The 57,267-nt window shown below is 44.5% G+C and carries 59 protein-coding genes and 1 riboswitch (1 of these 60 only partly in view); of the genes, 20 read left to right on the top strand and 39 right to left on the bottom strand.

Annotation, left to right across the window (positions count from 1 at the left end; genetic code table 11):
* Positions 1–54: 54 nt before the first annotated feature.
* The 3 genes from ACIGG7_RS04505 to ACIGG7_RS04495 form a co-directional block, all read right to left on the bottom strand.
* Entirely contained in the window at positions 55–573 is a 519-nt protein-coding gene (locus ACIGG7_RS04505) for a hypothetical protein (protein ID WP_397548989.1), read from the bottom strand.
* Between the two features lie 206 nt (positions 574–779).
* Positions 780–1,361 (bottom strand): ATP-dependent Clp endopeptidase proteolytic subunit ClpP, encoded by a 582-nt coding sequence (gene clpP, locus ACIGG7_RS04500; protein WP_224943085.1) that lies wholly within the window; start codon positions 1,359–1,361, stop codon positions 780–782.
* Between the two features lie 21 nt (positions 1,362–1,382).
* Entirely contained in the window at positions 1,383–2,063 is a 681-nt protein-coding gene (locus ACIGG7_RS04495) for a sigma factor-like helix-turn-helix DNA-binding protein (RefSeq protein ID WP_397548988.1), read from the bottom strand.
* Positions 2,064–2,248: 185 nt separating this feature from the next.
* Here ACIGG7_RS04495 and ACIGG7_RS04490 point away from each other — a divergent pair, with 185 nt between their 5' ends.
* The 4 genes from ACIGG7_RS04490 (at position 2,249) to ACIGG7_RS04475 (ending at position 6,053) form a co-directional block, all read left to right on the top strand.
* Positions 2,249–2,920, top strand: coding sequence for a response regulator transcription factor (locus ACIGG7_RS04490; RefSeq protein WP_397548987.1), 672 nt, complete (start codon positions 2,249–2,251; stop codon positions 2,918–2,920).
* Complete coding sequence (locus ACIGG7_RS04485) at positions 2,921–4,288, top strand: HAMP domain-containing sensor histidine kinase (protein ID WP_397548986.1); 1,368 nt, start codon at positions 2,921–2,923, stop codon at positions 4,286–4,288.
* A 72-nt stretch (positions 4,289–4,360) separates the two neighbouring features.
* On the top strand, positions 4,361–5,398 hold the full coding sequence (locus tag ACIGG7_RS04480; protein WP_397548985.1) for an ABC transporter permease: 1,038 nt from the start codon (positions 4,361–4,363) through the stop codon (positions 5,396–5,398).
* A gap of 1 nt (position 5,399) precedes the next feature.
* Positions 5,400–6,053: an ABC transporter ATP-binding protein gene (locus ACIGG7_RS04475; protein ID WP_224943074.1), complete on the top strand. Its 654-nt coding sequence runs from the start codon at positions 5,400–5,402 to the stop codon at positions 6,051–6,053.
* A gap of 25 nt (positions 6,054–6,078) precedes the next feature.
* Here ACIGG7_RS04475 and ACIGG7_RS04470 read toward each other — a convergent pair whose 3' ends face one another.
* The 3 genes from ACIGG7_RS04470 to ACIGG7_RS04460 all read right to left on the bottom strand — a co-directional run bounded on the left by ACIGG7_RS04470 (position 6,079) and on the right by ACIGG7_RS04460 (position 9,228).
* Positions 6,079–7,110: a hypothetical protein gene (locus tag ACIGG7_RS04470; RefSeq protein WP_397548984.1), complete on the bottom strand. Its 1,032-nt coding sequence runs from the start codon at positions 7,108–7,110 to the stop codon at positions 6,079–6,081.
* 39 nt (positions 7,111–7,149) lie between these two features.
* Positions 7,150–8,244 (bottom strand): serine hydrolase, encoded by a 1,095-nt coding sequence (locus ACIGG7_RS04465; protein ID WP_397548983.1) that lies wholly within the window; start codon positions 8,242–8,244, stop codon positions 7,150–7,152.
* Positions 8,245–8,358: 114 nt separating this feature from the next.
* On the bottom strand, positions 8,359–9,228 hold the full coding sequence (locus ACIGG7_RS04460; RefSeq protein ID WP_397548982.1) for a DMT family transporter: 870 nt from the start codon (positions 9,226–9,228) through the stop codon (positions 8,359–8,361).
* A 248-nt stretch (positions 9,229–9,476) separates the two neighbouring features.
* On the opposite strand from ACIGG7_RS04460, the gene ACIGG7_RS04455 reads away from it, so the two are divergent.
* From ACIGG7_RS04455 to ACIGG7_RS04445, 3 genes are all read left to right on the top strand, one after another.
* On the top strand, positions 9,477–10,310 hold the full coding sequence (locus ACIGG7_RS04455) for a hypothetical protein (RefSeq protein WP_397548981.1): 834 nt from the start codon (positions 9,477–9,479) through the stop codon (positions 10,308–10,310).
* Entirely contained in the window at positions 10,298–11,098 is an 801-nt protein-coding gene (locus ACIGG7_RS04450; protein WP_397548980.1) for a hypothetical protein, read from the top strand. Before ACIGG7_RS04455 ends, ACIGG7_RS04450 begins: the two co-directional genes overlap by 13 nt.
* Positions 11,099–11,213: 115 nt before the next feature.
* Positions 11,214–12,749, top strand: a complete 1,536-nt coding sequence (locus ACIGG7_RS04445; RefSeq protein WP_397548979.1) for a multicopper oxidase family protein — start codon at positions 11,214–11,216, stop codon at positions 12,747–12,749.
* Between the two features lie 36 nt (positions 12,750–12,785).
* On the opposite strand, the gene ACIGG7_RS04440 is transcribed toward ACIGG7_RS04445, so the two are convergent.
* From ACIGG7_RS04440 to ACIGG7_RS04430, 3 genes are all read right to left on the bottom strand, one after another.
* Positions 12,786–13,223, bottom strand: a complete 438-nt coding sequence (locus tag ACIGG7_RS04440; protein ID WP_397548978.1) for an SRPBCC family protein — start codon at positions 13,221–13,223, stop codon at positions 12,786–12,788.
* A 4-nt stretch (positions 13,224–13,227) separates the two neighbouring features.
* A complete protein-coding gene (locus ACIGG7_RS04435) occupies positions 13,228–14,004 on the bottom strand; it encodes an SRPBCC domain-containing protein (RefSeq protein WP_397548977.1) in 777 nt (258 codons plus the stop codon).
* A gap of 187 nt (positions 14,005–14,191) precedes the next feature.
* Entirely contained in the window at positions 14,192–15,049 is an 858-nt protein-coding gene (locus ACIGG7_RS04430) for an AraC family transcriptional regulator (RefSeq protein ID WP_397548976.1), read from the bottom strand.
* 258 nt (positions 15,050–15,307) lie between these two features.
* Between ACIGG7_RS04430 and ACIGG7_RS04425 the strand changes: the two genes are divergently transcribed.
* The 3 genes from ACIGG7_RS04425 to ACIGG7_RS04415 all read left to right on the top strand — a co-directional run bounded on the left by ACIGG7_RS04425 (position 15,308) and on the right by ACIGG7_RS04415 (position 17,690).
* Positions 15,308–15,742, top strand: a complete 435-nt coding sequence (locus ACIGG7_RS04425) for an SRPBCC family protein (protein WP_397548975.1) — start codon at positions 15,308–15,310, stop codon at positions 15,740–15,742.
* Positions 15,743–16,066, top strand: coding sequence for an ArsR/SmtB family transcription factor (locus ACIGG7_RS04420; RefSeq protein ID WP_397548974.1), 324 nt, complete (start codon positions 15,743–15,745; stop codon positions 16,064–16,066).
* A 145-nt stretch (positions 16,067–16,211) separates the two neighbouring features.
* Positions 16,212–17,690 (top strand): flavin monoamine oxidase family protein, encoded by a 1,479-nt coding sequence (locus tag ACIGG7_RS04415; protein ID WP_397548973.1) that lies wholly within the window; start codon positions 16,212–16,214, stop codon positions 17,688–17,690.
* 43 nt (positions 17,691–17,733) lie between these two features.
* Here the strand turns inward: ACIGG7_RS04415 and ACIGG7_RS04410 are convergent, their stop codons facing one another.
* Together ACIGG7_RS04410 and ACIGG7_RS04405 are read right to left on the bottom strand one after the other, a co-directional pair.
* Positions 17,734–18,099 carry a permease gene (locus ACIGG7_RS04410; protein WP_397548972.1) on the bottom strand — a complete coding sequence of 122 codons (366 nt, stop codon included), beginning with the start codon at positions 18,097–18,099 and terminating at the stop codon, positions 17,734–17,736.
* Positions 18,096–18,308, bottom strand: a complete 213-nt coding sequence (locus tag ACIGG7_RS04405; protein ID WP_224943029.1) for a helix-turn-helix transcriptional regulator — start codon at positions 18,306–18,308, stop codon at positions 18,096–18,098. Before ACIGG7_RS04405 ends, ACIGG7_RS04410 begins: the two co-directional genes overlap by 4 nt.
* Before the next feature lie 253 nt (positions 18,309–18,561).
* Here ACIGG7_RS04405 and ACIGG7_RS04400 point away from each other — a divergent pair, with 253 nt between their 5' ends.
* Positions 18,562–18,771 (top strand): DUF3951 domain-containing protein, encoded by a 210-nt coding sequence (locus ACIGG7_RS04400; RefSeq protein WP_397548971.1) that lies wholly within the window; start codon positions 18,562–18,564, stop codon positions 18,769–18,771.
* 47 nt (positions 18,772–18,818) lie between these two features.
* On the opposite strand, the gene ACIGG7_RS04395 is transcribed toward ACIGG7_RS04400, so the two are convergent.
* The gene (locus tag ACIGG7_RS04395) at positions 18,819–19,754 is read right to left on the bottom strand and encodes an NADP-dependent oxidoreductase (protein WP_397548970.1); all 936 of its coding nucleotides are present in this window, start codon (positions 19,752–19,754) and stop codon (positions 18,819–18,821) included.
* Positions 19,755–19,943: 189 nt separating this feature from the next.
* Between ACIGG7_RS04395 and ACIGG7_RS04390 the strand changes: the two genes are divergently transcribed.
* Positions 19,944–21,362, top strand: coding sequence for an NAD-dependent succinate-semialdehyde dehydrogenase (locus ACIGG7_RS04390; protein WP_397548969.1), 1,419 nt, complete (start codon positions 19,944–19,946; stop codon positions 21,360–21,362).
* A 41-nt stretch (positions 21,363–21,403) separates the two neighbouring features.
* Here ACIGG7_RS04390 and ACIGG7_RS04385 read toward each other — a convergent pair whose 3' ends face one another.
* The 3 genes from ACIGG7_RS04385 to ACIGG7_RS04375 form a co-directional block, all read right to left on the bottom strand.
* Positions 21,404–21,577, bottom strand: a complete 174-nt coding sequence (locus ACIGG7_RS04385) for a hypothetical protein (protein WP_224943021.1) — start codon at positions 21,575–21,577, stop codon at positions 21,404–21,406.
* 149 nt (positions 21,578–21,726) lie between these two features.
* Positions 21,727–22,182, bottom strand: a complete 456-nt coding sequence (locus ACIGG7_RS04380; protein WP_224943018.1) for a GNAT family N-acetyltransferase — start codon at positions 22,180–22,182, stop codon at positions 21,727–21,729.
* A gap of 119 nt (positions 22,183–22,301) precedes the next feature.
* Positions 22,302–22,796 carry a lactoylglutathione lyase family protein gene (locus ACIGG7_RS04375; protein WP_224943015.1) on the bottom strand — a complete coding sequence of 165 codons (495 nt, stop codon included), beginning with the start codon at positions 22,794–22,796 and terminating at the stop codon, positions 22,302–22,304.
* Between the two features lie 129 nt (positions 22,797–22,925).
* Here ACIGG7_RS04375 and ACIGG7_RS04370 point away from each other — a divergent pair, with 129 nt between their 5' ends.
* Entirely contained in the window at positions 22,926–23,258 is a 333-nt protein-coding gene (locus ACIGG7_RS04370) for a winged helix-turn-helix transcriptional regulator (RefSeq protein WP_397548968.1), read from the top strand.
* Between the two features lie 106 nt (positions 23,259–23,364).
* Here the strand turns inward: ACIGG7_RS04370 and ACIGG7_RS04365 are convergent, their stop codons facing one another.
* The 5 genes from ACIGG7_RS04365 to ACIGG7_RS04345 form a co-directional block, all read right to left on the bottom strand.
* Positions 23,365–23,982 carry a LysE family translocator gene (locus ACIGG7_RS04365; protein WP_397548967.1) on the bottom strand — a complete coding sequence of 206 codons (618 nt, stop codon included), beginning with the start codon at positions 23,980–23,982 and terminating at the stop codon, positions 23,365–23,367.
* A gap of 12 nt (positions 23,983–23,994) precedes the next feature.
* Positions 23,995–24,465, bottom strand: coding sequence for an Lrp/AsnC family transcriptional regulator (locus ACIGG7_RS04360; RefSeq protein ID WP_397548966.1), 471 nt, complete (start codon positions 24,463–24,465; stop codon positions 23,995–23,997).
* 425 nt (positions 24,466–24,890) lie between these two features.
* Positions 24,891–27,119 (bottom strand): sensor domain-containing protein, encoded by a 2,229-nt coding sequence (locus ACIGG7_RS04355; protein ID WP_397548965.1) that lies wholly within the window; start codon positions 27,117–27,119, stop codon positions 24,891–24,893.
* 118 nt (positions 27,120–27,237) lie between these two features.
* Entirely contained in the window at positions 27,238–28,935 is a 1,698-nt protein-coding gene (locus ACIGG7_RS04350; protein ID WP_397548964.1) for a transglutaminase domain-containing protein, read from the bottom strand.
* A 163-nt stretch (positions 28,936–29,098) separates the two neighbouring features.
* Positions 29,099–29,614 carry a GNAT family N-acetyltransferase gene (locus tag ACIGG7_RS04345; protein WP_397548963.1) on the bottom strand — a complete coding sequence of 172 codons (516 nt, stop codon included), beginning with the start codon at positions 29,612–29,614 and terminating at the stop codon, positions 29,099–29,101.
* Between the two features lie 218 nt (positions 29,615–29,832).
* On the opposite strand from ACIGG7_RS04345, the gene ACIGG7_RS04340 reads away from it, so the two are divergent.
* The 3 genes from ACIGG7_RS04340 (at position 29,833) to ACIGG7_RS04330 (ending at position 33,017) form a co-directional block, all read left to right on the top strand.
* The gene (locus ACIGG7_RS04340) at positions 29,833–30,216 is read left to right on the top strand and encodes a GntR family transcriptional regulator (RefSeq protein WP_397548962.1); all 384 of its coding nucleotides are present in this window, start codon (positions 29,833–29,835) and stop codon (positions 30,214–30,216) included.
* A gap of 3 nt (positions 30,217–30,219) precedes the next feature.
* The gene (locus ACIGG7_RS04335) at positions 30,220–31,323 is read left to right on the top strand and encodes a DUF1648 domain-containing protein (protein WP_397548961.1); all 1,104 of its coding nucleotides are present in this window, start codon (positions 30,220–30,222) and stop codon (positions 31,321–31,323) included.
* A 275-nt stretch (positions 31,324–31,598) separates the two neighbouring features.
* The gene (locus ACIGG7_RS04330; RefSeq protein ID WP_397548960.1) at positions 31,599–33,017 is read left to right on the top strand and encodes an alanine/glycine:cation symporter family protein; all 1,419 of its coding nucleotides are present in this window, start codon (positions 31,599–31,601) and stop codon (positions 33,015–33,017) included.
* A 24-nt stretch (positions 33,018–33,041) separates the two neighbouring features.
* On the opposite strand, the gene ACIGG7_RS04325 is transcribed toward ACIGG7_RS04330, so the two are convergent.
* The 5 genes from ACIGG7_RS04325 to ACIGG7_RS04305 form a co-directional block, all read right to left on the bottom strand.
* Positions 33,042–33,572, bottom strand: a complete 531-nt coding sequence (locus tag ACIGG7_RS04325; protein WP_397548959.1) for a GNAT family N-acetyltransferase — start codon at positions 33,570–33,572, stop codon at positions 33,042–33,044.
* Between the two features lie 106 nt (positions 33,573–33,678).
* Positions 33,679–34,752, bottom strand: a complete 1,074-nt coding sequence (locus ACIGG7_RS04320) for a PLL family lectin (protein ID WP_397548958.1) — start codon at positions 34,750–34,752, stop codon at positions 33,679–33,681.
* Positions 34,753–34,896: 144 nt separating this feature from the next.
* The gene (gene hflX / locus ACIGG7_RS04315; protein WP_397548957.1) at positions 34,897–36,156 is read right to left on the bottom strand and encodes a GTPase HflX; all 1,260 of its coding nucleotides are present in this window, start codon (positions 36,154–36,156) and stop codon (positions 34,897–34,899) included.
* A gap of 586 nt (positions 36,157–36,742) precedes the next feature.
* Positions 36,743–37,663 (bottom strand): methyl-accepting chemotaxis protein, encoded by a 921-nt coding sequence (locus ACIGG7_RS04310; protein ID WP_397548956.1) that lies wholly within the window; start codon positions 37,661–37,663, stop codon positions 36,743–36,745.
* 96 nt (positions 37,664–37,759) lie between these two features.
* Positions 37,760–37,844, bottom strand: a riboswitch (cyclic di-GMP riboswitch).
* A 162-nt stretch (positions 37,845–38,006) separates the two neighbouring features.
* A complete protein-coding gene (locus ACIGG7_RS04305) occupies positions 38,007–38,141 on the bottom strand; it encodes a hypothetical protein (protein ID WP_263628212.1) in 135 nt (44 codons plus the stop codon).
* A gap of 242 nt (positions 38,142–38,383) precedes the next feature.
* Here ACIGG7_RS04305 and ACIGG7_RS04300 point away from each other — a divergent pair, with 242 nt between their 5' ends.
* Both ACIGG7_RS04300 and ACIGG7_RS04295 read left to right on the top strand, forming a co-directional pair.
* Positions 38,384–38,959, top strand: coding sequence for a TetR/AcrR family transcriptional regulator (locus tag ACIGG7_RS04300; protein WP_397548955.1), 576 nt, complete (start codon positions 38,384–38,386; stop codon positions 38,957–38,959).
* Between the two features lie 79 nt (positions 38,960–39,038).
* Positions 39,039–42,206 carry a bifunctional cytochrome P450/NADPH--P450 reductase gene (locus ACIGG7_RS04295; RefSeq protein ID WP_397548954.1) on the top strand — a complete coding sequence of 1,056 codons (3,168 nt, stop codon included), beginning with the start codon at positions 39,039–39,041 and terminating at the stop codon, positions 42,204–42,206.
* A gap of 393 nt (positions 42,207–42,599) precedes the next feature.
* Here the strand turns inward: ACIGG7_RS04295 and ACIGG7_RS04290 are convergent, their stop codons facing one another.
* The 3 genes from ACIGG7_RS04290 to ACIGG7_RS04280 all read right to left on the bottom strand — a co-directional run bounded on the left by ACIGG7_RS04290 (position 42,600) and on the right by ACIGG7_RS04280 (position 45,494).
* Positions 42,600–43,466 (bottom strand): AraC family transcriptional regulator, encoded by an 867-nt coding sequence (locus ACIGG7_RS04290; RefSeq protein WP_397548953.1) that lies wholly within the window; start codon positions 43,464–43,466, stop codon positions 42,600–42,602.
* Positions 43,467–43,560: 94 nt separating this feature from the next.
* The gene (locus ACIGG7_RS04285; protein WP_397548952.1) at positions 43,561–45,006 is read right to left on the bottom strand and encodes a DEAD/DEAH box helicase; all 1,446 of its coding nucleotides are present in this window, start codon (positions 45,004–45,006) and stop codon (positions 43,561–43,563) included.
* Between the two features lie 287 nt (positions 45,007–45,293).
* Positions 45,294–45,494, bottom strand: coding sequence for a cold-shock protein (locus ACIGG7_RS04280; RefSeq protein WP_034762315.1), 201 nt, complete (start codon positions 45,492–45,494; stop codon positions 45,294–45,296).
* 243 nt (positions 45,495–45,737) lie between these two features.
* Here ACIGG7_RS04280 and ACIGG7_RS04275 point away from each other — a divergent pair, with 243 nt between their 5' ends.
* A complete protein-coding gene (locus ACIGG7_RS04275) occupies positions 45,738–45,950 on the top strand; it encodes a hypothetical protein (protein ID WP_397548951.1) in 213 nt (70 codons plus the stop codon).
* A gap of 73 nt (positions 45,951–46,023) precedes the next feature.
* Here the strand turns inward: ACIGG7_RS04275 and ACIGG7_RS04270 are convergent, their stop codons facing one another.
* The 3 genes from ACIGG7_RS04270 to ACIGG7_RS04260 form a co-directional block, all read right to left on the bottom strand.
* Positions 46,024–46,224 carry a cold-shock protein gene (locus ACIGG7_RS04270; RefSeq protein ID WP_224942973.1) on the bottom strand — a complete coding sequence of 67 codons (201 nt, stop codon included), beginning with the start codon at positions 46,222–46,224 and terminating at the stop codon, positions 46,024–46,026.
* A gap of 228 nt (positions 46,225–46,452) precedes the next feature.
* Positions 46,453–46,599 (bottom strand): DUF3934 family protein, encoded by a 147-nt coding sequence (locus ACIGG7_RS04265; RefSeq protein WP_397548950.1) that lies wholly within the window; start codon positions 46,597–46,599, stop codon positions 46,453–46,455.
* A gap of 95 nt (positions 46,600–46,694) precedes the next feature.
* Entirely contained in the window at positions 46,695–47,459 is a 765-nt protein-coding gene (locus ACIGG7_RS04260; protein WP_397548949.1) for a MerR family transcriptional regulator, read from the bottom strand.
* A gap of 179 nt (positions 47,460–47,638) precedes the next feature.
* Between ACIGG7_RS04260 and rluF the strand changes: the two genes are divergently transcribed.
* Positions 47,639–48,346, top strand: a complete 708-nt coding sequence (gene rluF / locus ACIGG7_RS04255; protein WP_397548948.1) for a 23S rRNA pseudouridine(2604) synthase RluF — start codon at positions 47,639–47,641, stop codon at positions 48,344–48,346.
* Positions 48,347–48,471: 125 nt separating this feature from the next.
* Here the strand turns inward: rluF and eda are convergent, their stop codons facing one another.
* The 8 genes from eda to ACIGG7_RS04215 form a co-directional block, all read right to left on the bottom strand.
* Positions 48,472–49,110 carry a bifunctional 4-hydroxy-2-oxoglutarate aldolase/2-dehydro-3-deoxy-phosphogluconate aldolase gene (gene eda, locus ACIGG7_RS04250; RefSeq protein ID WP_397548947.1) on the bottom strand — a complete coding sequence of 213 codons (639 nt, stop codon included), beginning with the start codon at positions 49,108–49,110 and terminating at the stop codon, positions 48,472–48,474.
* Complete coding sequence (locus ACIGG7_RS04245; RefSeq protein ID WP_397548946.1) at positions 49,107–50,063, bottom strand: sugar kinase; 957 nt, start codon at positions 50,061–50,063, stop codon at positions 49,107–49,109. Before ACIGG7_RS04245 ends, eda begins: the two co-directional genes overlap by 4 nt.
* A gap of 15 nt (positions 50,064–50,078) precedes the next feature.
* Positions 50,079–53,633, bottom strand: a complete 3,555-nt coding sequence (locus ACIGG7_RS04240) for a heparinase II/III domain-containing protein (RefSeq protein ID WP_397548945.1) — start codon at positions 53,631–53,633, stop codon at positions 50,079–50,081.
* A 97-nt stretch (positions 53,634–53,730) separates the two neighbouring features.
* Positions 53,731–54,492 carry a 2-dehydro-3-deoxy-D-gluconate 5-dehydrogenase KduD gene (gene kduD / locus ACIGG7_RS04235; RefSeq protein ID WP_397548944.1) on the bottom strand — a complete coding sequence of 254 codons (762 nt, stop codon included), beginning with the start codon at positions 54,490–54,492 and terminating at the stop codon, positions 53,731–53,733.
* On the bottom strand, positions 54,489–55,319 hold the full coding sequence (kduI, locus tag ACIGG7_RS04230) for a 5-dehydro-4-deoxy-D-glucuronate isomerase (RefSeq protein ID WP_397548943.1): 831 nt from the start codon (positions 55,317–55,319) through the stop codon (positions 54,489–54,491). The genes kduD and kduI overlap by 4 nt, the downstream gene beginning before the upstream one ends.
* A gap of 12 nt (positions 55,320–55,331) precedes the next feature.
* Positions 55,332–55,952 (bottom strand): YesL family protein, encoded by a 621-nt coding sequence (locus ACIGG7_RS04225; RefSeq protein ID WP_397548942.1) that lies wholly within the window; start codon positions 55,950–55,952, stop codon positions 55,332–55,334.
* Between the two features lie 18 nt (positions 55,953–55,970).
* Complete coding sequence (locus ACIGG7_RS04220) at positions 55,971–57,170, bottom strand: glycoside hydrolase family 88 protein (RefSeq protein ID WP_397548941.1); 1,200 nt, start codon at positions 57,168–57,170, stop codon at positions 55,971–55,973.
* A 61-nt stretch (positions 57,171–57,231) separates the two neighbouring features.
* On the bottom strand, positions 57,232–57,267 hold the final stretch of the coding sequence (locus ACIGG7_RS04215) for an extracellular solute-binding protein (protein WP_397548940.1). The gene runs 1,521 nt beyond the window's last position; 36 of the gene's 1,557 nt are visible here — the last part of the coding sequence; the start codon falls outside the window, past its right edge; its stop codon occupies positions 57,232–57,234.

The raw sequence follows: 57,267 nt of genomic DNA, 5'->3' as shown, positions 1-57,267 counted from the left end.
TCTATTCTATAAGGATAATAGAATCCATGAGAAAAAGAAAGAAATCACCTTCTTCTATAATAGCTTATGAACCGGAAGAAACACCACCATCACAAAACATATTAGGAATGCCATCCCCGTTACCAATTCCCCTATAAAAAAACCAAGAGAGCTCATGAACTCGTCCTCACCCGGGTATATCGGTACATACGTGATCCATTCATAAAGAATATACAAGAATAGGAGTAAATAGAAACTGCTTCCCGTCATACCCGCTTTCCATCTCTCGCCTTTCATCCACTCCCTCGCATAGACAAGCGATTGCCACACAAGAATACTAGTGACCGTTGCAGCCACCATGATCACAAGGTGAATGTAGGGGATCATCAGATAGGTAATGCCGTACAACACCAATGCGGTTGTACCGAATAAAATCAGATTAATCACAAATAAAAAAACTCCGATCAACCAGGGATTTTGAAACCATTCATACTTATTTAATGAAGTAATCCACTTTATGGAATAGGTATTTTCACTAGATCTCTTCACAAAAAAGAATAGACCGATCATACCCAACAAGAGCATTAGTGTCATCTGCCACTCTCCTCCTAACCTCTGTTATTTTTAACGTTTGCTTCGATGAACTCATGGTTTATTTTACCATATCAATCTTGGACATTGATGCTTTTTCTACTGTGTACCTGGTACAAACCCAACGAAATGTACCAGGTACAGTCCTTCTCCCTTCGTTCAGCACACCAAAAATAAAAGAACGGCCATATCGACCGTCCTCTCATCTATTATTTCTTCTCAATAATCTCATCAATGATCCCATATTCCTTTGCCTCATAGGCACTCATGAAATAATCACGATCCGTATCGAAGGCGACTTTCTCAACGGATTGACCCGTTTTCTCGGCAATGATTTCGTTTATATGCTCCCTTAATTTTAGGATCCGCTTTGCCGAAATTTCAAGATCAGTCGCCTGTCCTCTTGCCCCTCCCAGCGGCTGATGAATCATGATTTCGCTATTTGGCAGAGCAAAACGTTTTCCTTTCGTGCCTGCAAGAAGCAGCATCGCACCGAATGATGCTGCCATGCCCGTGCAGATCGTCCTTACATCCGGATTGATGTATTGCATCGTATCAAAGATGGCGAACCCGGCAGAAGTCGAGCCGCCCGGACTATTGATATACAGAGAGATATCTTTGTCGGGATCATCCGCAGCCAAAAATAACAATTGCGCAACAATGCTATTGGCCATATGATCATTCACTTCGTCGCTGACCATGATGATTCTGTCCTTCAATAACCTTGAGTAAATATCGTAGGAACGTTCTCCTTTACTGGACTGTTCAATCACATAAGGTATTGCATTCATACATACTTCCTCCCTCTTTCGTTATGCAGCCATTGAGAGGACGGCAGATGGAGAAGAAGTCGTTGGCGTTGGTGCCACGCACATATGGACTGGACCATATGCAAGCAGGGTCGGGATGTAGGCGATCAGGAGGCTCGGATCCTGTGCTTTCAAACTACGGTATAAAATGGCGTTCAACTCTTTTTGGAGTTTTTCATCGCTGTATGTTTGAAATTCTCCCCATTCGTCATCACTGTGGATTTTTTTCAGTTTGGCTCTTGAACGGTTCAGCAATGCCTTAACGGCGGTCTCCGTCAGATCCAATAGATCCGCCACTTCCGAAATTTTGAATTGAAAGGCTTCCTTTAATATGAAGGAAAACAACTGCTTCGGAGTCAGATTATTGGAGAGAATTTCGATCATATCGGGACTGATCCACTCTTTCGGATGATGTTCGATACCTAATTCTGGAGCAGGGCCGATCGTTTCCCTGCTTTGTTTTCGACCTTTATCGATCCACAGATGATACGCCATTTTCTTCAGCAAAGCAGAACTCCAGTCCTGACGATCAGGGTATCGACTGAGGGCTTTACAAACAGCCTCTTGAGCAAGGTCCTCCCCGTCCCATTTGTCCTTCGTCAGAAAATAACAGTATCGAAAGAGCTTTGGTACCATTTCTTCCATTCTCTTATCGTCATGGCTGATCACCGATCTCGTTTGCATTGTCTTCACTCCTTTACATCCTCTCATGTTAATAACGGATAGGTATGTGAAAAAGATATGGGTATAAGGATGATTTTATTATTATTATATCCAAGAGGTGGGAGTTCGGTAATAAATTGGTTTAAGCTCTACCACTTATGCTAAAGTGTAATCATAAAAATTCTTTACAGAAAAGAGGTGCTGCTATGATATCGATCCTTGTTGTTGATGATGATCCTCATCTTCGAAAGCTCGTACGTGTGTATTTGGAGCAGAATGGTTACCTGGTGACAGAAGCACCTGACGGCGAAGCTGCATCCGACATTCTTCTCAATCAAACCATCGACCTTGCCATTGTCGACCTGATGATGCCAAATAAAGATGGATTTCAGTTAGCAGGGGAAGTAAGAGAAGACTATGATATTCCAATCATTATGTTGACTGCGAGGGGCAGCATCACGGATAAAGCGAAAGGATATCAGGCAGGGACCGATGATTATATGGTGAAACCCTTTGAGAAAGAAGAGCTCCTCTTCCGCGTACAGGCCATCTTGAGAAGATACGACCGTGCCGGTTCTCAAACCATCCGACTAAATGAGATGACTCTTGATAAACGATCTTACGAGGTGAAAATAGGAACCACGACCATGCTTCTCCCCCTCAAGGAGTTTGAACTTCTCTATTATCTTGCAAGCTTCCCCAATCGAACCTTCACAAGGGATGAACTCATCCGGCATGTGTGGGGAATGGATTTCGAAGGGGATGACCGGACCATCGATGTCCATGTTAAAAGACTGCGTGAACGGTTCAAGCGTTACAGCGATACCTTTACGATCACGACCGTCCGGGGTATCGGCTACAAACTGGAGGTATCATAAATGAGTACCCTTTATATCCGGATCGTGGTCGTCACGCTCCTGATCATGATTGTGAGCAGCGTGATGGCCTTTATCGGTTCGAACCTTTACTACCAGAAAATCTTAAAGCCTTCCAATGATGAGAAAAACACTGAAATCGCCCATGACGTGGTAGAACTCTTTGAAGCTGCCTCCATGGACGAATCCACTTTTTTTAAGAAGACGGCAAAACTAAGCTATCAATTTTACGTGACCGATGGAAAGGCTGGAACCTTTTATGGGGAGGAATTTCGGAATCATACACTATCTCCTGAAGTGATAACGAGCGTACTGAATGGGACTACTTACCACGGTATGGCTGAATATCCTTCCACCACGTTTGTGACGGGATTTTTCTCCAACGAATTGTCCAACTCTATCGGTGTCCCGATTGAAATCGACGGGAAGCCTCATGCGTTATTTATGAGACCAAATGTCAAGCAGCAGTTCAATGAAATACATATTCTCCTATCTGTCCTGCTCCTCTTGACGATTGCACTCAGCATGCTGATTGTCTTCTTTAGTACACGGTATTTAGTGAAGCCGATCAGGGAGCTAACCGTTGCCACAAAGAAGATAGCCGGTGGGGATTATTCCATTCAGTTAAAAGAAAATCGCAACGATGAAATCGGGACCCTTGCCAAATCATTTACGAGCATGAGCCGCCAACTGAGAGAGGTGGACCAAATGCGCCAAGAGTTTGTTTCAAATGTATCCCATGAAATACAGACACCTCTTTCATCCATGAAAGGATATGCGACTCTATTGCGCTCCCCCTCCATTTTGAAAGAAGATCAAGACTATTATTCGAAGGTGATCGAATCAGAAAGCACCCGTTTGTCAACGTTAAGCAAACAGCTTTTGACCCTTGCCTCCCTTGATAAAGATCAAGGAGTGCTCAAACATGAACCCGTTAACTTGACGAAGATGCTCCAAGACCTTATTGCACAAACGAGGTGGCTGTGGGAAGAGAAGAATCTTGCCTTGTCCCTGGAAGCGGACGAAGTAATCTATTCCGGACACGAAGATCTGCTACACCAGGCGTTTGAGAACCTATTATCAAACAGTATTAAATACACCCATCGTGATGGCGAAATCCATATGTCCCTCCATAAAGAGCAAGAAGGCGTCACATTTAAGATCCAGGACACCGGAATCGGTATCCCTTCAACACATTTGGAAAAGATCTTTGACCGCTTCTACAAAGTGGATGAGTCCCGGAGTCATGAACGTGACAGCAGCGGCCTTGGACTGTCCATCGTCAAGAAGATCATCACGCTTCATCATGGCGAAATCCATGTAAAAAGCATTCCACATAAAGGAACCACCTTTACGGTGACGCTTCCTTAATCCTTTGTTCATCTTCCGTTCATACTTCCCTTCTATCATGAAAGGGAAGATATGAAAGGGAAGGTGATTTTTTTGTTTCTTGCATGGAAAGAAATTCGCTATGCCAAAATGAAATTCTTATTGATCACAGGCATCATCACATTGATTACAAGTCTGGTGTTGTCGATATCCGGATTAGCAAATGGATTATCCGTAGATAATGCCTCTGCCATAAAAAATATGACGGCTGACACATATGTTGTGGAAAAAAGCGACACACATCAGTTGGAAAGATCCAATATGACAGCAGAAGATATCGCTGCTGTAAAAGGAGGTTCGCCACTTGGTTTGAGGATGGTGGAAATGGTCCATGAAGGGAAAGCAATGAACATCAGCCTCTTTGCCTTAGATCCAACCAGCTCATTCATGCCTGCCTCTGAAGAAAGCGTCAAACTCGCTCCATACGAGATGCTTGCGGATCCGAGCTTGAAGAAAGAAGGAGTACAACCTGGAGACACTTTCACCTATCAAGGGAAAACATGGACCATCCGTGGCTTTACAGAGAAACGCTTCAGCTACGGACATACACCGGCCATGTTTACCTCGATGGAGACATGGAAGGATCTTCATGGTGATACCCCTGTGTACCAGGCGCTCCTCTTCACGGATAAGGAAGGAGCAGATATTCCTCTCAATCTGGACGCAGCATCGAAGAAGGACATTCTTTCAAACGTACCGGGTTATTCGGCGGAGCAGGGTTCTTTAAAGATGATGGTGGTCTTCCTGCTCATCATCTCAGCGATTGTCCTGGCAACTTTCTTCTATGTCATGACCCTGCAGAAGCTTCATCAATACGGTGTATTAAAAGCGATTGGGACTAAAGCAGGCATTCTCCTGCGTGCCCTGTTCGCCCAAATATCCATTCTTTCCATCCTTGGGATCCTGGCAGGAAATATCCTTACGTATGGATTGACACACATCATTCCTGGAAATGTCCCATTTGATATATCTATCGGGATGGTACTGTTAAACAGCGGTTTAATCTTAGCCATGGCATGGATCGGTTCACTATTGTCCTTCAGAAGCATTACGAAAGTCGATCCATTAGAAGCAATCGGAGGGGTGAAATAAGATGACATCGATTTTAGAGTTAAACGGGGTTACGAAAACATACAAACAAGGCCATGAAACACTCACAGTTTTAGATCATATATCCATGAGGGTTAACAGAGGAGAGTTCGGGGCGATACTGGGACCTTCCGGATCCGGAAAAAGCACCCTCCTCTCCATCATCGGGGCATTGACCAGTCCCTCAAGCGGTGAAGTCATCCTAAACGGACGAAATGTACACGAGATGAACGGAAAAGAACAAACGGCCCTTCGCATGAAGGAAATCGGCTTCATCTTCCAGCAATCGAATCTTGTGCCGTTCTTAACCGTCGAAGAACAACTATTACTCGTCGGGAAGCTCAACAGACAGAAGAATCAACCTCAGGAACGGGCAACAGCATTACTATCTCACCTTGGACTTGAAGAACGAAGCTCTCATTATCCTGAACAGCTCTCCGGTGGAGAACAGCAGCGGGTAGCCATCGCCCGTGCCCTCATGAATGAACCGAAGCTAATCCTTGCCGATGAACCTACCGCAAGCCTTGACCGGGAACGGGGGAAATCCGTGGTGGAATTATTATTAAAAGAAACCAAGGAAAGGAATATTGCTACCATCATGGTTACGCATGATGAATCGATGATTGGGGAATGTGATTGGGTTTATCGGATGGGGTAAGAATGAAGAAAGTGCCTGGAAACCGTCAGGCACTTTCTTCATTTTGCTTAAACAGTTCCTTCAATTTTTCGGGATCATCCACTCTCAAAGCCACCTTAGACACCTCTTCTTTTCTACCCATGAATAGGGTCGCTTCGACAGGCTCCTTCAAGACCAAGACAACCTGAGGATGAATCTCCTCAAAGTCTTTCTGCATAAAAATCATGGTGCCTTTACTTGGTTTCTTCTCTCCCCATTCCATTCTCTTGATGTTTGATAGGGGCAGGATCAGCCGATGCCTTAGTCCCTGAGCAATGTGCAGCGAGCCATTTTTCACTTCAACAGGATGCAATCGTGTAATCTGGATTTCGGCTAGTACGAGAAGAATGCTGTACATGTTTAGAATGAGCAGAATGAATGACAGGACCGGAATTTTGGAGTGCAGCCACCAATGAAGACCAATCGTTTCGATTGCGACGGCATGGATGAGCATGATATTCATGGCGATGGCACTGGTCTTATGATGCATCGTTACCACCCTTTTATGAGTGGGTGCTTTCTTCCGCCAGCTGAAGATGGCGTAGTACACCATCAGAATCTCTGATGCCACGATTCTGATAAGAGGAAGTCTGCTTACCTTTCTTTCCACTGCAGGAAGGAGTGAAAAGATCGGACCTGTTCGCGTTGATCTCATTTCAGCCCGGATGACTGGAATTCTCTTGAGCAGAAGGAAGATCAGGCCCAGTTCCGCCAGAAAGAACAAGGCTTCAGAGCTAATCCCGAAGTACAGGAGGAGGGTATAGGGAGCAAAGAATTCTTCAGGAATGATGACTCTTGCCATGACCAATCCAAACACGACGAATCCGACCGCCTGCTTCTTTGAAACTTTGAAAGCTGCATAGGCGAGTGCAGGTGAAATGATGACCAGATCCACTAAAGATCCAAGTACGACACCACTTTCAAGTTTTATAGCCAGGACCTGCTGCACAAGTGGCTGATACAGTAGCACATTACTTATAAGGACCAGTGTTAACAGGGCAAGTGCCCATAATGACCATTTCGAGTTTCGGAGAACCATTTTTACACCTCCACCTACCATATATTCCATTTACTTACATTATAACTCTTTCAGCTTATTTCGGAAATCTTCGTCTCTTAGAATATTCAGCATGAATGAATTCAAACTCCCTGAGATCTTTTCGAACTCCCCCGCTCCCAGCTCGTTTGTAAAGATCGCAATCTCTGTTGAATTTCCTTCTTTATCTGTTGCATACGCAGCATTCGTGACGAGGAACTCTGTCGATCCTCCTTTTTTTCCGGCATGCATTAACCACTCCCGATTGATATGACTTTCCATAATACCTTCCATTACAGCATCCAATCGCTCTTGTATTTCACGTTGAAAAAAGGACTTGGAATTGAGCTTCCCCATGAGTGTTGCGTATTCAAAAGTAGTACTCCGGGTCAGTCTGTCGGACCAAATTTTGTCCAGACGCTTACTTGAATGCCAATTTTCAAGGTACAGACCTTTTTCCCCCTCTTTTAAATTTTGTGAAACGGTTTGAGCGATTCGTATGTATTCCTCTTTTGACATTTCCTTTACCTTTGACTCGATATAGTCAGTTGTATAGGAAGGATCTTTCATCTTCAAATACGTTGGAATCAGCAAGGCCCCCACGACCGGGTAAAGCGCTTCATGTTTTTCAATGCTCAATTCATCCAGCAATCCGTTGATTTTATTCACTCCAAGAAGGTCCATTAAATAGTCCGTGTTTGCATTGGAGCTGAAAGCAATCATTCCTTTCACCACATTTTCAAGGGTAGTACTATTTCCAGGGAGAAGTCCCTTATCTTTCGAATACGCCATCCAGTCTTCATGGGCTCCCCCATCTGTATTCGGAATATAATATCGCTCGAGCTCTTCCAGAGAAACGCTGTGGGAAGGATCTAATGTCTGTTCCCTGCATTGCTTCGCATATTCAATGGCGATGATGGTCTTCACCGCACTTGCTAACGGAAGCATCTCATCTTCCCGGACAGACTTGAGCGTTTCCCCATTCCGAACCACCGTTAAACTCCAATTCTTGTGATGTTTCAAGTAGTTTAACAGATAGTGTCCATCCCTTTTATCCGCTCGCTGCCTAACGCCGGCCACAATGATGAACAAAGCGATAACCAAAACGATGCCACTAATGAATAAAGCCACCTTCATGTTCCTCTCTCCTGTCTAAATATGGATACTATATTTACGGTTTGAAAATGGGAAATGTTTCATTTCACCAACGTAAAAAAACCTATCCACCAGTTGATGGATAGGTTTCGGGTTTCATTCAGATTGCCTGTTTTTTCCGTCTTCATTATTTTTCAGGAACATGTAAAGTGATGCGCCGAAAATGACGATGTACCCTATAATACTGTATACATCAGGAATCTGCCCAAACAGGAAGATGCTGATAAGCGCGGAATAAACAACCGTCGAATAGAAAAAGATGGATATCTCCCTTGCCGGCGCGAACTTATATGCGATTGTAATCCCGAACTGACCAACTGTCGCAAAGACACCTGCGGATAGCAGGTACCCCCACTGCTTCGCACTCATCGGCTCATAAAATCCGATGACAAATGGTAGGAGCACGACTGTCGTAAAGAATGAAAAGTAAAAGACGACCGTATAAAACTTCTCCCTGCTCCCGAGCACCCGGAGGACCGTGTAGGCACCTGCGGCAAAAATGGCGGAAAATACTCCCGCGAGATACGGAATGACATCGAAAGAAAATGCTGGTTTAATGATGAACAATGTCCCGATGAACGCGATGATGATCGCCACCACCTGAAAGACACGCGTCCGTTCTTTCAAGAATAGGGCCGAGAAGATGATGGTCAAAAATGGGCTCAGCTTGTTCAACATATCGGCATCCGATAACACGAGATGATCAATAGCATAGAAGAAAAGCACAATTCCAACGGCTCCTAAAGCGGAACGCAGCAGTAGAAGCTTTTGATTTTCTTTTTTTCCAAATAGGCGTTCCTTATGATACCGGACAAAACCGAATGCAATGAATGCAGAGACGATATTCCGGAAAAAGGTCTTCTGAATCGTCGGCACATCCCCGGACAACTTTACAAAAGCTGCCATCAAGGAGAAACCGAACGCTGATAGTAATAACAGTATGATGCCTTTATTTCGATTTGACATTATTTCCTCCAATAATAAACAATTTAGCAACTAAAATAGTGTATCAAAAAAAGAAGGCAAAGAAAAAAATCTGAACCTTCACCTTTCCTTTTTCCTGAAAAAGGAATGACTTTTGAATCAGATGGGTATAGGAACAAGCAGTAGTGACACTCTCAGCATAGGAAAATGCTCCTTACTTCTCCTGTCAGTGAAACATACAAAGAATTCATCCGTAAATACATACCATGAAAAAAGCAGAGGTGACTAGTTTGACGTTATTACAAGTACTAAAGGAAAGGGTTTCTACATATGAAGCCGACGAACCTCGTGATCCTGTTGGTACCATCATTCACCATTTAGAAGACCGCATCATTCAACGTATGACATACAGGAGGGATAGCCGGACACATGCCCAGATCATCATTCACACATCCGACAGCATGACCGTAACAACAGAAAAGGCAGAATTGGCTGCCTTCGAAGACAGAGAAGATCAGTATAAGATATTGGATACAATCTGCTCCGTCTTTTATAAAGAAAAAGTGAAAGACAAAGATCGAAAAGCATTCCTTGAATTTCTTGATCTCTTTGCCGTTCCCGCCCGTTCACAGAATGAAAAACTAGCATGTTACAGCGTTTTGAATGAGCTAAAAGCTTACGATCAAGACGCTTCTCAAAGCAAAGAGATTCTTTATAGAAATTTCATGCGATCAGAGGTGGACAAAAGAACCATCCTTGACGTGATGAAACAACTACATGAATGCTTTATTGTGTTTCGGGAATTGTCCAAAATGCCTACAGCCCAGATCAAAAAACTGATTTCTCCTGCCAAGGTCATCTATTTTGCCACCCTGACCTGGAAGATGATGAAATGGAAGGTGTTTAACTTCTGGCATGATCATTATTTCTACCTTTTTAGTAAATGGGAATCCAACCCGGACAGATTTGAAGAAATGTACGAAATCTTATGCCCGTCACTTGAAAGGACCTTCAAGGGTGATGAAGCCTCTCAGGAACACACTGAAACGATTTCGTTCACAAATAGAGACTTACGCATCGAATTTTCAAATGAAGAAGGGACCGAAGCACCATGGCATTCTTGATCATACCCATAGCGACCATTCCCTTTCTCATCTATATGTTTGCCCTAATGGACCATCACCGGCACTACAGGGTCCTGCTTCGGTACGCTCTACTCAGTGCCGGTACTTTCGCAGCCATCTTCTCCGTGACCCTGATTGTAAATCTTCATTACTTAGAAAAGTACGGTTTCCCACTCCTTCCAACGGGATCGGAAATAACGATCATGTTGATGGTTTGCGGATTGTTATTGGGTATCATCCTATTGATTGTCGTCGTGATGGGGATTTTTTCGAGAACGCCCTTTAAGCAAACCATCATACAAAGCTCACCCGTTTTTATTGTCATGAGTTTATTATGCTTGTCCATGATGATGATCTTCATTTTCGTCCTGCCCATTGCACAGAAGTCTACTTACGCTACAGCTATGAAGCGAGCGGACCGATCGTTCAGCAATATGGAGAAAGAAACGGATCAGCCAATCGGGATGACCTTGGCCGTGTCAGATCAAATATGCTATTCAAGCTCTTCTTCCTGCAGAGGATCAGATTATTCGAATCTTGTATTTATGAAGAACTTTGAGGATCGTGATCTAATTGTTCAAGTACAGATGGCCTTTTTCGATTCTTCAGGAAATGTAATGGACACCATTGAAACCGGGAGTATGACGATCGGGGCGAATGAAACCATCCCCTTCCTTCCAAATACGGAAATCAGAAGAAACCAAAGCCCATGGAATCGATGGACCATCGATACAGATGACCGCACAGCGAACATTCAATATCGCTACCGGTATAAAGGCGCAAACTAAGAATAGAGGCATCTGCTCATACTACAGCAGGTGCCTCTTCATTTTTACGGCATAAAGGATATTTCAATATCAATCACCATACATATGGAGTAATAGTGCCAATAGAGGAGGATCTATGATGCTAGAGAAATTTGTCGACCCGCTTCCTGTCATGGAAACGATTCAACCTATCTCTATTCACAAGGGTTCAATGTTTTATGAGGTGACCATGAAAGAAGGGCATCAGCAACTTCACCGGGATCTTCCCCCTACTAGAATATGGGGGTACAACGGGCAATTTCCCGGACCTACCTTTAAGGTAAAACGCAATCAAACGGTGAGGGTATTGTGGAAAAACGAACTTCCAATGAAACATTTCCTTCCTATCGATATCACCGTCCATGGGGCAGGGAAAAATCAGCCCGAAGTCCGTACCGTCGTCCATCTCCACGGAGGGGCAACACCTGATACGAGTGACGGTTATCCTGATGCCTGGTTTACAAAAGGATTTAAAGAGACAGGCCCCTTCTTCCCTGGGAAAGTATACACCTATCCCAACCAGCAGCAGGCCACCACCCTCTGGTACCATGACCATGCTATCGGAATTACACGTTTGAATATATATGCTGGACTCGCGGGAGCGTATATCATCCACGATGAAGAAGAGGAAGCGTTATCACTGCCTGCCCATTCATACGACGTGCCGCTTGTGATCATGGATCGCTCCTTTCATAACGGTGGCTCCCTCTATTATCCTTCCGAACCTCAACCACCGATTCCAGGTGTCCGTTCCTCCACCCTTTCTAATTTCTTCGGGGATACGATTCTGGTTAACGGGAAGGTTTGGCCATTTCTTGAAGTCGAGCCTAGGCGTTATCGGTTTCGATTGATCAACGCATCGAATTCCCGGACGTATCAGCTTTCCCTCTCAAACGGTACACCATTCATACAAATCGGATCTGATCAGGGGCTTCTCTCTGCACCAGTCCACGTTCGAAAGATTTTGCTTGCTCCTGCTGAGCGCGCAGATGTCATCATGGACTTTTCTTCTCTGGATGGAGAATACATCACGATCCTCAACCATGCCCCAGCACCGTTTCCAAACGGTTCCTTGCCGGATCCTAACACGACGGGTGTCCTGATGCAGTTCCGCGTGTTGAAGCAGCTCCAGAGTGAAGATACAAGCAAGATACCAAATTCACTGCAATTTGTTCCTAAATTAAAGAAGAGAAATGCTTCCCGCACGAGAAATCTTCTGTTGAATATGACGCACGATCAATTTGGCCGGGAGGTACATCTATTAAACAATCAATTATGGGATGATCCGATTACTGAAATGCCTCATCTTTGGAGTACTGAAATATGGAGCTTCATCAATGTAACGGAAGGTTCCCATCCCATCCATTTACACTTGGTTCGCTTTCAAATTCTGGACCGCCAGACATTCGATAAGGAAATCTACCAAAAGGAAGGAAGGGTCGTCCCAACCGGTCCACGTATCAAGCCTGAACCTAATGAACAGGGGTGGAAGGACACGGTTTGTGCGAATCCATGGGAAATGACCCGCATCATCGTTTCATTCGGACCTTATACCGGGTTGTATGTTTGGCACTGTCATATATTGGAGCATGAGGATTATGAGATGATGAGGCCTTATGTAGTGATTAAATAGACAAGGAATCTGCCCATGACCTGGGCAGATTCCTTTTTATTCGTTTTCAAGGATTTCTTTGATTTTTTTTAAATCCTTCCTATTTGCTTTTCTCATCATCGTAGAGATTAAAGGAGTCATCACTTTAGAAAATCCAGTCGGGTTTCCACAGTTTCGTAAAGTCATTTTGGTCGTTTGGTCATCAATCGACTCCCACTCATAGGTGGTTTCCATTGGGAACGGTCCGTTTGCAGTCTTCATCACAAGCTTCCGTCCAGGGATTAACTCCTTGATTTCATATACATAGGAAAGATCCTTCCCTAAAAATCTGGCTTTGAATGCAATTTGAGAATGTAAGGATAAAGGCTTTTCCGTCCTCCATTCTGCCGAATCAATGTTCACATACCATTCCGGTGCATGATCCGGGTCAGCAGCATACTCTGCAACCTTTTGAATCGGACATTGTATCGTTATGTCGGTTATGACATCTACCATGGCCTTATTTCCTTTCGACATAATTTTTTAAAAGGGTTCCGAGTAAATAGATCCACCCTTCCGAATGCTTTTCTTCCCAGTCCTCTTCAATGACTCCTGACGCTGCATGGGATAATTGCAGCAAGGTGGATTCACCCTTTTCAATCAACCGATACGTATACGCACTGTTTACTGCCCCTTGCATTCCGAGATGACCGTGCAGACGGATTTCTTCCGGGGCGTTCACATAGTACACTGTTCCCCACAGAGCTCCTTCATCCTCCCGCCATTTTTCGATGAACTGACCGCCGGGTACAGCATCGAATGTGAATTGAGAAGATACTCCCTCAGGGGCTAATTTAAATTCCCACCAGTCCCCTGCCTGCTCGGTTAACGCTTTAAACACCTGTTCACGTGGTGCATCAATCATGACTTCTTGTTCAATACGGAAAGCTTTACTTTGTTCCATTGTTTCTTCTCCTCCTTTATTTTCTGCTAATGATCGCAGCTTCAGCAATGAATTGGCAGTGGACTCCATATATTTCCCAACCCACCTGTTGTGCATTTCCTGCAATGGAACCGCGTTCAGGTAGTTACGCCGGAATTTGCCTTCGCGCTTCACCACGATCAAATTTCCTTCCTCGAGGATGGTTAAATGCTTCATGATCGCATATCTTGTCACCTCGGGGAAGAATTCATTCAGTTCGCCTGTCGTTCTTGCTGACTTCTTCAAAAGGTCAAGAATCTCCCGTCTAATAGGATGTCCCAACGCCTTGAACAAAGTGGAAAGTTCGTCTTTCATCTTAACGATCCTTTCGTTGTTAAATAACATGTGATTAAATGGTCACATTTAATATGTGACTTTATAGTAACATGTTGAATTCAAAAAAACAATAACGATGGAAGTTGGAAATAACTTCTTTTCCAATGAAGATTCTACTCTTAATTAAAACAAAAGCCCCCAATCTGAGATTGGAGGCAAACTAACATTATTTTTTCATAACTGGAACCCATACCTCACACCGATAATTCTCATCATTCGGATTTCCTGGAGGATACAACTCAAACTCAGGGCCATTTCCATGCTCATAACCTGTGGATGGAAACCATTCCGAGAAGATGCGCTTCCATACAGCCTGGATCGCGCCCGGCATGGGACCGACGGATTCAAATACCGCCCATGTGGATGCAGGGATCTCCTTTACCTCCAGTGAATGGTCTTGATCAGTCTTTTTCCCAGCCCCGATAAAATACGTAAACTCTTCATTTGGATGATCAAATTCCATACAGATTCCGAGCATTTCGTCATTTCCTGCCGCTTCACAAATCGTCCGGTCCAATCCCGACGTATTGACTTCATCCCAGAAGGCCGGAATGTCTTGCAAATTTTGACCATTACAGGTTGATACCCTTTTTCCTTTTCCTATCACTTGGAACGCATCTTTCTCGACAATTTTATAATCCATTTCAACTTCCCCTTTAAGTTGGATTTGGAAGGATATACGTGGAAATGCCTTTAAAGGAGTTCCTGCTTCCCTCACCTGGGATGGGGATACACCATGAGCTCTCCGAAAGGCTTTTGAGAAGGATTCAGGTGTTTCATATCCATATTTGAAAGCAACATCGATGACCTTGGCGTTCGGACGATTCAGTTCCTGTGCCGCTAAGGTCAGTCTCCTCCTCCGGATATATTCGGCCACAGTACTGCCCGTGACTAAAGAAAACATCCTTTGAAAATGGAACTTCGAATGGAGTGACAGCCGGGCAAGTTCCTCCAACTCAATTTCTCCTTCAAGATTGTCCTCAATGTATTGAATACAGTCATTCATCCTATGCAGCATTTCCATTGTTTATCTACTCCCTACACATCTAATGTACCATCCTGATTGGATATGCTCCGGTCATTCTGTGCGATTCAGTGACCGGTTGTTTCAGTAAAATGGTTTAATTGTATATAAGCGTGTCATACTAACCTTCATCAAGACTTTACTTCTACATTTTTTCTCCATTCTCCTTCTTCGATTGACATGAAACCATTTGGTGTTATATCATTGGATATGAAACCAATTGGTGTTATATTAAAACACAGAAAGTAGGCGACAACTATGCAGTCAAATCAAAGCAACCAACTTCAAGATATTAAGCAAACAGCGCTTTTTAATGCGCCTATTCAAAAAGTATGGGAAACGGTTTCCACATCAGAAGGGATTTCTTCATGGTTTATGCCCAATGATTTTCAACTTGAAGTCGGACACGAATTTCATATTCAGTCCCCTTTTGGACCTTCGCCTTGTAAAGTATTGGAGATAGACCCTCCCCATAAGCTATCGTTCTCATGGGATACGGATGGATGGTTTGTGGAATTCCGATTAAAAGAAGTTGGCAATCAAACAGAGTTCACAGTGATCCATGGTGGCTGGAAGCATGATGATGCCGTTGTTTTTAAACCTAACGAAAAAAGCTCCGTTATCCGGGAACGCATGGCAAACGGCTGGGTCGGTATAGTAGAACAGAGACTTCGGAAGGTTGTGGAAGGATAAGTGTCTGCCGTTAAACATGACGTATTTCAGGCAATTGCAGACCCGACCCGTCGGGAAGTGCTGCGCCTGCTTTCTGAAAAAGAGATGCCCATTTCCGCTCTCACTTCCCATTTTCCGATGAGCCGTACCGCCATCGTAAAGCATCTGACCATCCTTTCTGAAGCCGATCTGGTCCACGGGGAAAAGGTCGGCAGGGAGAAAATCTATCGCCTGCAGCCCGAACCGCTGGCAGAACTGAAGGACTGGCTAGCGTATTATGAACAGTTCTGGACCAATAAATTGGCCAAACTTAAATATGTCCTCGAAGACAGCAAGGAAGACTGAGTTCGAAGAGGGACGGACCTTTGCATCAAAGGTCCGTCCCTCTCTCTTTTGAAGTTAGAGCATAGGAACTACATCTACATCTTCTATTCTCCTGATTTCCAATCATATACATATAGAGTAAAGCGTTGGCGAACGGGGGAAAAAAATGAGAAATAGAGCTGATGACCACAATTATGGTGATCTTTCTTATCCAGAAGATATGGTGTCCATCGTGAGGAATGGATTGGTTCCCACACAAGAACCAAAGAAAGTGATCATTATCGGGGCTGGCATGGCCGGAATGGTTGCAGGATCCTTATTAAAAAAGGCGGGTCATTCCGTCACCATCCTTGAGGGAAGTGACCGCATCGGTGGAAGGGTTTATACGCTGAGAGAGCCTTTTTCAGAAGGTCAATACCTCGATGTCGGAGCTATGCGATTTCCGGAAACTCATGATTTAGTCTTTGAATATATCCGTAAATTCAACTTACCGACCAATGAATTCATCAATAAAAGTGACCTTTACCTCGTAAATGGCATCCAAACGACCGATTCGAATTACAACAGTAATCCGGATATCTTCAATTATCCTTTACCTCCTGAAGAACAGGGAAAAACGGCTGTCGAATTATTATCCTCCGCTGTGAAACCATTCTTGGACTTGTACGAAAAAGCAAGTCCTGAAGAACAAGAGCGATTACGGTTAAAGTTTGATCATTATTCATTCGATGTATTCTTACGTTCCAACCCAATTGGTACCTCTCTCTCCCCCGAAGCTATCCGGATCGTAAAAGTCTTATTAGGTATCGAAGGATTCCCAGAACTCTCTTTTGTTGATATTTTATTGGATATCGTCCGTACGGTTTTCAATGAAAAATTAAAGTTTTACGAAATTGATGGAGGGAATGACAAACTTCCTTACTCTTTTTTGCCAGAGCTTCAGCAGAATATCATCTTTTCTCATAAAGTACATGGGATCCTTCAAAAGGATGACGGCGTTGAGGTCATCACAAGAGACCGCACGACAAACCGTTATCATCGTTTTGAGGGTGATTACACCATCGTGACCGTCCCTTATTCTGTTTTTCAATTTATCGATGTTCATCCCTATGAATCCATCTCCTTCCAAAAATGGAAGGCGATACGGGAACTGAATTATGTTTCATCTGTCAAGATAGGGTTGGAGTTCAAATCAAAGTTCTGGGAATCCTTCAAAATAGGGAATATCATTACGGATCTTCCCATCCGGTATACGTACCGGCCAAGCCATGGTATCGGGTCCTCAGGTCCTGGTGTAATGCTCGGCAGTTACAGCTGGGGCCAAAATGCCAATCTGTGGAATAGCCTGCCTGAGGATGAGCGAATCCGTGAAGCACTGCAGGGACTGTATAAAATATACGGGGAACAAGTATACAAAGAATTTTCAAAAGGGGCCTCCTACAGTTGGGGGGAAAACCAATTTTCCGCAGGATGCTTCACCCTCTTCGCCCCCAACCAGGCAACGGACTTCTCTGATCATCTGTACCTCCCGGAGCACCGCATCCACTTTGCCGGAGAACACACCTCCCCATTCCACGGCTGGGTCGAAGGGGCCATCGAATCCGCTATCCGTGCCGCCTACGAAGTCAACAACAGAAATGATTAAGAGAGAGGGACGGACCTTTGCTTAGAAGGTCCGTCCCTCTCTCTTAGTAGATCTTCGCCATGATGACCATGGAGATGAATACGGTCATGATGGTGAGGCTTGTTATAACGTACATTAGATTCAAAGCTGTCAGCTCAATCAGTTCAAGCCCAAGTATCGACATTAAAATGATGAAAAAAGTTAGAATGGCAAAATAGGAATAAAAGATACCCTTTTCCCTGATCATCTTCATCCGCTCATCCTTATGCTTGAACTGCGGGTAGAGATAATGCATACAAAAACTTAAAACAGTCAGGGACAAAGGAGTAAGAGCGAAATATGGAAATTCCTTTGCCATTATGCCCACGAAGAACAAGAAACCGGTCTGTATAGCCAGAACCCAGCCTAAAATCAGATAACCCTTCGTCACAATTTCTTTTCCCCTTTCTCTTCATAGACAAAAATCTCTTCAATCGTCGTTTCGAACACATGCGCAAGCTGAAAAGCCAGATTCAAAGAAGGGTCATACTTCCCTTTTTCAATCGATATGATGGTTTGTCTTGATACCCCTAGTCTTGCGGCCAATCGTTCCTGGGAGTATCCAAATATTTTTCGATAGTCCACTAGTTTGTTTTTCAAAGAAGGATCCCTCCTTATATTTCCATATCATAGTGTAAAGGAAACTTAACGTCAAGCACCTTTTACATATTTTCCTACGAAACTTTTTCCGCTTTCATTCGTATTTCATACTAGCTATAAAAAGGGATGTGAGGATTCGTGCATGAGGCTATGGGAAGAATCGGAATATATCAGGGTATCTTAATGATCCAGGCACAGCAGGCAACAATGATTGCCGCTTTATCCGTGACAACCTCCGGAGGGGATTCTTAAGATGGCCGGACTGAGTTTATTCGCTGTCGGCTTTCCTGCAGTCATTACCATCCTTGTGATCGTCGGCTTTTATAAAGTATTTGTCAGGAAAAAAAGCCCTTCTCTCTATTACACACCCTTTGACCAGGTAACCGGCCAGACTGAAGTGGAATTCCACGAAGAGCAGGAGAGCATTGTGGAGGACGAGGATTACGGGGAGGGAATGAAGTAGTTTTGAGGGACGGACCTATGCATCCAAGGTCCGTCCCTCTCTGTTCATTATTTCACTTTGATCACGATTTTTCCTTTTGCATGGTGCGTCTCGCTTAATGCGTGTGCATCCCTTAGTCCCTGTTGACTTAGCTCGAAGGTTTCTCCGATCACGGGTTTTAGCTGGCCGGATTCGTATAAATCGGCAAGCTTGGCAAGCTGTTCTCCTTTAGGATCGAGCCACAGAAATCCTGCTTTTATGCCATACTTTGCCGCTTCCTCCTCATTTGGAGGCTGCGCAATCGAAACGAGTTTCCCATTTTCCTTCAATACCTTATAGCTGTTAGACTGAACCTCACCGCCCATGGAATCGAGCACCAAATCATATCCCTTCAGCACGTCACTGAAATCTTCTTCTTTATAATTAATGAACTGATCTGCGCCAAGAGAACGGACAAATTCTTCATTTTTCCCGCTTGCTGTCGTGGCCACGTGTGCTCCGAAGCTTTTCGCAATCTGGATGGCAAAGCTTCCGACTCCACCGGAACCTGCGTGGATGAGTACTTTATCTCCCTCTTTGATTCCACCGAAATCCACCAGACATTGCCAAGCTGTCAAACCTGCAAGGGGAATGGCCGCTGCTTCTTCAAAACTCATGCTCTCAGGCATTTTCGCAAGCAGCTCTTCATCTACTGCTACATACTCCGCGTATGTTCCTTCCCTAGTCGTGGCCGGTCTGGCAAATACACGGTCTCCTACTTCAAACCCTTTTACATTTTTACCTTTTTTTGCGATTACTCCAGCTGCATCCCATCCTAAGATGATTGGAAATGTAAAGTCGAGCATATCTTTTAAATACCCCGCCCTCACCTTCCAATCGATGGGATTGATGGATGTGGCATGATTTTCGAGTAAGATTTGATTGTCTCCAATCTCCGGCTGATTGATCTCCTTTTCCATTAAAACGTCTTTGTCTCCATATTGATTGATAATGATCGCTTTCATTTAAGGTGCCTCCCTGTTTTTTATCATACGGTTTATGTTCCCTCTTACTCAGGGTATTTAAACAGTGAATGGCCCATCAAGAAGGCGGCAAAGTATATTACTGGATTCTTCGCATTCACTATTGTAAATTTAAGACAAACTACATAGTAATAAGCATATGGGAATCTAACTTACAAAAGGAGGAACACTATGCAACACTACAATCTCATCATTAACGGAGAACAAACCGGAACGGACCTTGATAAGAAGGAGGTCATAAATCCTGCCACGTCGGAAGTGGTTGCCACCATCCCGAATGGAGGTAAAAAAGAGGCCACGCAAGCCGCTGATGCAGCTTTCACCGCATTCAAGGACTGGTCTCAATATTCAGCTTATGAACGAAGTGAACTCCTTCGAAAATGGTATGACTTGATCAACGAGAACAAAGAGGACCTGGCACGGACCATGACAATCGAACAAGGTAAGCCGCTAAAAGAAGCCCTCGGTGAAATCCAATATGCCAACGGGTTCATCTCCTGGTACGCCGAAGAAGGAAAGCGGGTTTACGGAGAACAGATCCCGGCCACCCAGCGCAACAAACGATTATTCGTCCATAAACAGCCGGTCGGGGTTGTAGCCGTCATCACCCCGTGGAACTTCCCAGCTGCGATGATCACCCGTAAAGTGGCACCTGCCCTTGCTACAGGTTGTACGGTCGTCATCAAACCGGCAAACCAGACTCCTTTGACTGCGTTAAAAATGGCGGCTCTTGCTGAAGAAGCAGGGATCCCCAAAGGCGTCATCAATGTGGTGACAGGCGATTCGAAATCCATCGGAGAAGCGTGGATGGAAGATACCCGAGTTCGTAAACTGACATTCACCGGTTCCACGGAAGTAGGGAAGGTCCTGATGAAAGGCTCAGCCGACACCGTCAAGAAAATATCCCTAGAACTCGGAGGTCACGCTCCTGTTATCGTAATGGCAGACTCTGATTTAGAAAAAGCCGTCGATGGAGTCATCGCCTCTAAGTTTAGGAATGCCGGCCAAACCTGTGTCTGCTCCAACCGTATTTATGTTCATGAATCTATTGCCGATTCATTTTCAGAAAAACTGGTTGAAAAAGTGAAGGAACTGAAAGTCGGTAACGGACTGGATGAGGGTGTCGATATCGGTCCATTGATTGATGAGGGCGCCATCGAGAAAGTCCGGAAGCATGTGGAGGATGCGGTAAACAAAGGAGCTACCGTTGCCTACGGAGGAAATGGAATAGAGGGATTATACTTTGAACCCACAGTGTTGACGAACGTCAACGATGACATGATCTGTATGAGAGATGAAACATTCGGTCCAGTGGCTCCGGTCACAACGTTTAAAACGGAAGAGGAAGCCATCGAAAGGGCCAATAATTCCATCTATGGACTTGCCGCTTATGTATTCACTGAAAATATTACAAAGGGCATCCGGATCAGTGAACAATTGGAATATGGAATCGTCGGATTGAATGACGGGATGCCGTCCACCCCTCAAGCGCCGTTCGGCGGATTCAAGCAAAGCGGACTCGGCCGTGAAGGCGGGCACCAGGGCATCGAAGAATTTTTGGAAGTAAAATATATCTCACTTGGATTATAATAGAAAAAAGGCGCGCATCCCCATGCGTGCCTTTTTCATGTTTACTTTTTTGAAAAACGTTCCTGGATTTCCCTGTACAAATACAGTAAACCGGCCATAAAGAATAAGAATATAAGAAAGTTCATATTTTCTGGTCTTGCAAACCCCTCAAACCCCTGTAAAAACAAGAAAAGCATTCCGAAAGAAAGATAGATTGCCGCTGCAACATGCTTCATGGAACCCACTCCCCTATCTTTTTTTCTATATACATATTCCTGTAAGATTCATGGCATAACCAGAAGATAAAGAACCTAACGGCGGATGCTTCAAAAAAGCAGCAGGGGAAAGGTCCACAATCACCATTCCTTTGCTGCTTTCTCAAAAATCAATTGGTCTCTTTCACATACACTTTTATGGACTTTCCGCTTAATCCAACGGCTTCTGTTGAATGTGTCCAGCCGTATTTTTCATAATAATCTTCCAGATCTGTTGAGAGATAGAGCCTGCTATAGCCTTTTTTATCGGCTTCTTTCAATGCATGGTCAAGAAGAATGGAACCAAGTCTTCTTCCTCTATGTTCAGGGTCTACGTACAGGCATGCCAACCAAGGATAAAGATCCTGCCGGCTGTTGAGGTCATTTCTTAATAACGCGTATGTGCCAATGATTTCTCCGTCCTCCAAAGCAGTATAGAATCGTGGAAGATTTTCTTCAGTTTGACAGGAATGGAACATACAATCCTCATAGAACCTTCGATTATCTTCACTCCCCCACTGTTCCCAGAATACTTTCACAGCTTCATCAAACATGCTTGAATCCTTGTGTAACTCTACGATCTTCATTATGAAATTCCTCACTTTTTTGTTTGTTGTATCTCTATAATGAGTTCTACTTTTATGAGTGAATTCCTTTTTTGATCAAAAAAAGCACGTTCAAACTTCGAACGTGCCGTCACAAAAAATCAATATGCTCCATCAGAATACGTCAGTTCATAACTGTGAGAATAGATTTCGAAAATATTCCCGAATGGATCCTCGACGTACACCATACGATAAGGTTTTTCTCCAGGATAGTACTCACGGACAGGCATACGTTGTTTTCCGCCATGTTCCTTAATCTTCTCCACCATGCCTTCCACATCGGGATCCTGGATGCAGAAATGGAATAATCCCGTCTTCCAATATTCAAAATTATTCTCAGGCTTCTCGTTGTGAGGGAATTCAAATAGTTCAATCCCAATTTTATCTCCTGTTGCCATGTGGGCGATTCTAAACTTCTCCCAGTCGTTTCCGAAAACGTCACGGCACATCTGTCCAATGGCCGTATCATCATTTTCGACATCGGAAGGTTCCATGATGATATACCAGCCGAATACCTCTTGGTAAAATTTAATGGCTTCTTCTAGGTTTGGGACGGATAGCCCAATATGAGAAAATGATCTTGGATATGGTAACATGAATAAATCCTCCTTCGTTTTGATTAGTTTCATCTAACACGATTTCATTATACAAAGCTGAGCGAATCAATGTAAGAATGCACTTTTTTGTGAGAAACTAACCTGTAGGTAAGAAAGGACTGGTCTTTGATGAATACATCTGTTGATCAACAAGGAAAACTGAAATGTTCAATCGAATACACGTTGAGGAAAATCGGTGGAAAATGGAAAACGGTCATCCTCTGGCATCTTGGAACAGAGGGGACACACCGCTACAATGAATTACGCCGCCTTCTACCCGGCGTTGCCCATAAAGTATTGAGTCAGCAGCTGAAAGAACTCGAAGAAGACGGATTCATCAACCGCACCCAATACGACACCATCCCCCCAAAAGTCGAATACTCCATGACCGACCTCGGCATGACCCTCATGCCCATCCTCCAGCACATGCATGTGTGGGGAAAAGAACATGGAGAATTTTAGAGGGGTATCAAAAGAGAGGGAGACAGAGAGGGACGGACCTCCAAAAGGATATCTTATGTAAAGTAAGTATCCGTTCTGGAGGTCCGTCCCTCAATTATATAGGTGCTTATATCAAATCAATCAAAAACAATACACTGAAGATCGTAAGGACGATACCCGCTGCTCGATTTATCATTTTCAATGAAGCAGGCCCGACCCTGCTACTTATCCATCCACCTACTAACGCAAGCGCAGCCCACCAAAGGGCAGATCCAGAAAATACTCCCAATACAACCATCATGGCGGTTAGGAAATCCTCTGGTCCAGCCACTCGAAAAACCCCAAATATCGCAATAAATGCAAGGATTGTCATCGGATTCGTGAGCGTTAATAAGAAAACGGACAAAAATCCTTTAACGGGGGACGTCGTATCCGGTTCTCCTACCTTTAATACAGCAGGTTGAGAGGTGAATGTCTTCCACCCCAACAGCAAAAGGAACACCCCTCCCCATACTTGAATCCAGAATTGATGATTCAGAAGAAAACCGGAAACCATTGTAAGCCCCGTAACAGCAATCAACCCGTAAAGGGCATCAGCGGTGGCAGCCCCCAACCCTGAAATGAAACCTGTCCTCCTCCCATATGCAAGCGTCCTTTGGATGCAAAGAATTCCTACAGGTCCCACTGGTGCAGCAATCGCCACTCCTATAATAAGGCTCTTTAAAAATAATAATGCAGCAGTCATTGATTCCTCTCCTTATTCTGAAGAAAGCGTATCGGATGGTAGCGGCAAGACAGAACTTTCTTTATGAGAATCCATCACAATAGTAGTCTTTGTCCTGATGATGCCCTGAAGACTTTTAATCTCATGACTGATGATCCGGTCGAGATCCTTCGTGTTTCTGCTTCTAATTTTCAAGAGATAGTCATCATCTCCTGCAATATGGTGGCATTCCTGTACCTCATCCAATTCATGGATCAGCTTGAGAAAAGGTTCTCGATGCTCTGGGCGTTCCAATGATACTGCCACAAAGGCCGTCAGCTCCGCACCTACACTGGCAGGGTCAATGATGGCTCCGAAATGCTTGATTACACCCTGTTCCACGAGCCGGTTCACCCTATCCGCCGTTGCAGGTGCGCTCAGTCCAATCGTTATTGCCAGATCAGACCACTTGATTCTTGAATCTTTCATAATCGCGTCTATTATCTTATTATCGTAAGAATCCATAATCCAAAACCTCATTTAATTAAGTTTTCTATATAATAACTTACTTTTCATAAGTTGTGAAGCGTCGAATTTCAAATGAGGGACGGACCTCTATACGGATATCTTATGTAAAGTAAGTATCCATTCTAGAGGTCCGTCCCTCACAAGCTTATTCGATCATCACGACTCTTATGATGATTATAAATCGCAAAAAATGAAGGGGAGGAAATGATGTGGGGTAAAGTATACAATGGTTAGTCCAATGGGAGTTTTTACCTATGACATGGAAGCTGATAAGATCATTCTCCATCAGAATCTATTCGCTTAATCAGGTTACTTAAATACCCACGTTAATGTGGCATAAAAAAACTTCACCAAAATAATAAAGTGTCAGTTTAGCAGATTCCCCTAAACTGACACTTTATGACTTCCCATGCACCTACTCTTTACCGATTTACAACTCCCACTGAACGCTTTCTTTCACGTAAGAACACTTCCAACTCACCTGCAGGCAGCGGCCGGCTAAAATAATACCCTTGCCCCACCTGACATCCATTTCGTTTCAGGAATAACACTTGCTCTTCCGTTTCAATACCTTCTGCGATCGTCGTGAAATTCATATTTTGACTCATATCTATGATGGCTTTTACAATCGAAACCTGATTCGAACTTTTCACGATATCATCCACGAACGATTTATCGATCTTGATGCTGTCAATCGGTAGATGCCTTAAATTATTTAATGAAGAGTAACCAGTTCCGAAGTCATCCATCGATATGATGACCCCAAACTGTTTTAACTTATTAAGAACGCTTGTGGATCTTTCAAAATCCTGCATAATGCTCTCTGTTATTTCAAGCTCAAGTCGTTCAGGCTCGTATTGAAGATCCTCTAACGTTTCCTCTACCATCGCAACAAATCCATCATCTTTGATCTGCCGGACAGATATATTCACCGCAACCGGAATAATGCCTAATCCATTCTTTTCCCACGCCTTACTCTGTTTAGACGCCTCTTGCAGAACCCACTCGCCGATCGGAATAATCAAGCCTGTTTCCTCTGCCAATGGAATAAATTCAGCAGGAGAGACCATTCCCAATACAGGGTGCTCCCAACGAATCAACGCCTCTACACCTATAATTTCAAAGGTTTTTAGATCCATTTTCGGCTGGTAATGGAGACTGAATTGATCAAGTTCCAACGCTTTCCTTAAACCATTTTCAATTTCCATATTCCTTGAAGACACTTTTTCAAGTTCGGGAAAATAGAACTGGTAGTTGTTCTTTCCACGGTCCTTGGCCAAATACATGGCCGTGTCGGCATGTTTGATCAAACTTTCCTGATCTTTTCCATCTTTCGGATACATGCTGATTCCAATGCTTGGTGTCACAAAGAATTCCTGTTCATCAATGACGATCGGGCTTGTAAACGTTTGTAATATCTCCTTTGTCATGCCTGTAACACTTGGTTCATCCAAATTAGAGAGGATGATAATAAATTCATCTCCGCCTTGCCTAAATACAATCCCTTTGTCGTCGACCACCTTTTTCAACCGGAAGGCAACCTTTTCTAATATGCTGTCCCCGGTAGAATGTCCTTTTGTATCGTTGATGACCTTGAAGCGATCTAAATCCAGAAATAAGATTGCCATTGATTGATCCGGATATTCATCTAAAGACCCGCTTAAATATTGTTTGAACTTATTCCGATTTGGTAGGCCGGTCAGTGAGTCATAATAGGCCATGGCATGGATCGTTTTCTCCGCTTTTTTTCGATTTGTAATATCCCGGCCAACCAATTGTATGGCCATTCTCCCACTATATAAAATGGGCATGGCGGAAATCTCCAACTCTATGTCTTCACCCTTAAGAGGGTACACCGTCAATTCAAAACGTTCCCCTGCGGTCGAGCCTTTTGTCTGCTCCCTTATTTTCTTGATATTTTCTAGATTGGTAAAAAGGGAAACATCACTGTTTAGAATGTCCGTCGGGCTCTCTGCACCAATCAGCCTGCTCCCCGCTTCATTGATGTAGTCGAATGACTGGTTGCTGATCACGGCAATGATATCCGGGGACAATTCTACTAAACTACGGTATTGATCTTCACTTTCTTTCCGATTGGTGATATCAAACAGTACACTTGAAAATGAAATCATTTCACCGTGTTCATCCAAGGTAGGGATTCCTCTATCCTGTATCCAGCGAACCTGGCCATCCGGCCTGATGATCCGGTAAATACTCACACAGGCCTGGCCGGAAGAAAGCTTTTCTGCCCTTTTCTCCAACTCCTGCATGTCATCAGGATGAATCACCTTTTTCCATAGAAGCGTATCCTGATAAAAATCGTTCAAAGGATATCCATATAAATTCTCAATGCCGGGTGTGATCAAGAGAACATCCGATTTCATATCATGAGACCAAATGGCAACATCCAGCGTCTCAAAAATGTTGTTCAGATTATTATTACTCTTGGATAATTCCTTTGTAGCACTCCAATTCCCTCTAAAAAGAGAATATAATAAAGTGAGCATACACAGCACTAAGCCTATGTGGAGAACCAGTGACCATTCCCCAGTTGTGTGTTCATCTGCTGTCCATGAAAAATCCAAGATTTCTAAAAAGATCATTGTGATAAAAAGTATGAGGACGGTTTTCTTATTTTGTATAAAAAACATTCATGACTCTCCTGAATTTAGATTCTATCTTACTCAAGTGTACTATTTATGGATTTCATTCTCAATATAACCTTTTATTACCTATAGAAAAGGACCAGCTCCTGAGCTGGTCCTTTTTCTAATATGACACACCTGTACGCGTATGCGTCTTCTTAAATTCATTCATATCCGGTTCGAAATAATCTTCGTTGAATGCCGGGACGAACTCCCCGTCCTTTAGGTAACCGGATCCCCATGTCGGATCCATTGTCATCCATTCCCCATCCAACTTGGCTTCCACCCAGGCATGTCTTCCAGGGAAAATCCCTCCTGCCCTTCCTTCAACGAACCTTGCCTCGACATCACTTGCACGAAGCATGGCAATCGCCAGATACGCATAATCCTGGCACACGCCTGTCTTGGATTCCAGTGTTTTCAATGCACTGTCATCCCAGTTAAAGTCATCATTTTCATACTTTTTCACATCATAGGAAACATTCTTCGCGACATAATCGTAGATCGCTTTCGCTTTGTCCCTGTCACTCGTTTTTCTCGCTGTTACAACTTTCGCCTGCTTCTGGATTTCAGGAGCATCGGACTGTACACCACGTGAAGGAAGGAGATCGCGTTGATCTTCCCCCGTAGACTTCACTTCAAATTTTGCAAAACCGAAAAATCTGAAATAGTCACTGTTTTCTTCTTTGATCTCAGGTACACTGAGGGTCACTTCATACGTACCTGGTCCAAAACGAAGATAAAAGGAATCGTCAAACGTATAATCCTCAACCGGAATCACATCAAGCGCTTCGTCCTCCCCCTTCTTCGTCGTAATATAAACATGTGTGGTTTCAGGACCGAACTCCGATTTCGGATCAATGCTCCCCTGGATCGTATATTCCCCATCAGACTCTTCTCCTCCAAATTGCGGGGATTCAAGGGTCACGCCACGCTCACGGTATGTTTCCGAATAGTCGATCGGACTCATCACACGATTAGATTCATTGTCAATGAGAAGAGTCGTTGCCGTCTGATAGTAGTTATCCCGGTCTCCATCCGGAACCAGCACTTCAAGCTCATGTATTCCTTTTCCATAAAAAAGCGGGATATCATACTGGAATTCACCATTTTTCACAGGAATAACCTGTTTCCAGTTCTCGGAATCCTTCTTTAATCTGACCATGATGGTGTCTTCATCCGAGAGGTCCGCCTCTCCTTTTAAAGAGAAGACTTCGTTTCCTTTAAAATAGCTTGATTTGGTGTTTAAAGTCAGTTCGGCATCATGTCCAAAAGGTGTCATGGTCACATCCCGATTGACCTCCGGATTCACATTATGGACGGTAAAGGACGCGGTATCATAATAGTAATTCTCACGGTCTTTGCTTGGAAGCTGCACGGTGACACGGTATTCACCTTCACCATTAAAGAAGTGGATATTCTGTTTGAACTTCCCGTCTTCAATCGGTGTGTAGTATTCAAGCTGTCTTCCTGAAGGTCCTTCCTCACTGGCCCTGACCTTGATCCAGGCAAAGTCCGATTTCAGGTCCTGATACTTCTCGATTTCTCCGTTCACGCTCACCTTTCCATTCGCCGCGAATTCTTTGTACGTCGGCTCTGCAATCGTGACACCGATTTCCTCGCTGTAGGATGAGAGTTTCAGAGATTCCAGTTCCCCGAGTTCCTCGTTCTTTTTCTTTACTTCTTTGTCATAGGGATCTTCCTCTTTTTGATCAGCTTTCGTTTCCCCACTGCTGGCATTCGAATCACTGCATGCCGTCAAAAAAAGAAAACCAGCCAACAAACTCAGCATAACCAGCCATAACGATTGATTTCTCCTCATAACTTCCTCCTAAACTTTCTGTATACTACATCTACGCCCCACACAAAAATCCGTTCCTGAGTCTATTTTACTATTTTGGAGGGACGGACCTCTTAAGACAGGCAAACTGACTTCTCCGAGGCTCGTTTAGAGGTCCGTCCCTCCTACTCTATTATTCCCCCTCCTAAATCTTCTTGTAATAGATGATGGTGGCTTCTAATTCCCCATAGGGGGATGCAGCATAGTCAGGGATCCGTCCTCCCTGAATGAAGCCAAGGGAAGCATATAAATGGTTGGAAGGAGCTCCTTCGACGGTATCGAGTATGAGCAAGGTCCGTCCCTCTTCCTTTGCTCTCTTCTCTGCTGTTTGCATAAGTTTCTTGGCGATGCCTTTTTGGCGGAATTCCGGGTTGACCATCATTTTGGCGATTTCTGCTCTGTTCGTACCGTTTTGTTTCGAGCATAGGTGGAGCTGCACGGTCCCAGCAATGACATCATCCATCCATGCTACATACAGAACAACATGTGGATTCAAGGCACTCCGCCAATATTCCTCTGATATAGACTGTAGCATCGGAGATAAGAAACCGATGGATGCACCTTCATTCACCACTTTCACCAATAAGCCAGACATTTCATCCAGGTGCTCATTGATGTTGAGTAACTCTTCTATTCTCAGTTTTTGATTTCCTATGTTCATATCGTTCCTCCGTATGTTTATTTACTTCCATGAACAACCCAAATCGATTGACTGACTGTCGGTGATTCGGGAAATTTGCTCTATCCTTCGTATAATCAAATTATATCGGGAATTCAATCCATACTCTAACTTTTTTTGGTAATCACACTTTTTGTTATACATATAATAGAACAATTCTGTTATACTAAACATATAACAAAACTATGGGGGGTGAAACTTTGTTTATCCACATTGAACCTCAATCGGATACACCGATTTACGCGCAGGTCCGCAACGGGATCATGGAAGGAATTGTCAGAGGTGAACTGACGCCCGGGGATATCCTTCCTTCTGTCCGGAGTCTTGCTGGTGACCTTGGTGTAAACATGCATACAGTGAACAAAAGCTATCATGAATTGGAAAGCAAAGGGGTGATAAAGATTGTGCCAAAGTCTGGCGCGGTCATTTGTTCACCTTCCGAGGAAAAGATTCCTCAGCATAGATACAATCAAATTTCAGAAGAATTGCGTCCGGTATTAGTGGAATCCCTGGTCCTCGGCATGAGTGAAAAGGAAATTACAGAACTAGTATCGTCCATCATTTTAAACGTTAAGGGGGAATAACAAGTGGAAGTGACACTTATTTTCGTGACTGCAGGCTTTCTGGCAGTTCTTCAAATGGCCATACCCTTCATTGTGAAACGGACGGTGGTGTTTGGGGTAACAGTACCTGTTGACGAGGTAAGAAACGAACAGCTGCGACAATACAAAAAGCTTTATGCGGCCCTTACTTTCTGCATTTCGATCGTCGCTTTAGCACTCTATTTTATCTGGTCAACCAATGCGGACCCTACCGATAATCAACTTATATTTACTGGGTTATTCATGCCTTTTGTTATCTTATTTATATCAATGGCTCTTTACTTTTACTTTCATATAAAAGTGACAACATTGAAGCGGGAAAAGAAGTGGTTCAAGGATCGCAAACAGGTACGCGTTTCTGAGTTGAATGTTAGAACGAAGGATGAAATGCTGCCATGGATCGCCTATGTCGTCCCTATGGTGATCACTATTGGCCTGGTGGTTTTTACTTTGTTAAATTACAACAGCTTTCCAGATCAGATCCCTACTCACTGGGGGCCTGACGGCAAACCGGATTCATTTACGGATAAAACCTATCTTTCTGCCTTGACGCTGCCAGTCGTTCTACTCGTGATGAACGCCATGTTCCTCGGCATTAATGAGCTCACGAGAAATTCCGGCATCAAACTTAGCGCAGGAAATGTCAAGGCATCACGTATCCGTCAGTTACGTTTACGAAAATACACAAGCTGGCTATTATTCTTCATCTCCATACTAATTTCCATGCTGTTTACGTTCCTGCAATTCACCACCTTGTATGAAAACAGCGTCAGCGACCTGCTGATCATCACTGTGCCACTTGCTTTCTCTGCATTCGTCCTGATAGGGACGGTCATCCTTGCAGTCAAAGTGGGGAAAAAGGACTCAGACCTGGACGTTGAAATCATCATTGAAGAATCTCAAGAAGTGATCAATGCCGATGACGATCAATACTGGAAAGGCGGTCTCATCTATTTCAACCCGGATGACCCTTCCATCTTCGTCGAAAAACGCTTCGGCGTCGGCTGGACCCTGAACTTCGCCAGACCCATGGGATACATCATCCTCATCGGTCCACTGCTCATCATCCTTATATTGACACTACTATAATGTTGAGGGACGGACCTCGTTTAAGCAACTACGTGATACTCACGTAGAGCTGATTCGAGGTCCGTCCCTTTCCTTATGCCGCCCCTTCGTTATCATGGCGCGCTTCACACCTCCAGAATGCACCGAAAACCGGTGTCCGTCCCTCCCTACTAAAAAAGGCTCAATCTCTGAAAATTCGCCATTTGTTATGGACAGATTGTTCGGAATACTATATAAATAGTAGATGGAAACTCGCAAAGAAAACGTTTACAACAAGATTTGACAAGGAGGATTCTATGTTAGATGTGCTAGACAAGATTAATTCATTCTTATGGGGGACACCAAGTTTAGTACTATTATTCGGTACAGGTCTATTTTTAACTTTTATGCTAAAGGGACTTCAGTTCCGTAAACTGATGTATGCTTTTAAGCTTGCTTTTACGAAGGAGAAGCCTTCTGCCTCTTCTGATCAATCGGAAGGGGACATCAGTAACTTCAAGACACTGATGACCGCATTATCGGCAACAATCGGAAACGGGAATATCGCCGGAGTGGCAACGGCTCTTACTATCGGTGGACCCGGCGCGATCTTCTGGATGTGGATTGTGGGCCTTCTCGGCATGGCGACCAAGTACGGCGAAGCCCTTCTTGCCATGAAATACCGTGTGAAAAATAAAAACGGGGAATACTCCGGCGGTCCTATGTACTATGTAGAAAAAGGCCTCGGCAGTAAGTGGAAATGGCTCGCCGTCGCATTCGCATTATTCGGTGCCTTCGCCGCTCTCGGAATCGGGAACAGCGTGCAGTCGAATACGATTGCCGACGTCATGAGTACAAGCTTTCATATTAATAACCTGACAACAGGAATCATTTTGGCCGTTATGACGGGATTGATCATCTTCGGAGGAATACAGCGGATCAGTACGGTCGCTTCGTTCTTCGTACCTATCATGGCATTCCTATATATCGGAGGCTCTCTGATCATCATCGTTCTGAATTACGACATGATCATTCCTGCTTTTAAAATGATTTTCTTCTACGCATTTAATCCTGTCGCTGCAGCTGGTGGATTTACAGGGATTATCATCTCGGAAGCCATCCGCAGCGGGGTTTCACGAGGAATCTTCTCCAATGAGGCAGGTCTTGGTACCGCTGCACTGATTGCCGGAAATGCGAAAACCGATCACCCGGTCAAACAGGCACTTGTCGCCATGACGGGAACATTCATCGTCACGATCGTCGTTTGTACCATGACGGGGCTTGTACTGTTGATCACAGGTTTCTGGGATCCGACAGGCGGAGCGATTTCCGGTGTCGAGCACGCACCAAGCCTTGACGGCGGGGCATTGACGAGCGCAGCATTCGGACACGCCCTTGGTGTCGTCGGAGAATACATCGTATCCTTCTCCGTCATTTTCTTCGGATTCTCGACCATTGTAGGATGGTATATGTATGGAGAAAAATGTTTCGAGTATATCACGAATTATCGATTCGCCAACTCCTACAGACTAATCTATATTTTTGCAACAGGACTAGGAGCAGTTGCTAACCTGGAACTTGTGTGGGCCTTTGCTGACATGTCCAATGCGTTGATGATGATTCCGAACTTAATCGCATTGCTATTACTCTATAAAGTGATCGTTTCAGAGACGAATCATTATTTCAACGAATATATGCCTAGAATTGAAGCACAACCTAGAAGAAAAGCCAGTTAAAAAGAAACCCGGTGTGATCTGTGATCATACCGGGTTTTCACCTAAAAGTATTTCATATTTACAGTGACGGCCGTGGATATCGATGACTTCTCTTAATCGATATCGTTCTTGGTAATAGCGGTTCAGTCCCTCGTTACTTGCGATACAATCGAAGCGGATGCTTTTTTTGCCTCTTGTTTTCATCTGGATTTCAGCCCAATCCAAAAGGTCTGCACCAATCCTTTTCCCCGCAAAGTCTCTGTGAACCGCCAATCTATGTAAGTATGCAACATCATCCTCTGCTTCCTCTCCCCAGATATCCATATCCCATTCATTTGGGCTGGATTCAAGTGTCCGCGTCGCAATCGCACCCCCCTCTTTTTCCACAATGTAGGTTGCCTTATTTTCAATAGAAGTCACTATTTCATCTACATTTCCCTCAAGATCGGTCAGGTAGTAATTCCACTGTTTCGTCCCTTTTGTTTGTAACCAGCCTGCTGTATTCACCAATAGTCCGATGACTTTCTCAAGATCTTCCCTTTTCGCAAGTCTGATAGTATGAATTGCTTCATGCATGGCTAGACACTTCCTTATAAAAAGTCTTTTCTATAGAATAACACACGACAGACTGAATTTTCAGAAAAAAACCATCCCTCTTCACACTCAGGGATGGTTCTTTCCATCACGCAAACCACTTATGCCACATATGATCATTTCTGCCTCTGGCAAAGGCATCCACCCGGTTTGGTCCCCATGAAACAGCTCCCGGCGATGAACGGACGCCTCCCCGTGGTGCTCCGAGATCCTCCCAATTGCTCCAGCGTGATCCGTTCCACCACTTGTGCCACATATTGTTGTTGTCTCCCCTAACAAAGGTGTCGATTCGATTAGGTGCCCATGAAGATGCTGCAGGAGCCCCTTCAAAACCTCTAGGCGGTGAGCCGAGATCTTCCCATTGACTCCACCTCGAACCATCCCACCACTTATGCCACATTCGGTCTTTGTTTCCACGCACAAAACAATCGATCCGATTCGGTCCCCATGATACGGCACCTGGTGAATCTCTTAAACCACCTCTTGGCGCGCCAAGGTTCTCCCATTGACTCCAATTTCTCCCGTCCCACCATTTATGCCAAAGATTGTTGTCGTATCCAAGAACAAACACATCCAGTCGATTGGCCGACCAGGATGACACTGTCGGGTCCCCTTTGAAGCCACGCGGCGGCCCCCCAAGGTCTTCCCATTCACTCCACCTTCTGCCGTCCCACCACTTATGCCAGAGTGTATCCCGATTCCCTCTGACAAACGTATCAATACGATTCTGGCCCCATGATACGGCTGCAGGTGAACTCTTCAATCCCCGCTTAGGTGCACCGAGGTCCTCCCATTGACTCCAACGAGAACCATCCCACCATTTGTGATACATTCTGTCGTTTTCACCTCTGACAAACGTATCCAGTCGATTCGCCTGCCAGGATGCAACCGCGGGTGAACCCTTCATCCCGTATGGCGGTGCACCAAGATCCTCCCATTCTCTCCAGTTGGCACGTGAGTCGAATGGGTCATAGTAAGCAGGCTGTGGTACGTACCCTTGATAAGGATCATAGTAGTACTGCTGATCATAATCATGATGTGGATAGTACTGCTGATAAGTATGTGGTAAAAGGATGTCTTCATAATCGTTTCTTATTTCTGCTCCATATGGATGGCATTCAAACGGCACCGGATAAACCGGACATCTTCGTTGAAAAAACATACTGCATCCCTCCTCTGCATTTACTGTATGCAGGAGCCCAGGTTGAGGAGTATGTACATATTTTCGTTGAAAAGTATGAGACGACAACAGCCGCCGGAGCTAAATAAAAAGACCCCCTCCACATTTGGAGAGGGCCAACACTTTTTATACTATATACTCTCTATATCTCTCAGCATCACTCACCTTACACTCAAGCGTCAGCATCGTTCCATTTTCTTCATATCCGGTTTCTAACACGTTGGCATTCTCGTTAAAATACGAAATTAGATGTCCTTTATCAAATGGGATGAGCATTTGACAGCGTTTATAATCTTTGAAAATATAGCTTTTCACCACTTGAAGGAGCTCATCAATACCGATTCGGTTTTTTGCCGAAAAATAAATGCGGTCCTTTTCTACTCTTGGTACTTCCTCATCAACCAATTCAGCCTTATTGTATGCATAAATGACAGGGGTGTCTCCAATTCCAAGTTCATCAAGGGTTTGATCGGTCACCTTCATCAGTTTTTCGTAATGAGGATCGGAATAGTCCACCACATGGACGATGAGATCCGCTTCGACCACCTCTTCAAGAGTGGACCGGAACGCCTTGACCAGCTGATGGGGCAATTTATTCACGAATCCGACGGTATCTGTCAGGAGAAATTCCTTCCTGTCCGGTAAGGTGATATTCCTTACCGATGTTTCAAGGGTCGCAAATAGCATATCTTTCTCAAATACCTGCTTGTTCTCATTTGGATGGAAGGTTTCCACGAATGCATTCATCGTCGTCGACTTCCCTGCATTGGTGTAACCGACAAGGGAAACGACAGGAATCTCACTCTTCTTACGCTGCTTGCGCTGAGTCGTTCGCAGGTCGACAAGAGAATCCAGTTCTTTATGAAGAGCTGTGATTTTCGCTTCAATACGACGACGGTCAAGCTCAAGCTTCGTTTCACCTGCCCCACGGTTCGCAAGTCCCGATCCACCACCTTGACGCCCTAATGACTCACGGCGTCCGACGAGGCGTGGAAGCATGTACTGCAGCTGAGCCACTTCTACTTGAAGCTGGGCTTCCCTGGTTTTCGCCCGTTCTGCAAAAATGTCAAGAATCAGCATCGTTCTGTCCATGACCCGAACGTCAAGCTTTTCTTCCAGTACGCGTATCTGCGATGGTGAGAGCTCATCATTCGTGATCAGTACATCCGCTTCCCACTCTTCAATCAATAGCAGCAGTTCGTCGATCTTACCTTTTCCAATATAATGCACATGATTGGGCCGAGGCAGGTTTTGCGTCAGTTCTCCTGTAACAACAATATGCCTGGCCTCTGCCAGCCCCTTCAACTCAAGCATTGAATACTCAAAGTCATTGTTTTTATCTTTTGTATTAACGCCTATGGCGATTGCTTTTAATCTTTCTTCCATTACATAGTCACTTCCTATTTAAAATATTTGGGTGCAAGAAAAAAGCACAGGCCACTGCCTGTGCTTTTTGTAAATGGATGTTGAATATACCGATGGTGCACGAAGAAGACCGCACTTTCCCCTGATGAATTTGGATTCGTACAAAGACATCAAAAAAGCACCATTCAGTAGATATTCAATTCTATTCTTAAAGGGGAAGAAGACCCCCCCTCTCTTCATGCACGCCAAATGAAGAATTCCTTTAAAAATAGTCAGACCGATCCCATTTACCCTGCACACAAGCAGAGCCTTTGAACTTATTCAATTAAGCGTTCAAATTGCGGATGCGTAGTCTGATTAAAATCAAAAGGAAAACCTCCATTTCTCATAAGTTAAACCCATCATACCACACCTCGAGATGGATGGGAAGATATGGTTTGAGGGACGGACCTCCACATACCGGTTTAAGATGGTGGGATTATAGGTATTGGAGGTCCGTCCCTCACTACACTACTGTCCTAAAGTAAAAAAGCTCCAATTCTTCACGTTTTCCATTTGATTCACAAACGGAAGGATGAAAAATTGGAGGTCCGTCCCTCACCAAGCTTTACAAAATGTTTTTGAAGTCTTTTGCTTGTGAGTCCAATCGACGGGCTGCGCTTCCTATTTCTTTGAATGCCAGGACTGCTTGCTCGTTTAGTGTTTGGTTATTTGTTATGCCTGACTGTGAACGGATTGTTCCTTCATTGATTTTGTTGATTTCTCCTGTGATCCCTTCTATATGGGAGTTCACTTCCTGGATGGAATCCTGCACCCTCGTTGCAAGCTTTCTGACTTCTCCTGCAACGACGTTAAACCCTCTCCCATGTTCCCCTGCCCGGGCTGCCTCGATGGCCGCGTTCAACGCGAGTAGATTTGTCTGAGTCGCAATTTCCCTAATCGTTTTGACAATGTTTCCGATTGAATTTGCCTGCAATGTAAGTGACTCAAGTATTGTCATATTCTCATTCGAGTCAGAAACCAGCTTTCCAGTCGCTATGGCTGCTTCCTCACTTCTTGTTATACCCTGCTCTGCTTTTTCACTTAATTCTTCTGACATCTTCTGTAATTCAGAAGCTACCTTTTCAATCGTTGTTTCCCGTTCGGTAATATCCGTCGCAACCTTAACAACACCTTCAAGATTTCCTTCTTCGTTATAAACCGGCGTGTATGTTGCTTCCAAACTGAGAAGCCTACCAGTCTTTGTGACTCGTTGAATTTTTTCCTGAAAGCTTTTTCCGCTTCTCAAATCCCGCCACAATCGTTTATATTCCAAGCTTTTAGAAAATTCCTGTGTACAAAATTTTTCATGGTGCATGCCAATCATTTCTTCCACACCATATTCCATCGTCCTGGCAAAATTTCCGTTCACCCATAGGACTCTACCGTCAGCATTGAATTCAATCATGGCCAGCGAATCTTCAATGGCTGCAAGTAAGGCAGATTCCCCAAAGACTTGAGTACTTTTTCTCAATTCCGTTTTAATCACGTTCAACACGTCCTCATTCATTAAAGTTTTGGTTAAGATGAGACTAATATGTATAAAAGAAACATCAGTAAATACATAACACTGACTCTCACCATTTTAAGTGCTGGCCGGTTGCGCCACTCGCTCCAATTCACTAACAGCGCCCATCTTAAAGTGAATTCTCATAGCTTCCAACTTTACTATTTGTAAGACTATCCTACTAGCTCTATCTTAATATAACAACAGATATTCGTAATATTAGAAAAAATTCTTCACTTTATTATTGCTGGAATGAGGTCCGTCCCTCACTACGTTAACCAAATAAAGAAAAAGACCCCAAAAATCTGGGGTCTTGTATTTTACATTAACATCCTAATCTATCACATACTGCTTCTTTCAAAACAGATACCAGGTTACTATTCGGAGCCAAAATCGATACTACTAACCAAGCGACAAGTAACAACGCAGCAATCAGAAAGGTAATCAGACCTAATGCCATTAGAATCCCCCCTTTCTATTAAAACTTCTAGTAAGTGAGCTCTCTTACAAAGTTATTCTATGAAAAATTGCTAGAGTTGGACCGGCAAGTATCATAGGAAACAATAAAAGGGCAGATACCTTCTTAACAAAACTTTCACAAACAATGGGTACTTCGTGTGATTGAGATAAATTTCACATGGGTATACACTATTCTGGAATGAATATTCATTCCGTATTAACGTTATGAAAGGCTGAAATGGTATGTCATTGGCATTAAATAAGCGGGACTGCATCGTGGCGAGCTCCCTTGTTCTTTTTGCAGAGAGGGGATTTGATGCTACGACAATTCCCATGATTGCCACATCTGCCGGCGTCGGAGCCGGTACAATCTATCGATACTTCGAAAATAAAGAAGTGCTTGGAAATACGATATTTCAAGAATATGTTGAGCTGTTTACAGAAACGGTGAAAAAGGATTTCCCTTATGAACAGTCGATCCGTGAGCAATTCCATCACCTGTTCCGATCAATGATTCTGTTTACAAAGGAACAGAGTCAGGCCCTTTACTTTATCAAAACACATAGCAGTGCCCATTTTTTAAATGAAGAAAGTCATGCAAGTTTCAAAGGCCTTCTGAATATCTTTAAATGCTTCTTCGATTCGGGTAAAGAGAAAAAGGAGATTAAAAATCTGCCTTCAACAGCTTTAATCGCCATTTTATATGGTGCCTTTCTCGAGCTGCAGCGATTGGTACGAATCGGCGAGTTAAAGCCTGATGCCGCTATGCTTAATGACGTAGAAGAAAGTATGTGGGACGCTGTCCGATTACACGGATGAGAAACCACGTGTTTCTCATCCCTACGCGGAATGAACGTTCATTCCGCAAACTAAACCATTATGATGAGGTGAAGGAAAAATGACACATCAAACTCAATATCCACAACCGAAAACCTATGGCCCCCTTGGGAATTTACCAGTTATCGATAAAGAAAAGCCCCTCCAATCATTTATGAAGCTTGCGAGAGAACTAGGACCCATCTATCAGTTCCAGTTTCCTGGAAGAACGAGTACCTTTGTTTCAAGCGCTTCCCTTGCAGGGGAATTATGTGATGAAACCCGTTTTGACAAAAAAGTAGGCCCTGCCCTTCAAAAGGTCAGAGCATTTAGTGGAGATGGTCTTTTCACCAGTGAAACGAAAGAGAGCAATTGGAAAAAGGCACATAATATCCTTCTCCCCAGCTTTAGCCAGCAGGCCATGAAAGGATACCACACCAAAATGGTGGATCTCGCCACCCAGCTCATTCAAAAATGGAGCCGCCTGAATCCAACAGATGAAATTGACGTTCCTGAAGATATGACCCGTCTGACCCTGGATACCATCGGACTGTGTGGCTTCAATTACCGTTTCAACAGTTTCTACCGCGAAACCTCCCATCCTTTCGTTGACAGTATGGTTCGCGCACTGGACGAAGCGATGAATCAATCCCAGCGTCTTGGGGTCCAGGATAAACTAATGATCAAATCAAAAAAACAATTCAGGGAAGACATCGAGTATATGTTCTCCCTCGTTGATGAATTGATTGCCGAACGGAAAGAAAACGGGAATCAAGGTGAAGAGGATCTACTTTCTTATATGCTGCAAGGAACAGACCCTGAAACAGGAGAAGCGTTGAGTGATGAAAACATCCGCTTTCAAATCATTACATTCTTGATTGCAGGGCATGAAACGACCAGTGGACTCCTCTCCCTCGCCCTCTACTTCCTGATGAACAATCCGGAAAAACTGAGAAAGGCTCAAGAAGAAGTTGATCGCGTTGTAGGCGATGACATACCTGACTATAAGCAAGTGAAACAAATGAAATACGTCCGGATGGTCTTGAATGAAACACTTCGACTCTGGCCGACCGCCCCTGCTTTTTCCGTCTATGCGAAAGAGGATACAACCCTGGGTGGCAAATATGATGTCCAAAAAGATGATGTGTTCACACTGGTCATCCCAGAACTCCACCGCGACTCTTCTGTGTGGGGAGATGATGTCGAAGCATTCATCCCCGAACGGTTCGAGGATCCTTCATCCATACCGTATCATGCATATAAACCATTTGGTAACGGACAGCGAGCATGCATCGGACAGCAGTTCGCCCTTCATGAAGCGACACTGGTCCTTGGGATGGTGCTCCAGCACTTTGACTTGATCGATCACAAAGACTATGAATTGGATGTAAAAGAGACTCTGACCCTTAAGCCGGATGGATTAACAATGCGGGTATCACCACGTAAGCCTGCATTGGGATTCTCGATTGCTTCTAAAGGGGAAGAAAACTCTCAGCAAGAGAAGAAGCCTGCTGTGGCGGAATCTTCCCATGGAACACCTTTACTTGTTCTGTATGGCTCAAACATGGGGACGGCAGAAGGTATCGCACGTGATCTTGCGGAATCGGGACGTCAACAAGGGTTTTCTGCAGAGGTTGCTCCTTTAGATGGATTCAGTGACGGACTCCCGGCAAATGGGGCTGTTCTGATTGTCTCAGCTTCATATAACGGAAATCCACCTGACAATGCAGGTAAGTTCATTTCCATGCTAAAGGAAAGTCAGCCAGGTGAATTTGAAGGTGTCCACTATGCTGTATTTGGATGCGGTGACCACAATTGGGCCACCACGTATCAGCGTATCCCGAACTTCATTGATGAACAGCTTTATGAAAAAGGCGCGCACCGTATAACAGAAATCGGACACGGCGATGCAAGCGATGACTTTGAAGGAGATTACGAAAAGTGGGCTGAAGCTCTATGGCCCAATCTGGCTGAAAGCTTAAGCATCGAACTCCATCAAAATGATCAAACGAATAGCTCCATTACAATGAATTTTGTCAGCGATGTAAGCGACACACCACTGGCACGCACGCATCATGCTTTCACAGCCGTGGTGAATGAGAATTTCGAATTACAGCATGCTGAAAGCGGCCGAAACACAAGGCATATCGCCCTTACCTTACCAGAAGGTGTTACGTATCAGGAAGGAGATCATGTCGGAGTCCTTCCACAAAATCCGTCGACACTTGTCGAGCGAGTGCTCACTCGATTCAACTTGAACGGACACGACTACGTCCAACTGACGGGAGATTCTGGAAAAGCCGTCCATCTGCCTACCGAAAAACCGGTGAAACTTCGAGAACTACTGGGGAATTATGTAGAGTTCCAAGAGCCCGCTACCCGCTCTCAAATCCGTGCTCTAGCCGCTCATACCGTCTGCCCTCCTCACGTTGTTGAGCTTGAAGAACTACTGAAGGATGAGACCTATAAAGAAGCGGTACTAAACAAACGCATCACCATGCTGGATCTGGTTGAAAAGTATATGGCATGTGAAATACCATTTGAAGGATTCCTGGCATTGCTTCCTCCTTTAAAAGCACGCTATTATTCAATCTCAAGCTCGCCTTTATACAAGAATGGAGAAGCGACCATCACTGTCAGCGTCGTCCGGGGAGAAGCTTGGAGCGGTAATGGAGAGTACAACGGAATCGCATCCAACTATCTGGCAAATCGTGAAGCCGGAGACAAAATCGCCTGCTTCATCAACAGACCGCAATCGAACTTTCAACTACCTGAAGACACGGGGACACCGATTGTCATGGTTGGCCCTGGTACGGGAATCGCTCCGTTCAGAGGGTTCATCCAAGCACGCGCTGTTCTCAATGAGCGAGGGAAATCACTCGGTGAGGCACACCTTTACTTCGGTTGCCGAAATCCGAAGCACGACTTCTTGTATCAGAACGAATTAGAGAAAGCCGAACAAGACGGAATAGTCACATTGCACACAGCATTTTCAAGATGCCCGGATCAGGAGAAAACCTATGTCCAGCACCGGTTAGCCGAAAATGCGGAAGAAATTCTGCCTATACTGAAAGATGGCGGACGCTTATACATCTGTGGTGATGGAAGCAAGATGGCCCCATATGTGGAACAAACCTTAGTAGAAAGCTATATGCGTATCTATCAAACATCGAAAGAAGAAGCCGATAAATGGCTCCGATCATTAGAAGAAGATGGTCGATATGCGAAGGATGTTTGGGCTGGATCATGATTGGAGAGAAGCGAACCCTTATGGGGTTCGCTTTTTTTAGTAGTGTTTCTGGATTGTGCTATCGTTTGGAGTGGTTTCGCCGATATATTTGAGATTTCGCCGTTAAATCCTGGATATCGCCGTTATATTAAAAATTTCGCCGATAAAATCAGAATTTCGCCGATAATTGGATATCAGTCACGCTCTGGACGTGATGAGACATCAAGCTGCTTGGGTGTTACACGTTTGCTCGTCTGAATTTCGCTGATAAGTTTGATATTTCGCTGTTATAATTCAGATATTGCCGTTATATTAAAAATTTCGCTGATAAAATCAAAATTCCGCTGATAAATCACCCATACATCCTCCAACACTAAAAAAACAGTGAATCCAATAGAATTCACTGTTTCTCCCTTACTTCTTCCTAACCGGTATCCAAATTTCACTCCTAAACGTCTCAGAGCCAACATCATTACTTTCATTCCACAACATCTCCGGTCCCTCTGCCAGTTCATAGCTCGAAGTAGGAAACCATTCAGCGTAAATTCTCCCCCACACTTGCTGCAATGTGTCGGGAAATGGCCCAACCGCTTCAAATACAGCCCAAGTCAGCTTGGGAACATCCAGTTTCGATAAGTCTGTGGGACATTCTTCCGTTGTGGCCGCCCCGATGTAATGATCAAGCTCTCCTTTCTCCTCCATTCTTTCATCGGAGAATTGGACAGATGCACTAATTAATCCTCGTGGTTCCACATTTGATATACGTTTTAACTGCTTGATCCTGTCCGCGTCTAAGCTCTGCCACATGGCTGCAATTTCAGGATTCACCCCATTAAAAATGATTGGGACTCGCTTCATGATCCCTACAATCGAAAACGGCTCTTTCTCGACGAGTCGATAATTCATTTCATTGCCTCCTCTGATGGATAACTGGAAGGTCATAGGTGGAAATGCTTTGATGGAATGCCCCTTCGCTTGTGAAGGGGTGATCCCGTGGATTTTCTGAAAGACTCTCGTAAAGGAATCAGGTGAAGAGTAGCCATATTTCATGGCGATATCGATGATTTTAACGTCGCTGTTTTGCACTTCAAGTGCTGCCAGGGTCAAACGACGGCGTCTGATGTATTCCGATAAAGGAATCCCGGCCAGGAACGAAAACATCCGCTTAAAATGGTGCTCGGAGCAATATGCTCGCTTTGCCACATCTTTCAAACTGATTTCTTCTGTTAGGTTTTCTTCAATATACCGTAAAGCGTCATTCATATTCTTTAAAGAATCCACTTCCCCTACCTCCTTATTCAACAGAATAGCAAGAATGAAAGGGAGCATCCCGACTTATGGTGCTCCCTTTTGCAGGGTGTGAAATCGAAAGAACTTATCCCCTCGCTTCATGCACCTTCAACATTTTCCCTTTCACCGTCGTCTTTTTCATCACTTGCAGAACCAGCGGCCCTTTTCCATTCAAAATCTCCACGTACGAAAGATTTTCCTGGATCGTAATGATGCCAATGTCTTCGGCAGACACACCATCGATCTTTGCAATCGTCCCGACGAAATCAACAGCCCTGATTTTCTTCTTCTTCCCGCCGTTGAAATAAAGTTTCATGATGTCCCTATTCAACTGCTCACTCTTATCCAATTTATAATCCGGCTCTTCATCGAGCTTCCGTTCAAAGTCATGTTTGGCATCAGCCACCGCTTCCGGTGAAGGGGCCTCCACTTTAGGTATATTGAAACCGACATATTCTTCGATCTCTTCAAGGAACTTCTCTTCATATGGTGTGCAGAACGTGATTGCTTTGCCTGACAGACCTGCCCTTCCCGTTCTCCCGGTACGGTGAACATAGCTTTCTTTCTCCATTGGAATATCATAATTGATCACGTGGGTGATGTTCTCAATATCAATCCCCCGAGCTGCTACATCTGTCGCCACCAGGTAGCGGAAATCTCCACGTTTAAAATCGTCCATCACCTCAAAACGAGCCTCCTGAATCATGCCGCCATGGATTTTATCCACAGGGTAACCAGAACGGTCCAATTCTTCACATAAGGTATCGACATTTTCCTTTGTCCGGCAAAAAATGATGCAGCTATCCGGATTTTCAACGGTTGTCACATTTTTTAATAGAGAAAGCTTTTCTTCTTCTTTCACACCAATTATCGAGTGATCAATTTTATCCGTCGTAATGCCCGCTGCTTTGATCTCAATATGAACCGGCTTCTTCATATATTTATGACACAGTGTCTCAACGTCCTCTGGTAAAGTGGCAGAGAATGTCAGCGTCACACGGTCTGTTGGCAGTTCCTGAATAATCGCTTCCACCTGATCGATAAAGCCCATGTTGAGCATTTCATCCGCTTCGTCAATGACCAGATAGGATAGCTTATCCAAGGGAAGAGTCCCTTTTTCAATATGGTCGAGCACACGGCCGGGTGTACCGACGACGATATGATTCTTCTGCTTCAGCTCTAGTTTTTGGCGGTGAAAAGGAGACTTCCCGTACACAGCGGCCGCTTTGATCCGCTTATATCTCCCGATGTTCGTGATATCTTCTTTCACTTGCACCGCAAGCTCCCGTGTCGGGGTCAGAATCAGTGCCTGTGGTTTATTTTCTTCCCACTCCACCATCTCACAAAGGGGGATCCCGAAAGAAGCTGTCTTTCCACTTCCTGTTTGGGAACGTACAACAAGATCTTTTTTCTCTAGAGCAAGTGGAAGCACTTTGGACTGGACTTCCGTAGGGGTTTCATACCCCAATCCAGACAGTGCTCTTTCAATTTCTTCACTTAACTTAAAATCTTTAAATTTTTTGATTGCCATATCATAACCTCATTTAATTTTTCTTATTTTCATAGAAATGTGGTGATTCTATTCAAAAAAATACTCTTTTAAAATTCTTTTTAAATTTATTTAGGTATTCCACCAATACTGTGTTATGCTTTATCTAACCATTTTTAACTTGTAACATGTTGTCTCCGGGACCGACGAACGCTGTCGGTCCCTTTTTATTTTCTAAAGCGCAGGCGGCTTGCCCAGGAGTGACAAGCATAAGATAAACCAATAAAAAAAGGACCCTTCTTGAAAGGGCCCTTTTTTCTTAAAAGCTATTACGCTTTAACAACGTTAGTCGCTTGAAGTCCACGTTGACCTTGCTCAGTGTCAAATGTAACTTTTTGACCTTCGTCTAAAGATTTAAATCCTTCGCCTTGGATAGCTGAGAAATGTACGAATACATCTTCTCCACCTTCGATTTCGATGAAACCGAAACCTTTTTCTGCGTTAAACCATTTTACTGTACCTTCTTGCATGTGTGTTTCCTCCTGTGTGGACATAGAATCCACGATTTATTACTATCGTTGCTCAAGTTAGATATCAAAGGCGAAAAGTTTAAAACTTATTCTTTCCTTACAGACCGAACAAAAATAATTCTTCTTAAGATTAACAGATAAACGGATAAAAAGCAAATGCATTCAAAAAACTGCTCAAATCCCCACCATTAAAGGTATATAGAGCTACGTTGTCGAATGGTATGTTATAAAGGAGATGAACCAATGGATAAAATCGGTTTACTCAAAACATTAAACAAAGCAAGTCGTGGAAACTTTTTTTCAATTGAGCTACCTGCACATTCAATAGAAGAAGCTGAAACCATTGAAAAAGCGGCTGCAGAATTAGAAAAAGAAGGAAGAATCAAGATAAGGGAGTGTACACAGAAAGGGAACACTGTCTACATTCAAGGAATCATGAAATATGCGTTAGCGTAGTAGGTGCCAATTCCTCTGGCATCTTTTTTTACATAAAAAAAGGACCCTTTAGAAAGAGTCCTTCTTAAAACAATTAGAATTTGTTTACGTTAGTCGCTTGAAGTCCACGTTGACCTTGCTCAGTGTCAAATGTAACTTTTTGACCTTCGTCTAAAGATTTAAATCCTTCGCCTTGGATAGCTGAGAAATGTACGAATACATCTTCTCCACCTTCGATTTCAATGAAACCGAAACCTTTTTCTGCGTTAAACCATTTTACTGTACCTTCTTGCATGTGTGTTTCCTCCTGTGTGGAATTGAATCCACGATTTATTACTATCGTTGCTCAAGTTAGATATCAAAGGAGAAAAGTTTAAAACTTATTCTTCCCTTACAGACCGAACAAAAATAATTCTTCTTAAGACTAACAGGGAAATTTTAAAATAGCAAATACATTCTTTCTGTTTCTATAAGGTCAAAAAAAATAAAAGTCCATCTCCATAAGGAAATGGACCCATCACTACTATTCTTCCCGTTTACCGCCATGCTTTACGCCTTTACTCGTATAAGGCTTATTGCTCTTCTTCTTATTTGCCCCTGCCTGCCAGCGATTCCAGCCTTTCTTTCCAGTCCCTTGTCCGGTTCCGCTCTTTTTCTTTGGTTTACTCATTTTTTCACTCCGTTATGATTAGGTTCGTACTTTCTAAACTCATTTCCTTATCATAACACGAATCAACTGAGCAAAATACTTCTTGTTTATTCCACCTAGTTTTTCTGCCCTGTATAAATGTGGATTGCGTCCCGAAGGAATTCTGCCGTCCCTTCCTGCTCTGCATCATAGTATGCTTTGAACCGTTCATCATCGACATACATTTGAGCTAGTCCGGCATGTGCTTCCTTGCTATAGTGCCCCCAATAGAAGGTGATCCATTGTCTGTGCAGATCAGCCGCTTTTTGAGCTTCCTCACTTGCAGGGTCACCCTTCTGGAAGGCTTCCCCTAACGTTCGTTTGATTTCCTGCTGAAGCTCTGTGACCCGTTCGTGTTCTTCCTTTGACATATTTATGACTCTGGCATTCGATTCATCCACTTTTTTATCACCATATTTCTCCCGCGCTTCTTTCCCATACTTTTGTTCATTGTCTTCTACCATTTTCTCTTTGAACCCTTCAAACTTTTCTTTATCCGTCATCGTAATCTCCCCTTCCTTTACACGTAACGTTTTATCGACATTCGCAATCAACTGATCTAGCTGTGCACGCCTTTCCAGTAAGGTGTCACGGTGCTTCTGTAAGGCCCTTGTTGCGTCGAAGGCAGGATCATCCAAAATATCCTTAATCTCAATCAGTCCTACACCTAATTCTTTGTAAAAGAGAATCTGCTGCAGGCGGTCGACTTCACTCTGACCATAGATCCGGTATCCTGAAGAGTTTGTCCTTGCCGGCTTAAGGATCCCGATTTCATCGTAATACCGGAGGGTCCGAGTACTCACACCTGCGATTTCCCCAAGCTTTTTAACGCTATATTCCATGATTTCACCTCCTGATAGGTTTTACTTTACAACTTGACGCTGCGTTAATGTAAAGGGGATTTCATAAAAATATTTTATCTTTTAACATGAGGGGATCTAATTGGGGATTTCCTTGAAAATAAAGTGCCAGTCCGATATTCTTAGTATAGTCATTTTGAGTATAAGGTTGTGTTGAGAATATGCGAATTAATAAATATATCAGTGAAGCCGGGAAGGCATCCAGACGCGGTGCCGATAAACTGGTCGCAGAAGGCAGGGTCACCATCAATGGACGTGTCGCAAAGATCGGCGACCAAGTGAACCCCGGAGACGATGTGCTAGTGAGTGGTGCTCCTGTCCGAGTCGCCCGTAATAATGTATACATCGCTTTGAACAAGCCTGTCGGGATCACCAGTACGACAGAAAAAGGCGTCAAGGGAAATATTGTCGACCTCGTCAATCATCCACTCCGAATCTTCAATATCGGACGTCTTGATAAAGATTCGGATGGATTGATTCTTTTGACCAATGATGGGGATATCGTCAATGAGATCCTTCGCGCCGAAAATCAGCATGAAAAGGAATATATCGTTACAGTGGATCGCCCGATTTCAGAAGACTTTTTAAAGCAAATGTCAGAAGGCGTCAAGATCCTCGGCACGAAAACGCTGCCCTGTAAGGTGGAGCAAATTTCGAAATATGTATTCCAAATCACTCTTTCTCAAGGGTTGAATCGTCAAATTCGCCGTATGTGTGAGGTCCTTGGATACGAAGTGTACCGTCTGCAGCGGACACGCATCATGAATATCCATTTAGGAAATCTTCCAGTGGGACAATGGCGCGATCTTTCCAAAAAAGAGAAGAACAGATTGTTTCAAGATTTGAATTATGAACCGAAAGAATGGTAATGTCATAAGGCCCGCTGCTCCTGAGCAGCGGGCCTTATTCTTTGATTATCATAAAATTTCGCTTTGAAGACGATGAAATAAGGACTTTGAGCCCTGGTCTCTCGATCACCTCTTAGAGACGTAATCTATACGGGTGAACGTACTCCAGCTCTCTCTACCAAACTCACGATATAGTCCGCAAAACCATGTTTTTCTTTCTGATAAACTCTCTTTAGCTCGCTCCCCACTCCCACTGCGGCAGCTCCTTCTTCGAGCCAATCCCTGATATTGACTTTCCCCACTCCTCCAGTAGGGATGAATTTTGCCTGTGGCAGTGGCCCCTTGAACGATTTGATATCGGATGGTTGAAAGATACTTCCGGGAAACAGCTTGATGAACGAGCAGCCCGCTTTCAAGCATAAAACGGCAGATTCGACGGTTGCGGCTCCTGGAATAATAAGCACCTGATACAAATGGCAGAGTTCGATGATTTCTTTCTCATAATGTGGACAGACAATGAATTCAGCCCCCTCCATGATGGACATTCGGGCAGAAGTAGGATCAAGAATGGTACCGGCTCCGACAATAACATGCTTTGGTTGTTCTTTTCGAATTTTTTTTATGATATTTAGGAAGCCTGGAGTTGTTGCGGTTACTTCAATCAGACGGATTCCCCCTTCAACCGAGAGCCGCGCCATTTCATAGGCTTCATCTTCGGAATCACTCCGGATGACAGCTATCATTTTATGAGTATGAATGGCATTCTCTATATCCCATTTCTTCATCTTTTCACCTCTATATCATTTCCTAAAAAGTGCTGCAGGGCCGATTCCCTTGGGAGCCCGTCATAGTCCCCTTGTGTAGAGGCGGCAATGGCCCCAACGGCGTTTCCTCGTATTGCCGCTTCCCATAACGAGAGTCCGCTTAACACTCCTGATAAAAATCCTGCACAAAATCCGTCTCCGGCCCCAACGGTATCCAATGGCGTTATTTCATAGCCCTTTATTTTTTGAAAATGACCGTCTGAAGAGACCGCACACCCTCCTTCTCCAAGTTTCATTACAACGTGATGGGCGCCTTGCATATGGAAGAAATGACACAATTCCTTGGTACTGGCTTCATTCTGATCCACACCTGCTAACAACCGCGCCTCTCCTATTCCAGGGAGAAAATAATCGACATGAGGTAAAATGCTTAAAATGAAGCTTCGAGCTTCTGAAATGTCCCACAGCTTTAATCTTAGATTGGGGTCAAAGCTGATAGGGATTCCATTCTTTTTCCCATATTCTATTAACCTCAACGTGACGTTCCTGCAGGAAGCACTTAATGCCGGTGTGATCCCGGTCAAATGCAGGATTTTCGTATCTCTCAATGCGTCCAGATTTACTTCTCCCCATTGAAGCTTCGATGCTGCCGATTGGTCCCGGTAATAGTAAACATCAGGATCGCCCCATCCTCGCCTGTCTTTGATCATTATACCGGTTCTATTATCGGGGTCTCGAACAACATAGCTGACTTCTACACCTTCACCTCGAAGGTGGTAAAGAATTTCTTCCCCAAACGGATCCACACCGAGCTTGCTGATCCAGTTGACCTTGTGACCAAGACGTGTCAACCCGATGGCCACATTGGATTCGGCTCCTCCTATCCGTTTGGAAAGGGACGGGGAACGGAGCATCTCCCCGTTCTCATTGCTAAGCAGAATCATTGTTTCTCCGATCGTTGTCACTTCCGCCACCTGAATTACCCTCCTTTATTTTTTAGTTATGACAAGCATTTCATCGATTTGTTCTGAATGGTAAGGTCCATTCACTTTACGAATATTGTTCGCTCTTTCATTTTTAATCATGAGGGTAAAGGCCTTCACTTTGTCACGATGGTTCAATTGTACTTGCAAATTTCCGTTTTGAATCTTCAACCCGATATGCTCAAGGATGGAAAAGCTGGATCCTTCACCTACCGTTACCTTCGCGGCCACCAGCTGCCCGTTTTCAGCATTTGGGTTATAGCAGATGTAATCCGTTTCGGTTCCTTTATCGATCCGCATGCAGCGGTCGTCGAGCTTTTCCACTGAATAAACCGGATCGGCCTTATCTGCGATCTGCATGACATGAACGAACCGAGCATCGTTCCCCGATTGCCTTTGAATCATAAACGGAATATTGACAGCTGATTCATTGGATGGACCAGGAGCTTCCCCTATGATGATTTCCCGGTTACCGTATAGAAGTGAAGTGAGATGGAAAGCAGTCGATTCCTGAATCCATGAGCTCGTCACTTGTTCTTCGGACTCAGCACTTTCTGCCTTTTGAATGATCTGATAACCATCTTCATTACCAAGGGCATCAGTCCTCTGTTTCAACGGCAGTTCCGTTGAAAATGTTCCTATCGGGTGCACTGCCCAGTCATATTGATGCATAGTGGAAGGGTCCGTAACAAGAAACCAATCTACTACATAGTCTTCGTCTGTCAAAACTGTCCTGTTATACGTCACCCCAGAATAAGAATCGTTAGATGAAGCCTTCATCATCTTAATGCCGTCCGTATTCACGTAGAAATCAAGTTCACCGCTTGACTCTTCCTGTGTCTTTCCATCAACCGTCACCGTATTATGGCTGATTGTCTGCTTATACCAATCCCGGTAGAGAAAATTTCCGTAAGAAGGCGTCCCAAAGTCTGGAAGTATCCTGGCTCCCTTACCAAAGAGGTCAAGATGGAGCTTATCAGGATGACCATGAGAGCCCCCATAATCACCATAATCAATTAACGAAAACATATCAGCCCCTGCACGCAGGATGCTGTGGCCCACTCCTTCAAAATTCTTCCCCTTGTTGTTAACAGATTCTGCGGTTGCCAGCTGATCCACCCCTGTGAAGAGTGCGTACAATCCTTCCCGTGGATTTTTTGCATACCGTTGATTCAGGACATTCAGGTATTTATTTTTTTGATAATAAGCATAAGCCGCTTCATATTCATGCGAACCTTTTGGGGAAACAGGGCCGACAAGAGATTCCCCATATTGGCCGCCATCATTGTTCATCGGCAGCCCGAAGTCCGGATAGGCATATTCGACCGGCAAATCAAACATTTTCTCAAGGGTTGGATTGGCATACAGGTCGTAGCCCCACTGCTTTGCCCCTTCTGCCAGAACGTTCAGTGCTCTCAGTGTGTACATATGATAGGAGATGGCCCCCTCCCACCAGAAACCGTCTCTTAGGACACTATTGTCCATCAGATAATAAAATCCGTGCTCTCCGTTGATGGCAAAGTCGATGTATTCCTGCTCCCCGAGAACAAATCCAATCATTCCAATAGCGGCGTTATGCCAGGCTTGCCAGTTCGAGCGTCCCATGTCATATTCGCTGAGGGTCACAGCCGACGGGCGGAGGAAATTCAGCTCTATGTTCATTTTGTCCTGGTCGGAAAGGATGCCGCTGTCGTATAAAAGATCGTAGGCGAGACTGACGTCGACCATACTGACGGCTTCATCAAGGGTCTGCCAATAGAGTCGCCCTCCCCTGGTCTGTTTTTCGTAGTTTGGATACATATCCACATATTCTAGTAGAATGCCTCTCGCTTTTTCCCCATATGCTAGATTGCCGCTAAGGGAGTAGGCGACGGATAAATCCTTGAGGGCTGTGATGATTTCATTGTGACGCTTCCACCGCCATCCCGCATCATACGTATCGCCGGTATAGTATTTCCCGTCCGCTGGACAGTAATGGCGGTGGGGACTGTCCGGATCATATTCCAATGGCGCATCGACTCCACAGTAATACCACATTCCATGCCCGCCTCCGAGGGTAGGAATGGTTAAATCCCGTGTAATCCATTGATCTGCTTCTGCTTTCAATTTCGTCCAGTAACCGGATGCCCACTGTTCATTTTGAATGCGTTCTTTGGCGCGTTCCAGCTCAGCTTTTCCGAAAAAAGACTTCGGCCGCTCATGCGAAGTCCTTGACCATTCCTTCATCGTATAACTCAGCTTCACGTTAAAATCGGCATCCAGCTGGATCCGTGAGGTGATGGGAATTGTCATGGATACCTCTTCTCCAATCTGTGTGGTCTTATCGATATCAACATGTATTGTAATCATCTTGCTTTCACCTGGTGAGAGTTCTCCTTCACTTTCATCGACGGTTATGGAATCAGTTAATTCTTCAGGAACCTTCACCACATACTCGTCTGTCTTATCACTGTTATTGGTTACAAACACCTTGTAGGATACTGAATTCATTTCAGCCGTAACAGATTTCGAAATGGCGTCTGGCGATACCTTGAAGGTCTCCCTGATGAGTTTCAGGTCATCGAGATACAGAACCGTTTCCGGATCCGGTGGCTGACTTGCATACCAGAAGGAATGAAACATCAGCCGGTTCACCTGGTCCCAACCCAATGGCTGCCTAGATGCTGTAAATCTGCTCTTTTCCAGGCTGACCTGCTTCCAGCCTTGCCAGTCGACCGTTACACTGTTCATGTAATAATCCATTCCGGAGGTTTCCGGATTATCCGCATCGATGATGACATAAATTGGCGTACCCGTTGCTTTTTCTGAATACATCCAAAGGTCGATGCGGTCATACCGGCTCCAATCTTTCGGGACGGCATAGGTTTGAACATTGGTTTTCGTATCGATGGACGACCATTTTCCTGAGTATCGCCCTTCTTTTACATAGGTGGTATTCCCGCTGAGGCTGGTCCACTTGGACATGTCTTCAAATCCGCTAAGAGGCAGGACGTCGACATCCCCCAGGCTCGTAATCGTGAAATGATCGAGAACCAGTTCAATCTCGGGATTTGGAGTTTCCTGGTACCATGAAGTGTGCAGCTTGACTTTGTCAATGCTCGAAAATCCCTTAGGGGAGTTGGCTGCTTTGAAGATATAGTACGGAAGAGATACCTGTTTCCAACCCCTCCAGTCGATGTTGATGGAGGTAATGTAATAGTCATAAGAGGTGGTGCTTGGATCGTTGGATTCCAGGATCACATACACTTTTCCTTCGGTCTCCTGTTTGGAATGTATCCACATGTTCAGCACTTCATTTCCGCTCCAGTCATGAGGAATCAAAGTGGTTTCAACGGCTTTCGTCGTCTTTCCGCTCTCCTCGTTCACCACATCCCAACGTCCTGCTTGAATCCCTTCCTTTACGAGCTCCGTCTCCGCTTCAAGACCGCTCCAATCATCAATATGCTCGAAATCCGAGATCACCGTTGATGTTTCTTCTGCCTTCGTGCTTTTTGGTAAATCTCCAATCGTTGGCACTAGTAACATGAAACATACAAATACTAGTAAACTCTTTTTTATCATGGTCCCCTCCTGGACAAAGGATGAGGATAAGGGTCAGTGGTGGATGCAGGCTATAGTAAGTTCGATGCTCTCTCTTTTGTCCTTATAATATAGTCATTTACCGTGACATCCAGCCTCCATCTACGACGAGCGTATGACCGCTTACATAGTCAGAAGCCGGCGAAGCTAAAAACAAAGCCGCTCCGACAAGATCACTCGTTTCACCCCACCGGCCTGCAGGTATGCGTGACAGAATGGCTTCACTCCGCTCCGGGTTCTCCCTCAGCGGTTTTGTATTTTTCGTGGCAATATAGCCTGGCGCAATGGCATTCACCTGGACATTATCGCAGGCCCATTCATTCGCGAGGGCCTTCGTGAGACCCGAGACGGCGTGCTTACTGGCGGTATATGAAGGAACAAAAATCCCCCCCTGGAACGAAAGAAGAGAAGCGATGTTAATAATCTTGCCCTGCTTCCGCTCCAGCATCGGTCCAGCGAGATGGCGGGTGAGGAAGAAAACGGCGCTAAGGTTGACGTCAAGGACGTCCTGCCAATTTTCCTCCGTATACTCCTTTGCGGGTTGACGACGAATGATGCCGGCATTGTTGACGAGAATATCAATCTCGTGATCTTCCAAAAGACGCGACGTCAGATTTTGGATATCCCCTGTCTCCTTCAAATCAAATGTGATTTTCTCGGCAGTGCCTCCTTCTCTTTCGATTAGGGAGGCGGTTTCCTCCATATTCCCTCTGTTTAGGAGAAGAACATCTGCCCCCGCTTTCGCATAGGCGACAGCAATCTCCTGACCGATACCACCAGAGGTGCCGGTAACGAGTGCTGTCTTCCCTTTTAATGAAAAGAGCGACTCTACATAGCTCATCGGAGGTCCTCCATATCTACGAATTCCATATCTGTGAACGTATAGTTTTCTCCTGCCATGGCCCAGATGAAGGTGTAATTGCTTGTTCCGACACCGGAATGAATCGACCATGCAGGCGATATGATACCCTGTTCATTTTTCACGACAAGATGTCTCGTTTCTCCTGGTTCACCCATAAAGTGAAACACCCGCCCGTTCTCAGACATGTCAAAATACAAATACACTTCACTACGACGATCATGGACGTGGGCCGGCATCGTATTCCACATATTGTTCTGCTCAAGCAGCGTCATCCCAAGCATAAGCTGGCAGCTTTGAATACCGTTTCCATGCACATATTTGTAGATCGTGCGCTCATTCGATTCCTTGATCGAGCCCATATGAGCCGGTTCGGCGTCTTCGATGGCAACCTTTTTCGTCGGATATTCTTTATGGGCAAGGGTTGAGACCAGATAGAATCTTGACGGTGTATCGGGATCGTCGCTGAGGAACTGAATGTGTTTTTTCCCTAGTCCTACATAAAGACAGTCCCTCTTCTGCATTTCGAAGCGATCTCCGTCCACTTCGACGATCCCGGGACTCCCGATATTAATGACGCCAAGCTCGCGCCGCTCCAGGAAATGACCTGTCTTGATGCTATCGGCAATGTCAGCTGTAAGTGGTTCATGAGTCGGTATCGCACCGCCGATCAGCATCCGATCTTCATGGGTATACGTAAAGTTCACTTGCCCCTCCTTAAAAAGATTCTCCATCAAGTAACGCTCTCTCAATTCTTCGGTCGTATAAAACTTCGCTTCTTCCGGATTTGTTGCATATCGATTCTCCACTTTTAATCCTCCTTAAAATTGTTGATTTTTTTCCTTAGACTGAAAGGCGAGGTTCGCTATCCACATCAGGGTCAGCGTCAAATACCCAATCGAGCAGAAAGGGAGCAGTCCCGGCACAGCCTGCATGAGCAGGACGAACGAAAACAGGGTGACACCCATCATGATGACATGCATTGGATGGGCCAACGCCATCATCACGGATACCTTCAGGATGTCCACCGTTTTCAATCGATAATGGACGAGAACGGGAAACAGGAACAGAACACTCATGCCATAGGTAAACATGGCGAGCATAGCCATCAGGAAAAGGAGAAATCCTATGATCCCCTCCAGCCCCTGGAATATCCGGCTGTAGAAGTAGAGGATGAACCCGATGACTGCCGTAATCCAGCCAATTCTATTCGCCTTCCAAAACTCATCCTTATAGCTGCTCCAGAACGTTTGAAAAAGGGGAATGTCCCCGTGCTCCCGGATCCATTTTCTTGTAACAGCAAACATCGCCGTTGTCGCAGGAAACAGACCCAGAAGGCCGATGCCGGCAAGGGTAAAAACAAACCAAAGAAATTGCAACGTCACGAATCGGGCAATCCACTCCATCACAGTATAAAGTCCGCCAGAAAGCCTGTTTTCCATTCCCATCCCCTCCTTTCACTACCAGTACATCTCCCAGTCTTTCACCAATCGGACAAGGGCTTCAAAATAAAAATAATCTCCCCAGATACAGCTTTCATCGACTCCCATATTACCGCCTTTATAATACACGGCATGCTTCAGGATTCCATTCTCTTCACCTTCAATCGCCGTTGTGTAGTGCTCAAAAAGGGAGGAGATGATGGAAAGCGATGCTTCTTCATAGTCTCTTTTCTTCGGGTCTGTCAATGGCAGGTGCCTGCTCATTTCAAGGAGACCGCACACAGCGATGGCAGCAGCCGAGCTATCCCGTTCCTCCTGCCCTGAGGTGAACGTCAAATCCCAATAACAAACGTGGTCTTCTGGTAGCCGGTTCAAGAAATAGTGGGATAGTTTCTTCGTCAACCCGATAAGGGAAGTGTCCTTTGTATAGTGATAGCTGAGGGGAAATCCGTAGATTCCCCATGCCTGCCCCCTTGCCCAACACGAGTCGTCTGCATAGCCCTGATGAGTATTACCGTAAAGGGGCTTACCGCTTTCAGGATCCATATAGAATGTATGAAAGGTTGAGGCATCCTCCCGTACGATATAGGAGGCGGCCTGCCGCACGTGACTTATGGCAATGTCACGATATTTGCGATCACCCGTTACCTCCGTTGCCCAATATAATAAGGGGATGTTCATATTGCAGTCGATGATCATACGCCCTTGTTGCTTTGGATTATTCAAGTCTCCCCAGGCCTGCAGGATACCTGCCTTATCATAGAAGCGTTTTATCAATAAATCGGCGGCCTTCAGCGCAGCATCCCTCGCCCTTTCGTTACCGGTCAGCTTATAGGCACTGACGCACGATAGGGAATACAGGAACCCTACGTCGTGATGATTAACCTCGATCTCTTTTTCGATACGCTCAATGAATGAGTCCACTTGTATCTCGGCGACCCGTCTATATTTCTCATCACCCGTTACCTCATACGAGAGCCACAGCATCCCTGTCCAGAAGCTTGTCGTCCATTCTATATTGTCAATCGGCTGATACACACCGTTTGTGCTTGCACAGTCGGGGAATTGGTGAGTAAAGACATCAAGGCTCTGGTCGATTTTCATTAAGACGTGATGAATTGCCCGTTTAATATACGCCTGATTCACGTGGTCGTTTTTGTAAAATCGTTCCCGATTACGGATTCCTTCATCGACAATGCTTTCTTTTTTCACCTTCATATCATTCCTCCTTTTGATGGAACAGAGGTGTTCTTCATTGTGAAAAACACCTCTGTTTGCTTTACTTGTTTTCTAAATAGCGTTCATATGCCTTCTG

Origin of the sequence: Rossellomorea sp. NPDC077527 (genome assembly GCF_044542955.1) — a bacterium.
In the GTDB taxonomy this organism is placed as follows: Bacteria; Bacillota; Bacilli; order Bacillales; family Bacillaceae_B; genus Rossellomorea; species Rossellomorea aquimaris_E.
The sequence above is the reverse complement of the archived record's forward strand: the minus strand, read 5'-3'. Positions and strand labels throughout refer to the sequence as shown.

Excerpts from the sequence above, each read along its gene's own strand:
- ACIGG7_RS04395 (WP_397548970.1), bottom strand. The coding sequence starts at position 19,754 with ATGAAAGCGATCATTATCAATCAATATGGAGACAAAGACGTTTTAATG.
- ACIGG7_RS04270 (WP_224942973.1), bottom strand. The coding sequence starts at position 46,224 with ATGCAAGAAGGTACAGTAAAATGGTTTAACGCAGAAAAAGGTTTCGGT.
- ACIGG7_RS04325 (WP_397548959.1), bottom strand. The coding sequence starts at position 33,572 with ATGCATGAAGCAATTCATACTATCAGACTTGCGAAAAGGGAAGATCTT.
- ACIGG7_RS04490 (WP_397548987.1), top strand. The coding sequence starts at position 2,249 with ATGATATCGATCCTTGTTGTTGATGATGATCCTCATCTTCGAAAGCTC.
- ACIGG7_RS04280 (WP_034762315.1), bottom strand. The coding sequence starts at position 45,494 with ATGCAAGAAGGTACAGTAAAATGGTTTAACGCAGAAAAAGGTTTCGGT.
- ACIGG7_RS04355 (WP_397548965.1), bottom strand. The coding sequence starts at position 27,119 with ATGTTTTTTATACAAAATAAGAAAACCGTCCTCATACTTTTTATCACA.
- ACIGG7_RS04485 (WP_397548986.1), top strand. The coding sequence starts at position 2,921 with ATGAGTACCCTTTATATCCGGATCGTGGTCGTCACGCTCCTGATCATG.
- ACIGG7_RS04430 (WP_397548976.1), bottom strand. The coding sequence starts at position 15,049 with ATGGAAATGCTGCATAGGATGAATGACTGTATTCAATACATTGAGGAC.
- ACIGG7_RS04390 (WP_397548969.1), top strand. The coding sequence starts at position 19,944 with ATGCAACACTACAATCTCATCATTAACGGAGAACAAACCGGAACGGAC.
- ACIGG7_RS04400 (WP_397548971.1), top strand. The coding sequence starts at position 18,562 with ATGGCCGGACTGAGTTTATTCGCTGTCGGCTTTCCTGCAGTCATTACC.
- ACIGG7_RS04435 (WP_397548977.1), bottom strand. The coding sequence starts at position 14,004 with ATGAAAGACGAACTTTCCACTTTGTTCAAGGCGTTGGGACATCCTATT.
- ACIGG7_RS04450 (WP_397548980.1), top strand. The coding sequence starts at position 10,298 with ATGGCATTCTTGATCATACCCATAGCGACCATTCCCTTTCTCATCTAT.
- ACIGG7_RS04240 (WP_397548945.1), bottom strand. The coding sequence starts at position 53,633 with ATGATAAAAAAGAGTTTACTAGTATTTGTATGTTTCATGTTACTAGTG.
- ACIGG7_RS04345 (WP_397548963.1), bottom strand. The coding sequence starts at position 29,614 with ATGAACATAGGAAATCAAAAACTGAGAATAGAAGAGTTACTCAACATC.
- ACIGG7_RS04415 (WP_397548973.1), top strand. The coding sequence starts at position 16,212 with ATGAGAAATAGAGCTGATGACCACAATTATGGTGATCTTTCTTATCCA.
- ACIGG7_RS04440 (WP_397548978.1), bottom strand. The coding sequence starts at position 13,223 with ATGGTAGATGTCATAACCGACATAACGATACAATGTCCGATTCAAAAG.
- ACIGG7_RS04475 (WP_224943074.1), top strand. The coding sequence starts at position 5,400 with ATGACATCGATTTTAGAGTTAAACGGGGTTACGAAAACATACAAACAA.
- ACIGG7_RS04375 (WP_224943015.1), bottom strand. The coding sequence starts at position 22,796 with ATGTTACCATATCCAAGATCATTTTCTCATATTGGGCTATCCGTCCCA.
- clpP (WP_224943085.1), bottom strand. The coding sequence starts at position 1,361 with ATGAATGCAATACCTTATGTGATTGAACAGTCCAGTAAAGGAGAACGT.
- rluF (WP_397548948.1), top strand. The coding sequence starts at position 47,639 with ATGCGAATTAATAAATATATCAGTGAAGCCGGGAAGGCATCCAGACGC.
- ACIGG7_RS04320 (WP_397548958.1), bottom strand. The coding sequence starts at position 34,752 with ATGTTTTTTCAACGAAGATGTCCGGTTTATCCGGTGCCGTTTGAATGC.
- ACIGG7_RS04330 (WP_397548960.1), top strand. The coding sequence starts at position 31,599 with ATGTTAGATGTGCTAGACAAGATTAATTCATTCTTATGGGGGACACCA.
- ACIGG7_RS04300 (WP_397548955.1), top strand. The coding sequence starts at position 38,384 with ATGTCATTGGCATTAAATAAGCGGGACTGCATCGTGGCGAGCTCCCTT.
- ACIGG7_RS04460 (WP_397548982.1), bottom strand. The coding sequence starts at position 9,228 with ATGTCAAATCGAAATAAAGGCATCATACTGTTATTACTATCAGCGTTC.
- ACIGG7_RS04265 (WP_397548950.1), bottom strand. The coding sequence starts at position 46,599 with ATGAGTAAACCAAAGAAAAAGAGCGGAACCGGACAAGGGACTGGAAAG.
- ACIGG7_RS04305 (WP_263628212.1), bottom strand. The coding sequence starts at position 38,141 with ATGGCATTAGGTCTGATTACCTTTCTGATTGCTGCGTTGTTACTTGTC.
- hflX (WP_397548957.1), bottom strand. The coding sequence starts at position 36,156 with ATGGAAGAAAGATTAAAAGCAATCGCCATAGGCGTTAATACAAAAGAT.
- ACIGG7_RS04360 (WP_397548966.1), bottom strand. The coding sequence starts at position 24,465 with ATGGATTCTTACGATAATAAGATAATAGACGCGATTATGAAAGATTCA.
- ACIGG7_RS04370 (WP_397548968.1), top strand. The coding sequence starts at position 22,926 with ATGAATACATCTGTTGATCAACAAGGAAAACTGAAATGTTCAATCGAA.
- ACIGG7_RS04505 (WP_397548989.1), bottom strand. The coding sequence starts at position 573 with ATGACACTAATGCTCTTGTTGGGTATGATCGGTCTATTCTTTTTTGTG.
- ACIGG7_RS04350 (WP_397548964.1), bottom strand. The coding sequence starts at position 28,935 with ATGAGGAGAAATCAATCGTTATGGCTGGTTATGCTGAGTTTGTTGGCT.
- ACIGG7_RS04495 (WP_397548988.1), bottom strand. The coding sequence starts at position 2,063 with ATGCAAACGAGATCGGTGATCAGCCATGACGATAAGAGAATGGAAGAA.
- kduD (WP_397548944.1), bottom strand. The coding sequence starts at position 54,492 with ATGAGCTATGTAGAGTCGCTCTTTTCATTAAAAGGGAAGACAGCACTC.
- ACIGG7_RS04275 (WP_397548951.1), top strand. The coding sequence starts at position 45,738 with ATGGATAAAATCGGTTTACTCAAAACATTAAACAAAGCAAGTCGTGGA.
- ACIGG7_RS04385 (WP_224943021.1), bottom strand. The coding sequence starts at position 21,577 with ATGAAGCATGTTGCAGCGGCAATCTATCTTTCTTTCGGAATGCTTTTC.
- ACIGG7_RS04365 (WP_397548967.1), bottom strand. The coding sequence starts at position 23,982 with ATGACTGCTGCATTATTATTTTTAAAGAGCCTTATTATAGGAGTGGCG.
- ACIGG7_RS04295 (WP_397548954.1), top strand. The coding sequence starts at position 39,039 with ATGACACATCAAACTCAATATCCACAACCGAAAACCTATGGCCCCCTT.
- ACIGG7_RS04225 (WP_397548942.1), bottom strand. The coding sequence starts at position 55,952 with ATGGAAAACAGGCTTTCTGGCGGACTTTATACTGTGATGGAGTGGATT.
- ACIGG7_RS04220 (WP_397548941.1), bottom strand. The coding sequence starts at position 57,170 with ATGAAGGTGAAAAAAGAAAGCATTGTCGATGAAGGAATCCGTAATCGG.
- ACIGG7_RS04260 (WP_397548949.1), bottom strand. The coding sequence starts at position 47,459 with ATGGAATATAGCGTTAAAAAGCTTGGGGAAATCGCAGGTGTGAGTACT.
- ACIGG7_RS04470 (WP_397548984.1), bottom strand. The coding sequence starts at position 7,110 with ATGGTTCTCCGAAACTCGAAATGGTCATTATGGGCACTTGCCCTGTTA.
- ACIGG7_RS04465 (WP_397548983.1), bottom strand. The coding sequence starts at position 8,244 with ATGAAGGTGGCTTTATTCATTAGTGGCATCGTTTTGGTTATCGCTTTG.
- ACIGG7_RS04285 (WP_397548952.1), bottom strand. The coding sequence starts at position 45,006 with ATGGCAATCAAAAAATTTAAAGATTTTAAGTTAAGTGAAGAAATTGAA.
- ACIGG7_RS04380 (WP_224943018.1), bottom strand. The coding sequence starts at position 22,182 with ATGAAGATCGTAGAGTTACACAAGGATTCAAGCATGTTTGATGAAGCT.
- ACIGG7_RS04425 (WP_397548975.1), top strand. The coding sequence starts at position 15,308 with ATGCAGTCAAATCAAAGCAACCAACTTCAAGATATTAAGCAAACAGCG.
- eda (WP_397548947.1), bottom strand. The coding sequence starts at position 49,110 with ATGAAGAAATGGGATATAGAGAATGCCATTCATACTCATAAAATGATA.
- ACIGG7_RS04445 (WP_397548979.1), top strand. The coding sequence starts at position 11,214 with ATGATGCTAGAGAAATTTGTCGACCCGCTTCCTGTCATGGAAACGATT.